The 42,698-nt window shown below is 38.6% G+C and carries 45 protein-coding genes and 2 tRNA genes; 33 read left to right on the top strand and 14 right to left on the bottom strand.

Features of this window, described 5'->3' with window-relative positions; all coding sequences use genetic code 11:
• Positions 1-158: 158 nt before the first annotated feature.
• A complete protein-coding gene (locus NHH15_RS12815) occupies positions 159-446 on the top strand; it encodes a NifU family protein (protein WP_262067048.1) in 288 nt (95 codons plus the stop codon).
• Here the strand turns inward: NHH15_RS12815 and NHH15_RS12810 are convergent.
• The 3 genes from NHH15_RS12810 to NHH15_RS12800 form a co-directional block, all read right to left on the bottom strand.
• Positions 441-1,088 carry an HAD family hydrolase gene (locus NHH15_RS12810; protein ID WP_262067047.1) on the bottom strand — a complete coding sequence of 216 codons (648 nt, stop codon included), beginning with the start codon at positions 1,086-1,088 and terminating at the stop codon, positions 441-443. The two genes, NHH15_RS12815 and NHH15_RS12810, sit on opposite strands and share 6 nt — an antisense overlap.
• A 10-nt stretch (positions 1,089-1,098) precedes the next feature.
• The gene (gene eno, locus NHH15_RS12805; RefSeq protein ID WP_262067046.1) at positions 1,099-2,394 is read right to left on the bottom strand and encodes a phosphopyruvate hydratase; all 1,296 of its coding nucleotides are present in this window, start codon (positions 2,392-2,394) and stop codon (positions 1,099-1,101) included.
• A gap of 128 nt (positions 2,395-2,522) precedes the next feature.
• Complete coding sequence (locus tag NHH15_RS12800; RefSeq protein ID WP_262067045.1) at positions 2,523-3,515, bottom strand: cell wall hydrolase; 993 nt, start codon at positions 3,513-3,515, stop codon at positions 2,523-2,525.
• A gap of 107 nt (positions 3,516-3,622) precedes the next feature.
• Between NHH15_RS12800 and NHH15_RS12795 the strand changes: the two genes are divergently transcribed.
• From NHH15_RS12795 to mutY, 7 genes are all read left to right on the top strand, one after another.
• Positions 3,623-4,123, top strand: coding sequence for a hypothetical protein (locus NHH15_RS12795; protein ID WP_262067044.1), 501 nt, complete (start codon positions 3,623-3,625; stop codon positions 4,121-4,123).
• On the top strand, positions 4,116-4,943 hold the full coding sequence (locus tag NHH15_RS12790; protein ID WP_262067043.1) for a Cof-type HAD-IIB family hydrolase: 828 nt from the start codon (positions 4,116-4,118) through the stop codon (positions 4,941-4,943). Before NHH15_RS12795 ends, NHH15_RS12790 begins: the two co-directional genes overlap by 8 nt.
• A 12-nt stretch (positions 4,944-4,955) precedes the next feature.
• Positions 4,956-5,783, top strand: coding sequence for an undecaprenyl-diphosphate phosphatase (locus NHH15_RS12785; protein WP_262067042.1), 828 nt, complete (start codon positions 4,956-4,958; stop codon positions 5,781-5,783).
• A gap of 90 nt (positions 5,784-5,873) precedes the next feature.
• Positions 5,874-6,608, top strand: coding sequence for a basic amino acid ABC transporter substrate-binding protein (locus tag NHH15_RS12780; RefSeq protein ID WP_262067041.1), 735 nt, complete (start codon positions 5,874-5,876; stop codon positions 6,606-6,608).
• Positions 6,609-6,621: 13 nt separating this feature from the next.
• A complete protein-coding gene (locus NHH15_RS12775) occupies positions 6,622-7,314 on the top strand; it encodes an amino acid ABC transporter permease (RefSeq protein WP_262067040.1) in 693 nt (230 codons plus the stop codon).
• The gene (locus NHH15_RS12770; protein WP_316044078.1) at positions 7,304-8,050 is read left to right on the top strand and encodes an amino acid ABC transporter ATP-binding protein; all 747 of its coding nucleotides are present in this window, start codon (positions 7,304-7,306) and stop codon (positions 8,048-8,050) included. Before NHH15_RS12775 ends, NHH15_RS12770 begins: the two co-directional genes overlap by 11 nt.
• Positions 8,051-9,778 (top strand): A/G-specific adenine glycosylase, encoded by a 1,728-nt coding sequence (gene mutY / locus NHH15_RS12765; RefSeq protein WP_262067039.1) that lies wholly within the window; start codon positions 8,051-8,053, stop codon positions 9,776-9,778.
• Positions 9,779-9,803: 25 nt separating this feature from the next.
• Here mutY and NHH15_RS12760 read toward each other — a convergent pair whose 3' ends face one another.
• From NHH15_RS12760 to NHH15_RS12740, 5 genes are all read right to left on the bottom strand, one after another.
• Positions 9,804-10,226, bottom strand: coding sequence for a bacteriohemerythrin (locus tag NHH15_RS12760; RefSeq protein ID WP_262067038.1), 423 nt, complete (start codon positions 10,224-10,226; stop codon positions 9,804-9,806).
• Between the two features lie 23 nt (positions 10,227-10,249).
• A complete protein-coding gene (locus NHH15_RS12755) occupies positions 10,250-10,909 on the bottom strand; it encodes a phosphatase PAP2 family protein (RefSeq protein WP_262067037.1) in 660 nt (219 codons plus the stop codon).
• Between the two features lie 83 nt (positions 10,910-10,992).
• Positions 10,993-11,820, bottom strand: coding sequence for a glycerophosphodiester phosphodiesterase family protein (locus NHH15_RS12750; RefSeq protein WP_262067036.1), 828 nt, complete (start codon positions 11,818-11,820; stop codon positions 10,993-10,995).
• A gap of 19 nt (positions 11,821-11,839) precedes the next feature.
• Positions 11,840-12,757: a diacylglycerol/lipid kinase family protein gene (locus tag NHH15_RS12745; RefSeq protein WP_262067035.1), complete on the bottom strand. Its 918-nt coding sequence runs from the start codon at positions 12,755-12,757 to the stop codon at positions 11,840-11,842.
• A gap of 9 nt (positions 12,758-12,766) precedes the next feature.
• Entirely contained in the window at positions 12,767-13,354 is a 588-nt protein-coding gene (locus tag NHH15_RS12740; RefSeq protein ID WP_262067034.1) for a TetR/AcrR family transcriptional regulator, read from the bottom strand.
• Positions 13,355-13,471: 117 nt separating this feature from the next.
• On the opposite strand from NHH15_RS12740, the gene NHH15_RS12735 reads away from it, so the two are divergent.
• The 12 genes from NHH15_RS12735 to NHH15_RS12680 all read left to right on the top strand — a co-directional run bounded on the left by NHH15_RS12735 (position 13,472) and on the right by NHH15_RS12680 (position 22,502).
• Complete coding sequence (locus NHH15_RS12735; RefSeq protein WP_262067033.1) at positions 13,472-15,628, top strand: Tex family protein; 2,157 nt, start codon at positions 13,472-13,474, stop codon at positions 15,626-15,628.
• 10 nt (positions 15,629-15,638) lie between these two features.
• Positions 15,639-16,514: a YitT family protein gene (locus tag NHH15_RS12730; RefSeq protein WP_262067032.1), complete on the top strand. Its 876-nt coding sequence runs from the start codon at positions 15,639-15,641 to the stop codon at positions 16,512-16,514.
• 91 nt (positions 16,515-16,605) lie between these two features.
• Positions 16,606-17,151: an NADPH-dependent FMN reductase gene (locus NHH15_RS12725; protein ID WP_262067031.1), complete on the top strand. Its 546-nt coding sequence runs from the start codon at positions 16,606-16,608 to the stop codon at positions 17,149-17,151.
• 107 nt (positions 17,152-17,258) lie between these two features.
• Positions 17,259-17,777: a YcxB family protein gene (locus tag NHH15_RS12720; RefSeq protein ID WP_262067030.1), complete on the top strand. Its 519-nt coding sequence runs from the start codon at positions 17,259-17,261 to the stop codon at positions 17,775-17,777.
• Between the two features lies 1 nt (position 17,778).
• On the top strand, positions 17,779-18,204 hold the full coding sequence (gene tsaE / locus NHH15_RS12715) for a tRNA (adenosine(37)-N6)-threonylcarbamoyltransferase complex ATPase subunit type 1 TsaE (protein WP_262067029.1): 426 nt from the start codon (positions 17,779-17,781) through the stop codon (positions 18,202-18,204).
• On the top strand, positions 18,192-18,899 hold the full coding sequence (gene tsaB / locus NHH15_RS12710; RefSeq protein WP_262067028.1) for a tRNA (adenosine(37)-N6)-threonylcarbamoyltransferase complex dimerization subunit type 1 TsaB: 708 nt from the start codon (positions 18,192-18,194) through the stop codon (positions 18,897-18,899). Before tsaE ends, tsaB begins: the two co-directional genes overlap by 13 nt.
• Positions 18,887-19,330: a ribosomal protein S18-alanine N-acetyltransferase gene (rimI, locus tag NHH15_RS12705; protein ID WP_262067027.1), complete on the top strand. Its 444-nt coding sequence runs from the start codon at positions 18,887-18,889 to the stop codon at positions 19,328-19,330. Before tsaB ends, rimI begins: the two co-directional genes overlap by 13 nt.
• 24 nt (positions 19,331-19,354) lie before the next feature.
• Positions 19,355-20,266 (top strand): ribonuclease Z, encoded by a 912-nt coding sequence (locus tag NHH15_RS12700; RefSeq protein ID WP_262067026.1) that lies wholly within the window; start codon positions 19,355-19,357, stop codon positions 20,264-20,266.
• 16 nt (positions 20,267-20,282) lie between these two features.
• Positions 20,283-21,305 (top strand): tRNA (adenosine(37)-N6)-threonylcarbamoyltransferase complex transferase subunit TsaD, encoded by a 1,023-nt coding sequence (gene tsaD, locus NHH15_RS12695; RefSeq protein ID WP_262067049.1) that lies wholly within the window; start codon positions 20,283-20,285, stop codon positions 21,303-21,305.
• A 2-nt stretch (positions 21,306-21,307) separates the two neighbouring features.
• Complete coding sequence (gene ispD, locus NHH15_RS12690; protein WP_262067025.1) at positions 21,308-22,018, top strand: 2-C-methyl-D-erythritol 4-phosphate cytidylyltransferase; 711 nt, start codon at positions 21,308-21,310, stop codon at positions 22,016-22,018.
• 31 nt (positions 22,019-22,049) lie between these two features.
• Positions 22,050-22,334: a putative quinol monooxygenase gene (locus NHH15_RS12685; protein WP_262067024.1), complete on the top strand. Its 285-nt coding sequence runs from the start codon at positions 22,050-22,052 to the stop codon at positions 22,332-22,334.
• Positions 22,335-22,416: 82 nt separating this feature from the next.
• Positions 22,417-22,502: transfer RNA gene (locus NHH15_RS12680), tRNA-Ser, on the top strand.
• Between the two features lie 96 nt (positions 22,503-22,598).
• On the opposite strand, the gene NHH15_RS12675 is transcribed toward NHH15_RS12680, so the two are convergent.
• The 5 genes from NHH15_RS12675 to NHH15_RS12655 all read right to left on the bottom strand — a co-directional run bounded on the left by NHH15_RS12675 (position 22,599) and on the right by NHH15_RS12655 (position 27,038).
• Positions 22,599-23,897 carry a tyrosine-type recombinase/integrase gene (locus tag NHH15_RS12675; protein WP_262067023.1) on the bottom strand — a complete coding sequence of 433 codons (1,299 nt, stop codon included), beginning with the start codon at positions 23,895-23,897 and terminating at the stop codon, positions 22,599-22,601.
• Between the two features lie 35 nt (positions 23,898-23,932).
• Positions 23,933-25,219 carry an FtsK/SpoIIIE domain-containing protein gene (locus tag NHH15_RS12670; protein ID WP_262067022.1) on the bottom strand — a complete coding sequence of 429 codons (1,287 nt, stop codon included), beginning with the start codon at positions 25,217-25,219 and terminating at the stop codon, positions 23,933-23,935.
• Positions 25,194-26,168, bottom strand: coding sequence for a viral replication protein (locus NHH15_RS12665; RefSeq protein ID WP_262067021.1), 975 nt, complete (start codon positions 26,166-26,168; stop codon positions 25,194-25,196). The genes NHH15_RS12670 and NHH15_RS12665 overlap by 26 nt, the downstream gene beginning before the upstream one ends.
• 176 nt (positions 26,169-26,344) lie before the next feature.
• Positions 26,345-26,668, bottom strand: coding sequence for a hypothetical protein (locus NHH15_RS12660; protein WP_262067020.1), 324 nt, complete (start codon positions 26,666-26,668; stop codon positions 26,345-26,347).
• 124 nt (positions 26,669-26,792) lie between these two features.
• The gene (locus NHH15_RS12655) at positions 26,793-27,038 is read right to left on the bottom strand and encodes a hypothetical protein (protein ID WP_262067019.1); all 246 of its coding nucleotides are present in this window, start codon (positions 27,036-27,038) and stop codon (positions 26,793-26,795) included.
• Positions 27,039-27,738: 700 nt separating this feature from the next.
• On the opposite strand from NHH15_RS12655, the gene NHH15_RS12650 reads away from it, so the two are divergent.
• From NHH15_RS12650 to NHH15_RS12605, 10 genes are all read left to right on the top strand, one after another.
• Positions 27,739-30,576 carry a DNA methyltransferase gene (locus tag NHH15_RS12650; protein WP_262067018.1) on the top strand — a complete coding sequence of 946 codons (2,838 nt, stop codon included), beginning with the start codon at positions 27,739-27,741 and terminating at the stop codon, positions 30,574-30,576.
• A gap of 73 nt (positions 30,577-30,649) precedes the next feature.
• Positions 30,650-31,531, top strand: a complete 882-nt coding sequence (locus tag NHH15_RS12645; RefSeq protein ID WP_262067017.1) for a DUF6414 family protein — start codon at positions 30,650-30,652, stop codon at positions 31,529-31,531.
• A 412-nt stretch (positions 31,532-31,943) separates the two neighbouring features.
• Complete coding sequence (locus NHH15_RS12640) at positions 31,944-32,561, top strand: TetR/AcrR family transcriptional regulator (RefSeq protein ID WP_262067016.1); 618 nt, start codon at positions 31,944-31,946, stop codon at positions 32,559-32,561.
• Positions 32,558-33,205 (top strand): DUF998 domain-containing protein, encoded by a 648-nt coding sequence (locus tag NHH15_RS12635; protein ID WP_262067015.1) that lies wholly within the window; start codon positions 32,558-32,560, stop codon positions 33,203-33,205. The genes NHH15_RS12640 and NHH15_RS12635 overlap by 4 nt, the downstream gene beginning before the upstream one ends.
• 208 nt (positions 33,206-33,413) lie before the next feature.
• A complete protein-coding gene (locus NHH15_RS12630; protein ID WP_262067014.1) occupies positions 33,414-34,712 on the top strand; it encodes an ABC transporter substrate-binding protein in 1,299 nt (432 codons plus the stop codon).
• 10 nt (positions 34,713-34,722) lie between these two features.
• On the top strand, positions 34,723-35,616 hold the full coding sequence (locus NHH15_RS12625; protein WP_262067013.1) for a carbohydrate ABC transporter permease: 894 nt from the start codon (positions 34,723-34,725) through the stop codon (positions 35,614-35,616).
• Complete coding sequence (locus NHH15_RS12620) at positions 35,609-36,415, top strand: carbohydrate ABC transporter permease (RefSeq protein WP_262067012.1); 807 nt, start codon at positions 35,609-35,611, stop codon at positions 36,413-36,415. The genes NHH15_RS12625 and NHH15_RS12620 overlap by 8 nt, the downstream gene beginning before the upstream one ends.
• Before the next feature lie 25 nt (positions 36,416-36,440).
• Positions 36,441-37,475: a LacI family DNA-binding transcriptional regulator gene (locus tag NHH15_RS12615; protein WP_262067011.1), complete on the top strand. Its 1,035-nt coding sequence runs from the start codon at positions 36,441-36,443 to the stop codon at positions 37,473-37,475.
• A complete protein-coding gene (locus tag NHH15_RS12610) occupies positions 37,441-39,444 on the top strand; it encodes a beta-galactosidase (RefSeq protein ID WP_262067010.1) in 2,004 nt (667 codons plus the stop codon). Before NHH15_RS12615 ends, NHH15_RS12610 begins: the two co-directional genes overlap by 35 nt.
• 110 nt (positions 39,445-39,554) lie before the next feature.
• Positions 39,555-39,938: a hypothetical protein gene (locus NHH15_RS12605; protein ID WP_262067009.1), complete on the top strand. Its 384-nt coding sequence runs from the start codon at positions 39,555-39,557 to the stop codon at positions 39,936-39,938.
• A gap of 42 nt (positions 39,939-39,980) precedes the next feature.
• Here the strand turns inward: NHH15_RS12605 and NHH15_RS12600 are convergent, their stop codons facing one another.
• Positions 39,981-41,012 (bottom strand): 3-deoxy-7-phosphoheptulonate synthase, encoded by a 1,032-nt coding sequence (locus tag NHH15_RS12600; RefSeq protein WP_262067008.1) that lies wholly within the window; start codon positions 41,010-41,012, stop codon positions 39,981-39,983.
• Between the two features lie 222 nt (positions 41,013-41,234).
• On the opposite strand from NHH15_RS12600, the gene NHH15_RS12595 reads away from it, so the two are divergent.
• From NHH15_RS12595 to NHH15_RS12585, 3 genes are all read left to right on the top strand, one after another.
• A complete protein-coding gene (locus NHH15_RS12595; protein ID WP_262067007.1) occupies positions 41,235-41,723 on the top strand; it encodes a hypothetical protein in 489 nt (162 codons plus the stop codon).
• Positions 41,724-41,725: 2 nt separating this feature from the next.
• Positions 41,726-42,241, top strand: a complete 516-nt coding sequence (locus tag NHH15_RS12590) for a hypothetical protein (RefSeq protein WP_262067006.1) — start codon at positions 41,726-41,728, stop codon at positions 42,239-42,241.
• 138 nt (positions 42,242-42,379) lie between these two features.
• A tRNA-Ser gene (locus tag NHH15_RS12585) sits at positions 42,380-42,469 on the top strand.
• The last annotated feature ends 229 nt before the right edge of the window (positions 42,470-42,698 follow it).

The raw sequence follows: 42,698 nt of genomic DNA, 5'->3' as shown, positions 1-42,698 counted from the left end.
TGTAGCAGACTATGGAATTGTAGGAGACTACAGTAAGATTGTTCCAATGCTGACACAAGCAATTCAATCACGTGAAGAGACATTGTAAAAATTTGTCGATGGATATATACTAGAAAGGTAGTGTGGACAAATTAAGAAGATGAAGGAGTTTAGTTAAGATGTTAAATGTTGAGGAGATTGAAGAGGTATTGGATCGCAAGGTGCGTCCTGAATTGGCCTTACATAATGGAAATATCCAAATCGAAAGACTTGAGGGAACAGTGCTATATGTGCGATTTACCGGGCAGTGCAGCGGATGTCCTTCTGCTGATTTGACAACCGAACAGGTGGTGGAAGCGAATCTAAAGGAGGCATTTCCAAGCTTAGAGAGAGTGGTTCTTGAGATGGGAGTCAGTGATGAGCTTCTGGAAGAAGCACGGCGTTTAATGAAAAAACGACATTTATAATTTTAATAATTCAATAACATCATAAAGAGATGGGAGAACGGAAAAGGTCATTGCTGTAATTTCTGGCGTAGGAGTTACAAGGTCTGGAATCATAACAGGTTTTAGCCCTGCAGCAAAGGCAGAACGTATCCCATTTGGAGCATCCTCCAATGCAAAACATGTGCTGGGGGGTGCTTCAATTAGTTTGCAGGCAATTTGATAGATTTCAGGATCAGGCTTTGAACGTTGTACCATATCTCCAAACACCTGTGCATCGAAGTAATGGTTAATCCCCTGGGTTTCCAACAGATGTAGAGCATGGGCTCGCCGGGAGGAAGTGGCAAGAGCAATTTTAAAATGGTTGTTTTGGGCATAGGAAAGAAGCTCTTTCGCTCCTGGCTTAAGAGGAATACCTTCTTTTTCCATAATCTGATAAAAGGCTTCTCGCGTAAGGGAAGAAAATTCATCCATTGGAAAATCGGAAGAAATATTTTCTCTGAAATACTCCTCCCGTCCTTTGACGTTTAGTCCAATTGTATGGTAAATATGAGAACCTATACCGGGAAGGCTTAAAGCCTCCCCAGCCAGATTCCAGGCTCTTTGTACAACTCGTTCAGAGTCAAACAAAAGACCGTCTAAATCAAACACAAGTCCTTGAATCATAAGAAACCTCTTATTTTTTAATATTGAAAGCGTTCATTCCTGGATAAGCAGCAGAATCACCAAGCATTTCTTCGATGCGGAGAAGCTGGTTGTATTTTGCCACACGTTCACTTCTGCTTGGGGCTCCTGTTTTGATTTGTCCGGAATTAAGAGCGACAGCCAAATCCGCAATTGTGGTGTCCTCTGTTTCACCGGATCGGTGAGAAACAATACTGGTAAACCCAGCTTTATGAGCCATTTTAATTGCATCTAAAGTTTCGGTTACAGAACCAATTTGGTTCAGTTTAATCAAGATGGAATTACCACAGTGTTCTTGAATTCCTTTTTCCAAACGGTTCGTGTTGGTAACGAATAAATCGTCTCCTACAAGCTGGACACGGTTTCCAAGAACTTCCGTCATATATTTCCAACCTTCCCAATCCTCTTCATCTAATCCATCCTCGATGGAATAAATTGGATACTTGTCACAAAGGCTCTTCCAATGCTCAACAAGTTCTTTGGAAGTGAATTTTTTGCCGGATTTTGGTAAAATATATTCGCCCACCTGATCGCTTTTCCATTCACTGGAGGCAGCATCCATTGCAAGAACAAAGTCACTGCCTGGTTTATAGCCAGCTTTTTCAATTGCTTCCAGAATACACTCAATGGCTTTTTCATCACTCTCTAAGTTCGGAGCAAATCCCCCTTCATCTCCTACGGAAGTTGTAAGTCCTCTTTCTTTTAGTAATGCAGCAAGGGCATGGAATACCTCAGTACACCATCTTAAACCTTCTTTAAAACTCTTAGCCCCTGCAGGCATAATCATAAACTCCTGAACATCAACGGTATTACTTGCGTGAGCTCCTCCGTTTAAAATATTCATCATAGGTACTGGCAGCTGGTTTCCGTTTACGCCACCTAAGAAACGGTACAATGGGATATCAAGAGCAAGGGAAGCCGCTCTGGCAGCTGCAATTGATACAGCTAAAATTCCATTTGCGCCCAGATTGGACTTATCCTTGGTACCATCTGCATCAATCATCAGCTTATCTACTTTATAAAGATCACAAGGGTCTACACCAACAAGCAGGTCATTGATTTTGGTATTTATATTATCTACGGCCTTTTGAACCCCTTTACCACCGAATTTTAAAGGATCCTTGTCTCTTAACTCAAGAGCCTCAAATACACCAGTGGAAGCACCACTTGGAGCAGCACCAAATCCTACTGTTCCATCATTGAGATGAACCTCTGCTTCAACAGTTGGATTTCCTCTTGAGTCAATGATTTCTCTGCCAATTACCTTTTCAATTGCTAAATAGTTCATTTAAATTCCTCCTTACAACCAAGTTAGTTAGTTAGTTATTACTACCTCATAATAACTCTCTTTGCAGAACTTTTCAAGATAAACAAATACCAACCATAAAAATGGCTGGCCTTCGTTTGCATTCTGTATTAAAAAAATGTATTTCCACCGATGGTAATTCCGGTGGCATATCCTTCTGTACGAAATTGATACATACCAAGCACGGATTGATGTCTTGCACCGGCTAAAGTATCTGAGGCAACAGAGAAACAAGTTTCTACAGGACCCTTACCAAGAATCCGATCAAGTGCTCCGTTCCAGGTTGGAGAAAACTGGCCTGATTGATAAACAACCTCTGTAATAGAGTTAGGATAGCGAGGACTTTCTACGCGGTTCATAATAATTGTAGCAACTGCCAAGCAGCCTTCATAATTTGAACCTGCCTCGGCCTCCAGGATTGCAGCGAATAAGGTGAGCTCCTCTACAGGAACTACAATGGGCTCTCCTGAGTTACTGACTTCAACGACAGAGGAATTTTTTGCAATCTCAGCTGCAACGGCTGCAGCGCGAGCACGTTCAAGCTCTTCAGCAAGTTTATTCTTATATTCTGTGAGTTGACCTTCAGCAGAAGCAATTTGTTCCGTAAGTGCTTTTTGTGAATCCGACAGGGAATCCTGCTTCTCTTTCAGTTCTTTTTCTTTTTCGACAACGTTTGTTCGTATGGCTTGAAATTCTTCAAGCATATCACGGTCGTATTCTGTTATTGTTGTAACATATTCAGCATTTGCCAGAAAATCGGCCATGCTTTGAGAGGCGAATAAGGTTTCCAAGAGGGCGTGTGTACCACCTTCATACATAAACCGAATTCGTGATTTCATTGACTCGTAATGCCTGTCTTCGCTAAGCTTAGCGGAGGCTAAGTCAAGTTTTGCCTGTTCGATCTGAGAATTTATGTCTTCAATATTTGCAGAAGTATCAGATAGATTTTGTTTTAAAGCAGCAACCTGTGAATCAAGGTCTTCTACTTTCTTTTCCAGTTCCTCGGATGCGCGAACATCCATGGGTATGGTACCAACAACCAGCAAGACAAATGCAAGGGTAATAGCTGATAAACCGGAAAATAGTTTTCCTTTCAAACTCATAATCTTATATCCTTTCTCAAGTGCGAATGCTCAGATATTATACTATAAATTGCTTTATAAAGCAAGATTTGCTAAAATGAACGTAATGCGTAAGAAAGAAGGTGGACGTGATTTATCCAATCATTAGAGGAAAAGGTTATTTTAATATAGAAGACACCCCAGTTTTGGATTTTTTGGGAGTACTTGAAATCGGATTTATTGAGCGTGATGAGAAAGGGATAGAAAGTCTTTTAAAAGAGATTGACTTGCAGGGCAGGGATGTTTTAGAGGTCTATGATGAAGCATGCCAGGTGATGGCGAAAGAAGTCGAATTTGTGATAGCAAATACGATGTATGGGGCTTTTGCAGTTTTAGCCGATAACCAATATGAGTCCAGTGCCCTTTGTTTTAAGTCGATTTGGAAGATGTGTGCTGATAAATTAGAAGATGACTTGATTCTAATGGTGCCTACGAAGGAGACACTTCTTTTTGCACCGAAATCAAACCCATCGGTGGTGGAGCAAATGGTGGATCATGGAAAAAGAGCAATTGCTTCGGGAATGGAGAAAATCAGTGAGGTTCTTTTTATTTATTTGAAGGAAGAAGGAGAGATAAGAGTTTATGAATAAGATTAAACTTGTAGCATTTGACTTGGATGGTACTTTGCTGACGGAAAAAAAAGAGGTAAGTGAAAAAACGATGACATCTCTTGAGGGGTTAGCGGATAAAGGGATATGCCTCATGCCTACTACAGGAAGACCTATGAGCGGGATTCCGAAAGAGGTCATGAATTTGAGAGGGGTACGCTACATTATTTCAGCTAACGGGGCTCGTGTTTTTGATAAGGAAAAAGATGCTTTCATTCGAGAGGAATTAATTCCGGAAGCCGTTTGCGAAAGAGTTCTAAACATTTTGTTGAAATATGATTGTATCAAAGAAATTTATTACGATGGTGTTGGATTTGTGGAAGAAGAAGAGCAGAAGAAAATCAAGAGCTATAATATGAGTCCAGCGATTATTCAGTACTTTCTAGATACAAGAAAGCCCGTTAAGAGTATTATGGGAAAATTTCGTGAAGAAGGCCGGGACTTAGATAAGATACAAGGTCTGTTCAATGACCTAGAGCTAAGGGAGAAGGCAGTAAGGGAGCTTTCTGAGATAAAGGAAATAAAAATGACTGCGGCCTTAGAAAGTAACATTGAAATCAATTTAAGAAGCGTAAACAAGGGAACTATCTTGATGGATATGGTTAAAATGTTAGGAATAGAGCCAGAAGAGGTTATGACCTTTGGGGACGGAGACAACGACGTAGAGATGCTTGAAATGGCAGGGATTGGCATTGCTATGGGAAATGGTGTGGCAGTAGCAAAGGAAGCAGCAGATTACGTGACAGGCACAAATGAAGAAGAAGGGGTGGCTGAAGCTATCAAAAAATATTTTGAGGAATAAAGGAGAGTCAAGATGCTTGATATTATAAAGGTAATAATACTTGGGATTGTGGAGGGGGTTACAGAGTGGCTCCCAGTCAGCAGTACCGGTCATTTGATTTTGGTAGGAGATTTGTTGAGCCCAAATCTGTCAAAACAATTTATGGAAATGTTTAATGTTGTCATCCAGCTTGGTGCCATTATGGCAGTTGTGGTTTTGTATTTTCATAAATTGAATCCCTTCTCGCCGAAGAAAAATAAGAAGCAAAAGCTGATGACCTGGCAAATCTGGGTAAAGGTTTTAATTGCATGTGTTCCTGCAGGAATTATTGGTGTACTATTTGATGATGTAATCGATAAGATTTTTTACCGCCCAGGTGTTGTGGCAATAATGCTTGTTGTATACGGTGTACTTTTCATTGTAATTGAGAACAGAAATGTAAATCAAGAAGTACGTGTACACTCTATTTCACAGTTAAATATTCAAATGCTTTTATGGATTGGATTCTTTCAAATGCTTGCATTAATTCCCGGAACCTCCCGGTCAGGGGCAACCATTATCGGGGCATTAATCATTGGTGTATCAAGAAGTGTGGCGGCGGAATTCACTTTTTTCCTGGCGATTCCAGTTATGTTTGGCGCAAGCTTCTTAAAGCTGTTAAAATTTGGCCTTCATTTTTCCGGAAAAGAATTTGGACTATTAATCTTAGGATGTCTGGTATCCTTTGGAATTTCTGTTTTCGCAATTAAGTTCCTGATGCAATACATTAAAAACCATGACTTTAAAGTTTTTGGGTGGTATCGAATTGTATTGGGTATCCTGATTATTTTATCAATGTTAGCGAAATTAATCATTGGATAAATACTTTCAAATTTATTAGGAATATGATAAGATATAAAGGATATTGTATATTTATACAGTTTGGAAAAAGTTATTGAAGGAGAACGTAAAATGAAAAGAGGATTTAGTGTACTATTAATTGCTGTATTGATGCTTTCATTAGCAGCATGCGGAAAAAAAGAAAAGACAACATTGGTAATGGCAACAAATGCAGAATTCCCACCATATGAATACTATGATGGAGATAAAATTGTAGGAATTGACGCAGAGATAGCAGAGGCGGTAGCAAAGGAATTAGGCCTTGAGTTAAAGATTGAGGATATGGCCTTTGACTCTATCATTGCAGCAGTAACCTCAGGAAAAGCTGATATTGGTGCAGCTGGAATGACCGTTACAGAAGAACGAAAAGAAAACGTAAACTTTACGGATACTTATGCCCATGCTTCACAGGTAATTATCGTAAAGGAAGGCAGTTCAATTCAGTCTCCAGATGATTTAGAAGGAGCAAAAATCGGAGTTCAGCTTGGTACGACTGGAGACATTTATGCAGGAGATATTAAGGATGCAGAAATTGAACGATACAGTAAAGGATTTGAAGCAGTTCAATCTGTATTACAAGACAAGGTAGAAGCAGTAATCATTGATAATGAGCCGGCAAAGAGATTTTTAGAGGAAGCAGAGGGTCTTGTTATTTTGGACGAAGCATTTACAGAAGAAGATTATGCAATTGCTGTAGCAAAAGACAATGATGAGCTTGTAGATGATATCAATGCAGCATTGAAAACATTGAAAGAAAATGGAACTTTAGATGAAATTATTGCCAAGTATATTAGTGCAGAAAAGTAGATAGGGAAAAACAATGTTCAGTAATATAAGTGATAAATTATATAAAACCCTGATTTATAAAGATCGGTATAAGTATATACTGGACGGCTTTGGGGTCACCTTGCAGGTGACCTTCTTTGCTGTTCTTATTGGAATTTTAATTGGATTTTTGGTGGCAGCAATTCGATCAACCCATGACAAGACGGGCAAAATGAAAATTGCAAATGTGATTTGTAATTTGTATCTTACAGTGGTACGGGGAACACCAGTGGTTGTACAGCTTATGATTATTTATTATGTGGTATTTGCCAGCGCTCCTGTAGGGAAAGTGTTCGTAGCAGTTATGGCTTTCGGATTAAATTCAGGTGCATATGTGGCAGAAATTTTCCGTTCCGGGATTATGTCCATATCACAAGGTCAGTTTGAAGCAGGAAGAAGTCTGGGCTTTACCTATGCACAGACTATGCGCTATATTATCATACCTCAAGCCTTTAAAAATGTATTGCCAGCATTAGGAAATGAATTTATTGTGCTTTTAAAAGAGACATCTGTTGCTGGATATATCGCGTTACAAGATTTGACAAAATCGGGAGATATTATAAGAAGTCAGACCTATGATGCCTTTACCTCATTAATTACGGTGGCAATTATTTACTTGATTCTTATCTTGATCTTTACAAAGCTTGTAAGCATCCTGGAAAGGAGGTTGAGAAGCAGTGACCACTAATAAAGGTGAAGTAATTATAAAAGTAGAAGATTTACATAAAGTTTTTGGAGAGCTCCACGCAGTAAATGGCATCTCAGAAGAAATACGAAAGGGTGAAGTTGTGGTAATTGTTGGACCTTCAGGTTCTGGAAAGTCTACATTTCTTCGTTCTTTGAATCTATTAGAAGTACCTGACAAGGGGCGTATTTTATTTGAAGGAATTGATATTACAGACAAAAAAGTCGATATTAATCGTCATAGACAAAGGATGGGGATGGTGTTTCAACACTTTAATCTTTTTCCTCATAAAACAGTGATGGAAAATATTACGCTGGCTCCGATTAAGCTTAAGGGGATAAAGGAAGTGGACGGGAAAAAGCGTGCTATGGAGCTGTTGGAAATGGTGGGATTGCCAGATAAGGCAAATACTTATCCTTCAAAATTGTCAGGGGGACAAAAACAAAGAATCGCAATTGTAAGAGCTCTTGCGATGGATCCGGATGTTATGCTTTTTGATGAGCCAACATCGGCATTGGATCCAGAAATGGTTGGAGAGGTATTAGAAATTATGAAGACCCTTGCCCGGGAAGGGATGACAATGGTAGTTGTTACTCACGAAATGGGCTTTGCTAAAGAAGTGGCGAACCGTGTCATTTTTATGGATGAAGGAGTAATCAGGGAACAAGCATCTCCAAAAGAGTTTTTTGAAAATCCAAAGGACACAAGACTTCAGGAATTTCTATCAAAAGTATTATAAATGAAATATAGAGAAATCATTACAGGAATTTTTATCAAAAGAATAAATCGATTTATCGCCCATGTTTATATTGGCGGAAAAGAAGAAGTTGTTCATGTGAAAAACACCGGAAGATGCAAAGAGCTGCTTATTGAAGGCGTGGAAGTTTTTTTAGAGCCGTCTCAAAATCCCAACCGGAAAACCAAGTGGGATTTGATAGCAGTTCAAAAAGGAAAGCGGTTAATAAACATGGACTCCCAAGCACCGAATCAGGTGGTGAAGGAATGGATTTCAGAAGGTGGTCTTTTTAAGGATGTGACACTTTTGAAACCAGAATATACCTATGGATCTTCACGATTTGATTTTTATCTTGAAACGAAAAGCCAAAAGGTTTTAATTGAGGTAAAAGGAGTAACGCTGGAACGGGATTCGGTGGTTCTTTTCCCCGATGCACCAAGCATACGGGCTGTAAAACACGTACAAGAACTTGCCCGTGCATCCAAACAAGGATATGAGACTTATGTTATCCTTGTGATTCAGATGCAGGGCGTTTCTTACTTTGTACCAAATTACGATACTCACCGGGAGTTTGCCGAGGGGCTTAAGGAAGCGGCAAAAGAAGGGGTACATGTATTGGCGTATGACTGTAGGGTAGAGCGGGATTCATTGCAAATTAATCAGTCGGTAAAGGTGGTTTTAGAAGAGCAGGCTTTATATGAGATGCCGGGAAAACTCATCCCCTGGTACCGGAAGAATAAGAGGGATTTACCTTGGAGAAAGGATCCTACACCTTATCATATATGGATATCCGAAATTATGCTGCAGCAGACCCGGGTTGAGGTAGTAAAGGCGTATTATAAGAGGTTTCTGGAAAAACTTCCGACAATTGAAAGCCTTGCAGAGGCCAAGGAAGAAGAACTTTTGAAGTTATGGGAGGGCTTAGGATATTACAGCCGTGTACGAAATATGCAGAAGGCATCCTTGCAGATTTTACGAGAATATCAAGGAGAATTTCCTCATGACTATAAAGAGCTGCAGAAGTTAAAAGGAGTAGGGAGCTATACAGCGGGGGCAATTGCCTCTCTTGCTTTTCATCTTCCTTACCCGGCAGTGGATGGAAATGTACTAAGAGTTCTTTCCAGAGTTTTAATGCTGGAGGACGAAATCAATATGCCAGCAACAAAGAAAAAGATGGAAGAACTATTAAAGCCGGTTGTTCCTCAGAATGCTGCCTCGGACTTTAACCAGGGGCTTATTGAACTGGGGGCAATTGTATGCCTTCCCAATGGCGAACCTAAATGCCAGGAATGTCCGCTCAATACGCTGTGTAAAGCCTATATCAGGGATGAGATTTCCTCCTATCCTAAGAAGGGAAAGAAGGAAAAAAGAAAAATTGAGTTAAAGACAATTTTTATGATTCGGGATGGAGAACGTATTGCAATCCGAAAAAGACCAAAGACAGGTCTGCTGGCAGGGCTTTACGAATATCCAAATGTAGAAGAGCATTTAACAGAGAGTGAGGTTTTAGAGTTTCTAAAGAAAAAGAGTTTTGCTCCCTTGCATTTAAAGAAGCTTCCGGAATCAAAACACGTTTTCTCGCATATTGAATGGCAGATGATAGGTTATGATGTTCGAGTTGATTCACTTGCAGATTATCGGGGTGAGGATTATATATTTGTATTGCCAGAGGAGATTGACGAGAAATATGCGTTTCCGACGGCATTTAAAAAGTACCTCAGATGTGATTGAAATCGAATCCATCTGAGGTACTTCTTTATAATAATTCTGAGTCCATTTTCATATTTTTGTACTCTGCGACAGAACGGTCAAAGGACTGAATGTGTTTTAGGAACCATTCCGCTACATTTTCATCTACTTTTTTGACAAAGTCATCAGAAGGTCCTTCTTGATCTGCTAACATTTCCTGCAGCTCTTTAATGGTTTGTTTAAACATAGAATGTTGGGCTTTGTGTGTGTCGATATTGGGATAGGCAATATCTTCCTGCAGTTTTTCCTCCGCATTAAAGTGAAAAACAACGTAATCTGATAAATAATCCAACGTATTAACTGCAACAATCTTTTCATTCCCCTGATCCAGGCTGTGCTGTAGCTTGTTGATTCGACCAATCAGCTCTTTGTGCTGTTCGTCAATCATTTCATTTCCGGTAACTAATTCTTCGGTAAACTCTGCATACATAATAACGTCCTCCTATTCATTTTTTATTTTTCATACAGTACAGGGTGCTGCGACATATTTGGTGCTTTTTTATCCTGTCGTGCATAAACAAACTGATACACAACTCCAGCCAGGACAAAAGCCGCAATTACATCTGTAACTGAATGTTGTTTCAAGAACATGGTTGATAATATAATCAAAATGGACAGTCCATAAGTAATTCCTTTGATATAGATGTGTGATTTTAATTTACTGCATCGTTTTACTGCAATACAGACACCTAAGGTGTTGAAAACATGAATACTTGGTAACACATTGGTCGGTGTATCTGTTCGGTAAAGACACCGCACCATGTCAACAAAAATATTATCCCGTTCAAAGTAATACGGTCTTAACTCCAAGGCAGTTGGAAAAAAGGTGGAAATCACTAAAAAGGCAGTCATTCCAATAATCAAAAAGCCGGCCAGGCTATAGAAGGCTTTGGTATCTGTAAACATAAAGTAAATGGAAAAAAATGCAATGAATGCAAACCATAGCATATAGGGGATGATAAAATACTCAATAAAAGGTATTGAATCATCTAAAGGTGAATGAATAATATAATGGTTTGTTGTATTTTCTCGTTCTTCAAGGTAAATAAACCAGGGCATATAAATAAAAAAATAAAGTAAGACCCAACTGTGTTTTAACTTACTGAATTTCATAAGACATCACTCCTTGCATTTCCTAATGAGTTACAAATCATTAAAGGAAGTATAACACGAAAGCAAGGGCGCAACAAGAAAGTTCATGAATTCTTCAGAATATCAGGGTCTTCAAAAATAATCATAGAATAGTGGGTTTTTCCGTAGGAAATATCCTTATCCGTGCGCAAGGTCCAAACTCCATAGGGTAAATGTAAAACACGAAACAGCAGTACATTTGTAAGCGTCTCTGTTCCTGGAAACTGATAAGATATAAAATCTGGCCGTCCTATGAAATTTGACAAAAGGTGGGTGAGAGAGAAGCGGTGAACAAATTTCTCGGAATCCTTCCGCTCAAATCGGTGAGAGGAAAGCTGTCCCCTTAAAACCTCGCTGGCATTCTTCTTGAACCAATAAAGAACGAGAGGATTAAAGCTTTGTATTAAATAAGGCCCCGTATAGGTTTTTAACAATCGATAGGTTTCCCTGCAAAGGCGGTAGTTGTTATTTGGCATTTTAATTTCAATCAGAAGAGGAACCTTACCATCTACGAGAGTCAGGACATCTCTTAAAAGAGGAATTTTCATACCGGTTCTGGCAAGACTGAATTGTCGAAGTTCCTCATAGGAGTAGTCCTTTACAAATCCGTCAGCATTGCAGATTCTTTTCAAGGAATCATCATGAAAAACCACAACCTCTTTATCTCGTGTCATCTGGACATCTAACTCAATTCCATAATGGTTTGATATGGCATTGGAAAAAGCAGCCATGGAATTTTCCGGAATCCCCTTATGTATGTTGTGGTAACCACGGTGGGCAAATTTTTCGCCTATATATTGTTTCATCTCTTCCTTTTTTGAAAACCTGGGAAAGATTAAAAACAAATAGAGACTGATTATAAAAATCAAAAGTAAAATAATTGTAAGTATCATGAGCAGCACATCCTTTGTATTAACGTTTTACAACGCGAAGTGTCTTTCCTTCTAAGGTCACATGAATTTTATTGTGTAAAAAAATGGGTTCACCATCAGTGTGAATGGGAAGAGGTACTTCGCTATTGATTATAATATTTTTTCCTTCCAGAATAGAGATGCCTTTAAAATGTGTATGGAGGCCTCTGTATGCCAGCGGAAGTAAAAGCAAGATTTTTAACTTGGGAAGATTGTGGGCAATCACAATGTTTAGTATAGAGTCATTGACAACAGCCTTTGGAGCAAACATAAATCCGCCACCCTCATACTTCAAATTCATGGCAGCAGCAAACAGGACTTTCTCATATTTTGTGGTTTTTCCGTCCACTGTAATACTCATAGAGGAAGGTTTTGCTTTAATCAACTGTTGAAGGGCAACACCGGCGTAAGCTAATTTTCCCAGTTTAATTTTATTAAAAAAAGTTTTTAAATGAGAGACAACAATCTGATGGCAAACAGCCGCGTCAAATCCAAGGCCAGAGCTGACGCAGAATCGGCGTCTTTTTTGATTTCCATAGCCAATAATCCCAACATTAATAGGAACACATTCCTTCGGATTTAAAATCCCAGCTAAAGCTTCTAGTGGGTTTTGAGAAAGAGAAAGACCTCTTGCAAAATCGTTGCTGGAACCAATGGGCACATATCCCAGGATTACTCTTTCAAGATCAAAAATCCCATTCACAACCTCATTTACAGTACCATCACCACCTAAAACAATGATGTTATGGATGCCTTCTTGTTCCGTGATTTTTCTGGAAATTGCAGTAGCGTGGCGCTGATATTTTGTTTCATAGACTTGATAGTCTACATTCTTGTCTACCAGAACCCGCTCAATGGTATTCCAGGTATCTTTTCCCAACCCAGAGCGTGCGTTTGGATTTACAATAAAATGATACATAAATTCCTCCTAGATAAAGAGTCCGTCAAGGTATAGATGAAGTGAGCGTTCCATGTTTTCGGAGAATTTCGCGTCACCATTTTTTAGACACCACTCAAAAACATTTCCAATTACCAACATGCGAATATCCGTTGTTACTTCTTCTAAAGAATATTTCAAACGAATTGTATTGCTGTCCACAGCCTTCTTAAGATATTCTTCTACGGTTACGATAGGATAGGGACGCTTTGTACGTATTGTAGGATTCAAAGATTGGTTTTTGGGAGTGTAAAAATTTGAGATAAAGGAAACACCAAGACTTTCACAGTATTCAACGTAATTTTGATAAACCGTGATAATCATGGATTTTACGTCATCTGAGGTTCTGGGTGGTTCTAATAAATTCGGATTAATGACCGGTTGTTTTTCGATGTAATAGGAGAGCAAATCATCTTTTGTTTGAAAATGATGATAGAAACTCCCATTTGAAACTCCGGCCTCCTCGCAGATATTTTTAATCGAGAGTTTTTCGTAACCTTCTGTCTGTAAAATATGCTTAGCGGCTTGAAAAATCTTCTCTTTTGTTTCTTCAGATTTTAGTTGTTGTCTGCTTTTCATTTGTCAGAGTCCCTTCAATAAAATTATCACTTTAGTATAGCATACTTTCGTTGAAAAAACCAAAATTATCAGCTATAATTATGGAGATGTTTTAGAAACAGAAAGGACGTAAACAAAGTGGATATTAATCAAATCATAACGAGTGAATTAAACGTACAGAAGTGGCAGGTAGATGCCGCTGTTTTATTGATTGATGAGGGGAATACGATTCCCTTTATTGCCAGATACAGGAAAGAAAAAACGGGTTCATTAGATGATGAACAGTTACGTAAGCTGCATGAACGCCTGAACTATCTTCGGAATTTAGAAGAAAGAAAAGCGCTTGTCATTGCCAGTATTACAGAACAAGGGAAGATGACAGAAGAGCTTCAGGCTGAGATTGAAAAGGCAGATACGCTGGTCCGGGTGGAGGATTTGTACCGTCCGTATAAGCCAAAGAAAAGAACGAGAGCTACGATTGCAAAAGAGAAGGGGCTGGAGCCTCTGGCAAATATTTTATTGCTTCAAAAGACAGATAAGACCTTGGAAGATGAAGGGGCAGCATATGTGGATGAAGAAAAAGGTGTTGCCACAATAGAGGATGCAATAAATGGAGCGAAGGACATTGTAGCAGAAGGAATCTCTGACCAGCCGGCTTATAGAGAGTATATCAGAAAGCGCACCATGGATAAGGGGATTTTGATTTCTGAAGCAAAGGATCCAAAGGCAGAGTCTGTGTATGAGATGTATTATGATTTTGATGAGCCGGTAAAGAAATTGGCAGGTCATCGGATTTTAGCATTAAACAGAGGTGAAAAAGAAAAGTTTCTTTCCGTAAAAATTGAAGCACCAGTGGAGGAAATTCTCGGATACCTGGAAAAGAAAACCATCCTTGGAGCCAATGAAAATTTGAGCCGGCACTTAAAGGATACGATTGCAGACAGCTATAAGAGATTAATCGGACCAGCAATTGAAAGAGAAATCAGAAATAGCTTAACAGAGAAAGCTGAGGATGGGGCGATAGAAGTTTTTGGAAAAAACTTAGAGCAGCTTTTGATGCAGCCTCCAATTGCTGGAAAAACAGTGTTAGGATGGGATCCGGCATTTCGTACAGGATGTAAACTGGCAGTGGTAGACCCTACGGGAAAAGTAATTGGCACGACGGTTATTTATCCCACAGAACCAACTACACCAAAGAAAATCCAGGCTTCCATGGATATGTTAAAGAAGATTATTGAAAAATATAATGTAAGTCTTATTTCCTTGGGAAATGGAACTGCTTCAAGAGAGTCCGAACAGATTATTGTGGATTTATTAAAAGAAATTCCCCAAAAGGTATCTTATGTGATTGTAAATGAAGCGGGGGCTTCCGTTTATTCTGCCAGCAAGCTTGCGACAGAAGAGTTCCCCAAATTTGATGTGGGACAGAGAAGTGCTACAAGTATTGCCAGACGTATACAAGACCCATTGGCTGAGTTGGTAAAAATTGACCCGAAATCCATAGGCGTTGGGCAATATCAGCATGATATGAATCAGAAAAAACTTAGTGAAACTTTAAGTGGTGTTGTAGAGGATTGTGTGAATAAGGTTGGAGTGGATTTAAATACTGCTTCATGGTCTTTGCTCTCCTATATATCCGGGATTAATACTACTTTGGCGAAAAACATTGTTGCTTATCGAGATGAAAATGGAGTGTTTCATAATCGAAAAGAACTGTTGAAGGTGGCAAAGCTTGGACCGAAGGCTTTTGAGCAGTGCGCAGGATTTATGCGAATCAAAGATGGAGACAATCCACTGGATACAACGAGTGTGCATCCAGAAACCTATAAAGCAGCAAAGAAATTATTACAGAAGCAAGGATTCACAGAAGAGGATATTGCTGGTGGAAAGCTGGTGGGATTATCTCTGACAATCAAGGATTACAAGAAACTTTCGGAGGAGTTAGAAGTTGGGGAAATTACTCTGAGGGATATTGTAAAAGAGCTGGAAAAACCGGGACGTGATCCCAGAGATGAGATGCCAAAGCCGATTCTTCGCACAGATGTATTAGATATGAAGGATTTAAAAGAGGGTATGATTCTAAAGGGTACCGTTCGAAATGTGATTGACTTCGGCGTGTTTGTAGATATTGGAGTACATCAGGATGGTTTGGTACACATTTCAGAAATTACAGATAAAAAGTTTATTAAACATCCTTTGGAGGCGGTTCGTGTTGGGGATATCGTGGATGTAAAGGTTTTAAGTGTGGATATGAAAAAGAAACGTATTGCACTTACCATGAAAGGTATTGTCTAGGAGGAAAACCATGAAAAGAAAATGGATCAAACGAGCAGAGATGATTTTGGGAGTCGTAGCAGGAAATGCAATTTTAGCATTGTGTGTTGCTGCATTTATTGTTCCAAAAGGCATTATTATGGGAGGGGCAACTGGAATTGGTCTGACCATTAATCATTATCTGAATGCTGATTTGTCATTCGTAATTTTAGTGATTAACGCCTGCTTATTTACGTTAGGTGCCTTTGTATTAGGAAAGAAGTTTGCTCTTTCAACTATTGCCAGTACGTTTATATATCCATTTTTCTTATCTGTTTTTCAACGTATACCAAGGATTACCCAAGGAGTGGAAAGTGAATTTTTGGCAGTGGTGTATGGAGGCGTATTATTAGGAGTGGGTATTGGTTTGATAATTAGAGTGGGCTCATCCACAGGAGGAACAGATATTATTGCTCTTGCTCTAAATAAATGGTTTCATTGGCCAGTGGCTATTCTTTTATACGTGGTAGATTTTGTGGTGCTGGCTTTTCAAATTTCTTTTTCGGATTTTGAACAGATACTCTATGGTATTGTCAATCTTGTACTATGCACAATTGTCTTGAATAAAGTTATTATTCTGGGGAAAAGCCAGATTCAGGTTTTTATTATTTCGAAGGAGTATGAGGCAATCAGGGAATCTCTTCTTAAAAACATTAATGTTGGAGCGACCATGGTGCATATTGAAACTGGGTATGGTAATGAGGAGCAAAAGGGCGTACTTTGTGTATTAAACAACCGACGACTCTACGGAGCAAATGAATTAATCTACAAAATTGATCCTCAGGCCTTTGTGACGATTTCTCAGATTAATGAAGTGAAGGGGCGTGGGTTTAGCCTGGAAAGAGTTGAATATAAAGATTTGACATAATAAGTGAAAGTTTTCTAAAATACCGTATTTCCCCACTTTTCAATGGTATAATACACCTAGATTGATGACAGAAAAGAAAGGGGAAATTATTATGAGTAAAAAAATCGTTGCGATTGTAGGATCTCTGCGAAAGGATTCCTTCAATAGACAACTTGCAATGAAGGCAAAAGAAATCACTGAAAGTGAAGCAGAATTTGAGATTCTTGATATTAGTGATATTCCACTTTTCAATCAAGACATTGAGTATCCTGCACCAGAGGCAGTAAAACGTGTCAGGGATAAAGTGAAAGCCGCAGATGGGGTATGGATTTTCACACCGGAGTACAATCATTATTTTCCGGGAGTGCTAAAAAATTTGATCGACTGGCTGTCCAGACCGATTTCAAGTGAGGAAGGACAAGTCTTAGGAAACAAAAAAATAGCATTGAGCGGAATCACACCAGGTATGTCTGGAACTGCTCTTTCTCAGGATCATCTTGTGGTATTGCTGTCCTTTTTAGATGCAAAGATTATGAATGTGCCAAGGCTTACAATTCCCCATGCCATGAATCTTTTAAAAGATGGAAAGCTGGAGCTTGGTAATAGTGAGAAGTATTTAATTCGTCAAAAAGATGCATTCTTGAAATTTTTAGATTAATGAAGTATAGAGTTGGCGCTTCGCAGTGTGTGCGAAGCGCTTTTTCTTGTGTATCTCAAGTGCATTGTGTTATAATTTGCCTAAATAACGTAGGGGAGGTTCTGACAATGTCTGTAAAAATAAAGGTTCAGTTGGATGAGCAATCTATGGTTGATTTTATGATGTATCAAATATTTACTGGTGGCGTAGGGATTTTATGTATTGTTCTGGGAATTATAAATATTGGTTTGGTATACGTATTTCTTAGTAGGAGAGATTACCCTTTGGCATTGATTTTTGGAGTGTTTATTCTTTTGATATTTGTGATTTTTCCAATGATGATTAAAAGAAAGGTCATTACTCAGATGCGGAGTTCTAACGGGTTGAAGGCACCAGTTTCCTATGAGTTTTCAGATGAGGGAATTAAGACAGTGACGAACAGAGGCTCTGGAAAAGCATCATGGAAGGCTTTTAAAAAAGCTGTATCCCGTAAAGGAATCATAATGCTTTTTGACGGAAAGAAGCAATCGATTATTTTGCCGGTCAGTCAAATGGGCGATGATTATACACAGGTGGTTGATTATATATTTCATAATATGCCGGCACCGGCAGTTCGGATAAACAGGTTAGATAGAAAGAGAAAATAAAATGGTTTATGAAACGTATCAAGAAAGAGAAACATTTGAGCTGGGACAGAATTTGGCTAAGGCTGCAAAGCCAGGCAGCATATTTGTACTAGAGGGAGATTTAGGAGTAGGCAAAACAATTTTCACCAAGGGTTTTGCAGCAGGATTGGGGATAGATGAAGGGATTACCAGTCCTACGTTTACAATTGTTCAAGTGTATGAGGAAGGGCGTTTGCCCTTCTATCATTTTGACGTCTATCGAATTGGTGATGTGGAAGAGATGGACGAAATCGGGTTTGAGGAGTATATTTATTCCAATGGGGTTTCTCTTATTGAATGGGGAAACTTAATAGAAGATATACTTCCAGAACATTACACAAAGGTACGAATTGAAAAAGAACTGGACAAAGGATTTGATTTTCGGAGGGTTACAGTGTGCGAGTATTAGGGATAGATAGTTCTTCACTGGTGGCAGGCATTGCATTGGTAGAAGATGAGATGACCATAGCAGAATATAATGTGAATTACAAGAAAACCCATTCTTTGACTCTTCTTCCTATGTTGGATGAAGTGAAGAGAATGGTGGAATTAGATTTGGATTCTTTGGATGGAATTGCAATTTCGAAAGGTCCGGGCTCTTTTACAGGACTTCGAATTGGAGCCTCTACTGTAAAAGGATTGGGGCTTGCTTTAAATAAGCCGATCATACCAATTCCTACATTGGAAGGGCTTGCCTATAATCTATATGGCAGTCAGAAGTTAATCTGTCCAATAATGGATGCACGAAGGAGTCAAGTCTATACCGGAATTTACAGAATGGAAAAAGAAGTTGAGACAGTGCTTCCTCAGTGTCCAATGGATATTGTGGATTTGATTGAGAAACTCAATGGTCTTGGTGATGAGGTTGTTTTTTTGGGAGATGGAGTACCGGTGTTCCGGGAACGTATACAAGAAGGGTTGAAAGTGGAATATGCTTTTGCACCGCCTCATCTCAATCGTCAAAGAGCAGCGTCTTACGGAAGTTTAGGGATTGAATACCTAAAGCGAGGTGAGATTGTATCTCCAGAGGATTTTCGACCAGACTATTTAAGGGAATCTCAGGCGGAGCGTGAAAGAAGGGAGAGAGAATCATGTGGGAAATAAGAGAGCCGGGGGAAAAAGAACTGGTATCTATTTGTGACATGGAAAAAGTTTCTTTTTCAGATGCCTGGAGTTTGAAGGGAATTGAAGACACCTCCAAAAGAAAAGAAGCGCTCATTTTGGCGGCTTACGATGAAGAAAAAATCATAGGATATGTGATTGCATATTTTGGTGGAGATGAAGGTGAAATCATGCGCCTTTGTGTAAAAGATGAGTATCGAAGAAAAAAGGTGGCAAGCCAGCTTCTTTTAAGCCTGGAGTCGAAAGCCGAGGATCGGGAGATTCGAAAGATTTTTCTGGAAGTGCGGGAAAGCAATGAAGAAGGGATTTCTTTTTACACCGATTATGGATTTTTAAAGGATGGGCTTCGACTGAACTTCTATGATAACCCCAAAGAAGCGGCAATATTAATGAGTAGAGAATTAGGAAAATAAATATTTTATAGATAGAGGTAGATTATGCTAGAAGTTTGTTTGTTAGGAACGGGAGGAATGATGCCTCTTCCCTATCGTTGGTTAACGTCGCTTATGGTGCGTTACAACGGCAGCAGTTTGTTGATTGACTGTGGGGAAGGTACGCAAATTGCAATCAAAGAAAAGGGATGGAGTTTTAAGCCAATTGATGTCATCTGCTTTACCCACTACCATGGGGATCATATCAGTGGTCTGCCGGGCCTTTTGCTTACAATGGGGAATGCAGACCGCACAGAAGATCTTACGTTGATTGGACCAAGGGGCTTGGAAAAAGTAGTGGAGTCGCTTCGGGTAATTGCGCCAGAGCTTCCCTTTAAGCTTCGTTATATTGAGATAAAAGAACCAACCTTTGAGTTGGAAATAAACGGATATATTTTAAAAGCGTATAAAGTAAGTCACAATGTGACTTGTTATGGATATTCGATGGAAATTAAACGGACAGGGAAGTTTGATGTGGAAAAGGCTATGAGTCATGGTATTCCAAAAAACTTCTGGGGAATTTTACAAAATAAAAATACGGTGGAGGATGAAGGAAAAATCTATACACCAGATATGGTTTTGGGACCGGATCGAAAAGGGATTAAACTTGCTTATTGTACCGATACGAGACCGACCCAATCCATTGTGGAGCATGCAAAGGATGCAGACCTTTTTATTTGTGAGGGAATGTACGGAGAACCAGAGAAAGAAAAAAAAGCAAAAGAGTATAAGCATATGACAATGAAGGAGGCTGCAAGGCTTGCAAGAGAGGCTCGGGTAAAAGAGCTTTGGCTGACACATTACAGTCCTTCGTTGAACAGACCGGAACATTACATCGACGAAGTGAGAGATATTTTCAAAAATACGATTGCATCAAAAGATGGCAGGAGTATAAATTTAGTTTTTGAAGAAGATTAGAAAAGAGATGAATAAAATGGAAAAAGATGTTTTGATACTGGCAATTGAAAGCTCCTGTGATGAAACGGCGGCAGCGGTTGTTCGAAATGGAAGGGAAGTACTTTCAAATGTCATATCTTCTCAGATTGATTTGCATACGTTATATGGAGGGGTTGTTCCGGAAATCGCCTCCAGAAAGCACATTGAAAGAATCAATCAGGTGATACAGGAAGCACTAAAGGAAAGCAACACAACCTTTGCGGATATTGATGCAATTGGTGTGACATACGGGCCTGGATTAGTGGGTGCGCTGCTTGTAGGTGTTGCAGAGGCAAAGGCTTTGGCCTTTGCATTAAATAAGCCACTGGTAGGGGTGCATCATATCGAAGGACATATTGCGGCAAACTTTATTGAACATAAAGAACTGGAACCGCCGTTTTTCTCATTGGTGGTTTCTGGAGGGCACACCCATTTGGTGAAAGTAAAGGACTATGGTTCCTATGAAATCATTGGAAAAACCAGGGATGATGCGGCAGGAGAAGCCTTTGACAAGGTAGCAAGAGCGATTGGTCTTGGGTATCCTGGTGGACCAAAGATTGATAAGGTGGCGAAGACAGGGAATCCTCATGCAATCCAGTTCCCAAGAGCCAAGGTGGAAAATGCGCCGTATGATTTTAGTTTTAGTGGTGTGAAATCAGCAGTGCTGAATTATATTAACCAGCAGCAGATGAAGCAGGAAGAAATCCTGGTTCCAGACGTGGCAGCATCTTTTCAAAAGGCGGTTGTGGATGTTTTGGTAGAACATGCTCTTAGGGGTGCAAAGGACTTTCATATGGATTCTATAGCTGTAGCTGGCGGGGTGGCATCAAATAGTTTGCTGCGGGATGAGATGAAGCGTGCTTGTGAGGAAGCTGGAATGAAACTGTACTATCCTTCTCCGGTTTATTGTACAGATAATGCTGCGATGATTGGAGTAGCGGCCTACTATGAATATATAAATGGAAGAAGAAGTGGATGGGATTTAAATGCGGTTCCCAATTTGAGATTAGGAGAGCGTTAGTGATGAATGTTAAAACAATTGGAGTTCTTTTAGCGGCGGGAAGTGGCAGAAGAATGAAAGAGAGTAGGGAAAAGCAATTTTTAATGCTGGGAGATAAACCGATTCTTTGCCATAGTTTGGATACGTTTGAGAATTCTCTTGCAATTGATGAGGTTGTTATTGTTGCAAAAGAGGAGCAGAAGAGCTTTATTAAAAAGGAAATAGTGGAAAAGTACTCTTATACAAAAGTGAGTCGCATTGTGTCTGGTGGAAATGAAAGATATGAGTCGGTTTTTGAAGGGTTGAAAGCTTGTAGAGAGGTTTTGGGGGATATGCAAGGCTATGTTTTTATCCATGACAGTGCAAGACCCTTTGTGGATACTGCAATGATAGGAAGGGCGCTTACTTGTGTGATGCAAGATAAAGCCTGTGTAGTGGGTGTGCCTTCGAAGGATACTGTTAAAATAAGTGATGAGAATAACTACATAAAAGATACACCGAATCGTGAAAGTGTGTGGATTATACAGACGCCTCAAGTCTTTGAGTTTGAATTGGTTTACAATGCTTATCAAAAAATATTGGCACAAGAAGTTGAAGGTATAACGGATGATGCAATGGTGGTAGAGCGTATGGAAAATGTTCCGGTGAAGTTGGTAGAGGGTTCCTATAGGAATATCAAGATTACGACGCCGGAAGATTTAATCATAGGAGAAGCATTTTTAAAAAACAGGTAAAATAAGCCGCTGGCTTAGGAAAGGAAGAATTATGATACGAGTGGTAGCGAAATTTGAGGTTAAACCAGAAGAGGTTACAAATGCAATGCCTTTATTTGAAGAATTAGTTGAGGCAACAAGGAAAGAAGATGGATGTGCCCAGTATGTGCTTGCAAAAGCCGGTGAAGAAGGAAGCTTTGTAGTTCTGGAAGGATGGGAGAGTAAAGATGCATTAGATGTTCATTCGAATTCCGAGCATTTTACAAGGCTTGTACCGCAGCTTGTGAGCCTCTGTGGATCAGCCCCGGTCATTGATTCATATATTCAGGTGATTTAATGACAAAAATTTCAAAATAGTGTTGACTGAATTACCTCGTGTATGCTATTATATGAAAGTCGTAAAACGACGTGAAACATACGGAGAGGTATCGAAGTGGTCATAACGAGGCGGTCTTGAAAACCGTTTGTCCGAGAGGGCGCGTGGGTTCGAATCCCACCCTCTCCGGTTGTGTAAAATGGGGAAACACCAGTGTTTATCGGTGTTTCCTCGTTTTTGGTTTGCTCTAAATTTGAGAACAAATAAGCTTTTTTTGAGAACAAACTAACTTGCATATATGTTTTCAATCTGATTTATCTGTTCTTCTTTCTTTGTAGTGCTGTAAGCATAGGATGAAAAGGTTGTTTCCAAATCTTGATGCCCGGCTTGTATTCTTACAAAATCGGGGTCAACACCATTGTTTAAAAGATTGGAAATATAGGTTTTTCTTCCTTTATGTGGCGAGCGTTTTAATATTTTTAAGTCCTCACAAATATTCTCTAGTTTGCATGCAATATTTGATGGGGTTTTAACATGAAATAATAAATCGTCATGGATTCCTTTTTTAAATTGAATCCTTTTGATTTCACGCTGAATATCAAAACAATCTTTTCCTACAATAATATCTCTGGCATCTACATTGTGTTTTAAGCACTCCTGAACTTCATAATGTCTTTCGCTCCATGTGCCATCTTCAAATCGCTCTCTTTCCAATACAAAAGCGTTATGGACATAAATACTTGAATCATCTACATCAAAATCACTATGAGACAATCCTAAACATTCGCCTATCCTCATTCCGGTCAAAAAGAATAATGATATAGCAAAATAACTTTTATCTTGCTTTTCGTGTGCTAATCTCCGACATAGGTTTAGAATGGTTTGAACTTCATCTTTGAAAAATATTTGTGTCTCCGCCTTTTGTTTTCTTGCTTTCTTAAATAAAGAAGATTCAATCCTTACAAGAGAACAAACATTTTTTTCAAGGATGTCTCGGTCAATTAGATAATCGTATATCTGCCTTATAATGGTACTCATGTTAGAGTAGGTCTTTCGTGTCATATTATACTTCTTGACTAAGACACAAGCCCATTCCTTTATTTCGCCACGGGTAAGCTTATCAAGTGGTGTGGAAATGAGTTTCATTGATTCCGGCTCATTAAGATAATATTTATTCCAATCTTTTTCAATACGATATACAGTTGTGCTTCTATTGGCGGTTTTGTATTTATACAAAATCCAGATTGGAAATAAGTTTATGAGTGACAAATCATTTATGGCATCATCTCCAAAGTAGAAATCATAAAGATAGTTATAAAGTTCTTTTTCTGTGCGTTTAGCCACCTTTCTTCGATTATCACTACCTTTTTCGTCTTGGACATAGGTAAACCAACGATTATCTTTACCGTTACCTTGCCAAATTTTGTAGCCATGTTCGACAATTACTTTCCTTCGTTTGTTCATAAATATGATATTCCAAACGTCACTTTCAGATATTATATCATATTCTAAGGCTGACGATAGTATTATATCTGAAGATAATGCTGCATCAATATTCAGTTTTATAATACTATCGTCATGCATAGGTGGACTCCTTTCCTTAAAATGTCATTATTTACTTATTCGCCAATATAATAAGATTTAAAAAGAACATCGTCTTGATTAAGGAACATGCCTTGTTTATCCTTTGGCACCCTGTCAGCAGCGTCAGTTTTGTCCAAAATGATTTGGGATAGAACATTATCACTACGCCCGCAAATCCGATAGTCGAGATTATTTTTGATTTGTCCTTTTAGCACATCAGCATCAGGTCTCTGTGTTGATAAAATCAAGTGTATTCCGAAGGCTCTTCCCAATCTTGCTAAGCTTGATAACCTATTTTCGATTCTTTCAACAAAAACCTTTTCTTCTTTAGTAAGTCCAGTTTTGTCAAAAACCTCAGCAGCTTCATCAAATACAAGGATGATTCGCTTCATCTGCTCTTGTTTGCCCACCTTTTTATTATATTCATTGATGTTGGCGCTGTGAGTGCTTCGTAATAACACCTTTCGTCTCTCCAGGTCATCTATCAATCCTTCTAGCGATTCAAGTAAAGTATGCTTATCCATCACTAAAGTTACGTTATGCCAAGAGTGGTGTAAATAATCTATTCCACCCTTAAAATCGGTAATTAGAACACGATGTCCTTTGTAACAACATTGGAGAATTAGGCTTTTAAGTAACACGGTTTTACCGGATCCGGTAGAACCGCCGATTAAAATATGAGGATATAAGTTAAGAGACAATACTAGCTGTCCTATTGCATACTCGCCAAGGGCAAGTTCAGCTTCATCAACTGGGATGTTTTCAGTTCTCAATTCTATTTTAGCAGGATAGGAATATGTACCATCAACGGCTTTGATTATAATTGTCTTTTGATTTTTTCCCATTGTAATAGAGGCAATAACAATATTAAGAGCATTTTCAATGTCAAGTTGTTTAGTTACCCAAATATCATAGGGAATACCACAGCTTTCAAAGACATATGTGATAATAGAGCCTTCTTCAATTAGCTGCATAAGTATTGGAGACTCACCTGCACTATTCGTAAACCCTGCTCTTAACAGTGCTGTTTGTATTTGGTGGGTTTTAAAAGGGTGTCCAAGTAAGCAAATTATAAGTATTATCCCGAAGGTTCCAAAGAGATTAACGACTAGTGAAGAGAAAGAATAGGCGAGTTCCGGAAAGTAGTCGCTTGTGTATAGAGAACCGCGGTTTAGCCAAAATAGAATGAAGACAAATAGATAAGCACAAATAATAATTTGCTTATTTCTATTGTTTCGAATAGAAAGACATCCATTTTTGAAGGTAACAACTAAACGCTTAATTTTTGTTCTGTGATTAAGATTTTGTTTTGGTATTTCCATCTTTTTTCTCCTTTAAAACATTGATTTTTCCTGTAGTGTCAAAATGTAATATAGTATTAAAGCGACGCATGAACGCTTCCCATGTCCTTGATGAGTCGTATTGTATATCTTTGTACAAATCATCTATAGGTAAAGTTGAGAGAATATAGACTTTTGTGTAACAAGCAACACGGTCACGGTATCTGGCAGGTAATGATAGTGGATAGATGTCCAATATTGATAACATCTCATTAATGGGGATTTGACCCTCGAATCCTTCAAATACGAGAACATCATGTCCATTATATGCATCGAATTTAGTTTGATCTTTAGCGTAGTTTGTAATACGGCAAATTTCTTTAAGTGGATATGTTTCATAGATATAGTGGGTTTTTCCAGAACCTGTGTCTCCATATATATATGTAACGTCCACGGTGCGAAGTTCATTTGCGTATTTTTCTGAGCGAAAGGTTTCACGAAGCTCATCAATTCCTTTTGCTCTAAGTGCGAAGGAAGGTGTGTCATTAATAATTTCCGCAGTACTTTTTCCAGCGTATATATCTTGCAATAGAGTAGCCATCCGTGGAGAAGTTTCCTCTCCCGGTTGAGGAATGGTTCCATACTCTTCAAAAGTCCCTTCGACAGTTGTATCTGCTTTTAATGTACCAGCCCATTTATCATTCTTCTTAATATAGGAAACCCCTTCGGTTACAGTTCCATGGCACTTGTCTATATGTGCAATTGGAAAATGCTTTTTCAAAGTCGAGAATCTTATTGGTGAGGGACTGTAAATGTATATGTGAGTATGATAAGTGCCAGACTCACCGATCTCATCAACCATACACCAATAATCTATAGTTAAGCATGCCAGTATTAGTTTGATAGCATCATGGAGAAGAGCATACCTTTCGGGATTGTTTATTGTTATTAACCATTTACGGGATTGAGGATTGTTATTACTTGATGCCATTAATTAACTCCTTTCTGTAAGCAGAGTACATTGTTCTTAAGTGTTGTTTATATTTCCTGTCTTATTAGGAATACTGTATATTAATTTACTGCTACTGCTACATTGTAGCCCCCATAGGGTAGTACTTCCTATGGGGGCAGGCGACCTGTTGACCGGATGGTCACAGAATCGCCGACTTATTTATTATTGCGGACAATAGTGATATTAGAGGCTTTTGCGCCAACCTTGTATCCTTCTGTAGTCCAATACAGATAGAGTTCAAGACTTTCAAAAGTCACCTCAGGAAAAGTACCTACATCCATAGTTATGGAATTTTTCCCATCAATTTTAATCTGTAATTTTTCAAATGCTTTTTCAGTTAAAACTACTTCGTAGCGATACCCTGTTATATTGTCGGTACGAGTTCCATCTTTATATTCGTATACTGGTCTGACCTCAGTGAGTATCAGTTTCTTACCAACTGTCTTGGAACTGTCAATTACTAATTCAGTTAATTTCATGGATTTACTCCTTTCTTTAAGTATTTGAGTTGCAACTCTTATACTTATCTTATCTGAAAAGAAGTCTCACAGTGTCCGCGGGTGCGGACTATTATAAATGGGTCAAATTTTGATTTATGTACAATTAACAATCAAACATACAGTCATAACCTCTTGAAACCAAATAGTCATTTATAACGAATAGCTTGTTTTTTTCATTTTCATCATAAACATGTTCAATTATATATTTGTAGTCTTTTTGATATTCATCATCTGGATGATCAATACAGATACGACCAAGACGAATCAGCTGGAATAATTCATCCTTGGACAAATTACATCCGATGCCAATACAAATAATTGTTGACAAGTCAAGTGACTGCCCTTTCATGTTAAGTATCTTATAATATGTTGTTTTACCAAGATTTGTAGCTCTATAAAATTCGTCTTGGTTTTTAAAGTTCAAACTAATTAATCGTCTCACTTCCAAAATTACTGGAGGAATAGATTTTTTGCTTTTGCATAGCCTCTTTTTAGTAGGGATAATGTTATTAGCATTATCCTTGGGCAAGTAATTACCTATTAAATGTATAGAAGGAGCCTGATATTAAAGTGTTACAAATTATAAACGTAGAATTCGGTATATTACGAAGAATTATATTAGAATAAACAAGCCCTTGAATCATACGATCAGCCTCCTCTCAAAAATCAAACTAAGGATCCTACTATACATGTTGGTTTTATATTGCGATACCATATCTCTTCAGGAAAATCACTGGAAATCAGTAAGTATTTTAGAATTGTACAGAAAAAAAGCACGCACTAAATTAAGTGTTTGCTTTTAATTGCTCGGAATTCCCGATTTTAATGTCACAATTGACATTCTCTTGACTTTTTCAGGTGTGAACCTGTTTTATCAGGCGGTGCCCAATCTCTGTTATTACTATATCAAGATTATAAGATGAAATCAATAGTCTGGGAATATTAAAATGAGAAAAGTTGGAGGATTACATGAAGTCAATGCTATTTTTCCAATGTCTATTATGATAGAATGTTATAAATGGTAATGAAAAGTATTGTGAGGAGACCAAATGAATAAGCAGATGACTGAGGTAGAACAAAAAAAAGAAGCTAAAAAGTTTGTCGAATCGTGGAAAGGCAGAGGATATGAGAAAGGAGAGAGTCAATCATTTTGGCTCTCACTGCTTGGAAATGTATTTGGAGTTGTTAGCCCAGAAGCATATATTGATTTTGAAAGACAGGTTAAATTAGATCACACCAGTTTTATTGACGGTGTAATTAATGAAACACACGTTGTTGTTGAACAAAAAAGCATTGGGAAAGATTTGAGAAAGGCAATAAGACAATCAGATGGATCTACGTTAACGCCTTTTCAGCAAGCGAAACGCTATTCAAGTGAAATGACGTATGATGAACGTCCAAGATGGATTGTATTGTCAAACTTCGAAGAATTTCATATTTATGATATGAATAAGCCATCAGGAGAACCGGAGGTTGTTTTGCTAGAGAATTTACCAACGGAATATTATCGTCTTAGTTTCTTGACAAATCAAAAAAAGGATAATATTAGGAAAGAAGAAGAGATATCGATAAAAGCAGGGGATCTTGTTGGAAAATTGTATGATGGATTGATAGAACAATATCATGATAAAACGAGCGCAGAATCTTTGCATTCACTAAATTTATTGTGTGTAAGATTAGTGTTTTGCATGTATGCAGAGGATGCGGGCTTATTTGGTAACCGTGATATGTTCTATGATTATTTAAAAAATTATCCTTACAACATAGCACGTCAAGCAATAATTGAGTTGTTTGAAGTGTTAAACACGAAGCCGGAAGATAGGGATCCATATTTAAATGCAGATTTAGCACAATTTCCATATGTCAATGGCGGACTCTTTGAAGATAAAAGGATAGAGATACCACAATTTACAGAAGATATTTATGAAACATTATTAAACCAAGCAAGTAGAGATTTTGATTGGAGTAAAATAAGCCCCACAATCTTTGGAGCTGTGTTTGAGAGTACTTTAAATCCAGAAACGAGAAGAAGTGGAGGTATGCACTATACTTCTATCGAGAATATACACAAGGTAATAGATCCGTTATTTTTAAATGATTTAAAAGATGAGTTAGAGAAGGTAAGGCAAATTGGGGAAGTCACGAAACGAAATAATAAACTGGCAGGATTTCAACAAAAGTTAGCATCTTTAACATTTCTTGATCCAGCATGTGGGTCAGGCAACTTCCTGACCGAAACATACTTGGAGATTAGACGCTTGGAAAATGAAACAATCCGCCTAAATGTAAAAAAAGGAAATAAGGACATAGAAGGACAAGTCAAAATGCTTTTTGACGAAGCTTTGGAAAGTGAAAGTAGTAACCCAATAAAAGTGTCAATTGCTCAATTTTATGGTATAGAAATTAATGACTTTGCCTCAACAGTAGCAAAAACAGCACTTTGGATAGCAGAAGCACAGATGTTAAAAGAAACAGAAGAGATATTGTATATGAAATTAGATTTTCTTCCGTTAAAGTCATATGCCAATATTGTGACAGGCAATTCATTACGTATGGATTGGAACAATGTAGTACAAAAATCTCAGATGAGATACATAATGGGTAACCCTCCATTTTTGGGATATTCCAATCAGGATGAAGAACAAGCAAAGGATATGCTGACAATCTATGCAGATAGAGATGGAAAACCATACAGACGTGCAGGTAAAATTGACTATGTTTCAGCGTGGTACTTTAAAGCCAGTGAATATATCAATGCTACACAAATACACTGTGCGTTTGTTTCAACAAATTCAATTACACAAGGAGACCAGGTAACACCTGTATGGAAACCGTTGTTTGAACGATTTGGTATTAGCATTGATTTCTGTTATCGTAGTTTTATCTGGACTAGTGAAGCAAAGAAGAAGGCAGCGGTACATTGTGTGATTATTGGTTTTAGTTCTGAAGGACGAAGCAATAAATATATTTACGATGGAGATACTATTCCGAAACCAGCTACAATAATTAATCCATATTTGCTAAATGCACCGGTGATTTTTCTGGAATCAAGGAGTAAACCATTATATCCTTCGCTAAAAATGACAACGGGTAATCGACCGGCAGACGGCGGTCATTTAATTATTGAGAATGATGAATATGAAGAGTTTATAAAAAAAGAACCGGATTCCAAAAAGTATATAAAGCGTCTTGTAGGAGCAGACGAGTATATTAACAACAAAAAAAGGTATTGCTTATGGTTGGTTAATGTTTCTCCTACACAAATTAGAAGTATGCCAGAAGTATTAAAAAGAGTATCGGCTTGTCGTGAGGATAGATTAAAAGGTGCGGCAGATAGACGAAAACTTGCTGACACACCACATTTATTTAGAGAAACAAGAAATCCTAATTCATATATGTTAATACCGCTAACCTCATCAGAAAATAGAAGATATATTCCGTTTGGTTTTTTTGGCTCAGACACTATTCCAACAAATGCTGCAACCATTATTGAAAATGCTACATTATACGAGTTTGGTATTTTGATATCGAATGTTCATATGTCGTGGATGAGAGCAGTGGCAGGACGCTTAGAAATGAGATACAGATATTCAAAAGATATTGTCTATAATAACTTCCCTTGGCCAGAGGTGTCAGAAGAGCAGAAAGAGGGGATTAAAAAATCCGGTCAAATGATTTTGAAGGCTAGATCTTTATATCCAGATAGTACGCCTGCTGATTTGTATAATGAGGTTTTGATGCCTAAAGAACTTCGAGAGGCACATCGATTAAATGACAAATTAGTAATGCAAGCTTACAACATGCCTTTATCGGGAGAAGAAAGAGTGAATGAAGAAAAGTGTGTACAAATTTTATTTGAGATGTATAAAAATAAGGTGGGAGAATAAAACCACTAAAAAAGAATGGGAACCTTTAGGTACATTTTGTTAGAAAAACAAAAATAAAACAAGGAGAATAACTATGAAGAGGTTTATTTATTTAGATACAGAGGTACTGAATTCGTATATTGCTCAACTAAATGATGGCTTAATTAAACAAACAGAAAAAGAAGTCGGCTCTCAAGAAAAGAAAGAAACGAGTTCAACACACAATATTGGTGCGGAAGGTCAGCTATCTGCGAAAGTTTTAGGAAAAGGGTTAGATGGCAAATTAAAATATAGTTATGAACAATTAAAGGATATTGAAAATGTTGATTTAATCCGAGATGTACAAACGAAAATAGTACATGATAATGCTTTCGAGGAGTTGGTAGAATATTTAAAAAACAACAACCTGCTTTCTGAGGAAACTAGAAATGTTGGAGGTTTTATTGAAATAAAAGATGAATTTTTTATTTTGGACTTAGAGTATTATAAAAAAGTGTTTTGCGATGGGGATTTTGTCAATTATTTCCTAAAAACTAAAGAGGAAGAATTAAGAAATAAACTTGAGGCTGAAGCAGACGAGAATTTGAATAGAGAGCAAAAACGTGGCAAAAGTAATGAGATAAAGAATCTAATAAATCAGCAAGTTGAAGAGATGAGAAAAGAGTATACAGATGTCGGGGATATAATTAAAGCATTAATGTCCATATTACCGTATAAGAGGATGATGTGCATTAATGACTTGCTTGTAGTTATGGATGATAAGTATTGCAGAGATGAAATTGAAATGATGGCGTTTAAGTATAGTGGTGAAGCCAAAATTCTAGGATATATAACGAATATCTTAGAAGACGATAAAAATAATGGCGTCTCCGTCTTTGCAAGTGTTAATAAGCAGATGAACGCAATTCTAAAAGTGTTATTAGATCATCCGGATAAATTATATGTAGTTCATCCTGTAGCCATTTACTACGAATAAAGATGCAACAATTCGTAGAGAAAAGTCATTTTTGATAAGACCGGTGAATGATGTTCAGAAGAGCCAGACTATCAGTACTTATGGACACCTTTAGGAATATTTAGATATATGAGGAGTATTTTGAGAACAAATTTGAGAACAAACCATTAAGTGACGTTCGGAAGTCCCCTTTCTATCAGTGTTTCAGAGTAGGGCTTTCGTTCGAATCCCACCCTCTCCGCTTTAAGAAAAAGGAAATGCAGAAGTTCATGCATTTCCTTTTTTGTGCGTTTCTTTTTGCTTTGTAGCAGCTGTCATGTTACGCCACATATTCTTTTGAAAAAATATAGAGGAGGATTCTATATCTTGACAGCTGATTTGAATTAGCTTATGCTTGAGTGGCTAATTCAAATTAGCCAAAGGAGGTTGAGGGATGACAACTAAGCAGAGGATACTGGATGAAGCACTTACTCTTTTTTCAGAAAAAGGATACAGTGCTGTATATGTTGGTGACATAGCAGAAGCGGTGGGAATAAAGCCGCCATCACTGTACAAGCATTTCAAGAGCAAGCAAGATATTTTTAATGGGATATTAGAAATTCTAACACAAGACTATAATAAGCAGGCAACGGAGCTGCAGTTAGATGGCGTGAACGCGGACAAAGATGTGGGAGTGTTCTCTGCTATTTCCGAAGATGAACTTTTGAAAATGGGGAGAGAATTGTTTTTATATATGTTACATGATGATAAAGTGAGAAAGTTTCGCAAACTGCTGACTCTTGAGCAATTTCATCATTGGGAATTGGCAGAGATTTACACAAAACAGTATGTAGACGAGCCGTTATCCTATCAGACAACATTGTTTTCTTTATTATTGACAAAGGGTAATTTAGAAGGAGGCGTTCCCGATATCATGGCGTTGCATTTTTATGCGCCGATTTACCTCATGCTTACTCTCTGTGATCGAGATGCAAAGCGTGAGGAAGAGGCGGTGCAGCTTATAGAAGGGCACATTCGGCAATTTAGTAAAATGTATGGTGGTGAATTATGAAGAAAACGTTAATAAATTGGTTGGGATTATTGGGTGTGGTGGGACTGCTTTCGTACACTGCAGGTGTTGTACTCAGTCCCCTTGCATATCCGGGGTATGATTGGAAAGCGCAGGCGGTGAGTGATTTGTTTGCAATGAACGCACCCTCGTTGCTATTGTGGAATCAGTTGACGAGCCTGTGTGGTACATGTGTCATGGTATCTGTCATGTCCGTGTGCGTATTCATACGAGATAAGCTGAATCGAAGGATTCGAGTAGGAATATATTTGTTTGCTGCAATGCAATGGGTGTCAACCGTAGGTTATTCCATGTTCCCTCTTGCCGAGGGTGGTATGGAGGGGAGATCCTTTCAGGATATTATGCACATTGTCGTGACGGTTTTGGTGGTATTGCTCTCAGTTGCTTCGATGATTGTTATTATGATTGGGAGCTTCGATAAAAAGAGGTATCCGTCTTTAGGAATATGGGCAGCACTTACCTTAACAATGATGTTGGCGGGAGCGATTGGGGTGAACCTGGTTCGCTCTGACTATTTTGGAATTCCAGAACGTTTCAGTGTGTTTGCTGGAATGGGATTTGCAGCAGTTTTAGGAGTTTACTTGTTTAATGGTTTTAAAGTAGATGGGGATGTCAGGATTATATAGTATGACCACATTACCGATAAGATTGCGCAGTTGCGCAGTTTGAAATGGGATTTTGGGAGTTTCACACAATAAAATCCATAAAAATTGAATAAAAAGCCTAGGTGTATTGTCAATAGTCACTAGATTCTCTGTCTGCTATTATAATATTGAACAACCAATTGCGCAGTTGGTATGAGTTACCTGAAAATGTAAATGGAGGATTAACGATATGAAGAAAAGAATAATCAGTGGTTTATTAGTTGCCAGTATGGCTTTTGCCCTTTTGACAGGTTGTGGAAATAAGAGTGAAAAAGAGAGTACAGAAAGCAGTGGAGATGAAAATACCTTAACTGTGTGGTGTTGGGATCCGGCTTTTAATATAAATGCAATTCAAGAAGCAGAAAAGATATACCAAAAGGATAATCCGGAGTTTCAACTAGAGGTGGTAGAGACTCCCTGGGAAGATTTGCAAACCAAGCTGACGACAGCGGCAAGCTCTAATCAAATTGATACTTTGCCAGATATAGTTTTAATGCAAGATGATGCCTTCCAAAAAAATGTGATAAGTTATTCGGATGCGTTTGTTGATTTGACCGATACAGCAATCGACTTTTCGCAATTCGCTGAAGGAAAAGTCAGTGCATCTATTGTTGATGGCGCGAACTATGGTGTCCCTTTTGACAATGGTGCGGTAATTGCCTGCTATCGTGAAGATATTTTGGAGCAAGCAGGGTTTACAACGGCAGAGTTTGAGGATATTACTTGGGATCAGTACATCCAGCAAGGGAAAGTGGTTTTAGAAAAAACAGGAAAGCCACTACTTTCTTGTCTTGCAGGTGAAACTGATGTTTTGGCTATGATGCTTCGTTCAGCCGGCGGCGGATTCTTTGACGAAGAAGGAAATGCCCTGATTGCAGATAACGAAATTTTGAAAGAGGTAGTCGAAACCTATATTGAACTTGTTAAAAGTGGTGTGTTAATAGAAGTGAATGATTGGGATCAGTATATTGGTAGTTTAAATAACGAAACAGTTGCAGGTACGATTAACGGCTGCTGGATTATGGCATCTATTCAGACGGCTGAAAATCAGGCAGGAAAATGGAAAATTACAAATATGCCAAAACTAGATGGTACAAGCAGCGCAACGAATTATGCAAATCAAGGTGGCTCGAGCTGGGCTGTTACAAAGGGCAGCAAGAATCCAGAGCTGGCAGCAGATTTCTTGGGTAGTACCTTTGGAGGCAGTGTAGAGCTTTATGACAACATTTTAAGCACCGGTGCAATTGCGACGTATCAACCGGCAGCAGATAGTGAAAAGTATGCTCAGACCAATGATTTCTTTGGTGGTGAGGAAGTATATACAAAAATAGTGGAGTATGCTAGCGAGGTTCCTGACACAATTAATGGCGTATACTTCTATGAGGCAAGAGATGCAGTGGGAACGGCAATTACCAATATTATTGCCGGTGCGGATATTAGTACTGAGTTAAAGACCGCCCAAGAAACAGTTGAATTCAACATGCAATAGGTCTGAGGAGATGAGAAAAATGAAGAGAAAAATGTCAATAGCAAAGCGTCATAACTTGACAGGATGGACCTTTATTGTTCCGGCAGCACTTCTTATAGTTGCCATGAGCTTTGTGCCAATGGTGCAGGCAATGATTCTTTCTTTTCAGTCGGGAAAAGGCACGGCACTGAGCTTTGTAGGTCTAAGTAATTATGTAAGAATGTTTAAGGATGGAGTGTTTATTCAGTCGATAAAAAACACATTTTTCTATCTTATTCTTCAAGTACCGATTATGTTGGTGACAGCGCTGATTTTGGCTTCGGTTTTGAATAAGAAGGATCTTAAGTTTAAAGGATTTTTTAGAACGGCTATCTTTTTGCCCTGTGCTACTTCCCTTGTATCCTATGCGATTATCTTCCGTTCTCTCTTCGCAGTGGATGGATTTGTCAATACGGTTCTGATTAAATTAGGAATTTTAAATACAGGTTATAACTTTTTAGGGAACCCTACCAGCGCCAAGGTTATTATAATTATCGCCCTTTTGTGGCGCTGGACGGGATACAATATGGTGTTTTATTTATCGGGACTTCAGAATATTGAGTATTCCGTATATGAAGCGGCAATGATTGATGGGGCTACGGCTTTCCAAAGATTCTGGAGCATTACAATCCCCTTATTAAAGCCAATGATTCTGCTGACGGCAATTATGTCTACAAATGGAACCCTTCAGCTCTTTGATGAATCGATGAATTTAACGAGTGGGGGACCGGCCAATGCAACCATTACCATGTCCCACTATATCTACAATGTCTCATTTAAATATGTACCAAATTTTGGTTACGCAGCAGCAATGTCCTTTTTAATCTTGGTTTTAGTTGCGTTACTGGCGTTAGTACAAATGAAGGTAGGTGATAAGCGTGACTAAGCTCAGAAATTCATTTCAATATATATTTTTAATAATAGCCTCGGCAGTATCGGTTTTCCCGCTTTTTTGGATGTTGATTGCTGCCACAAATAAAAGTGCAGATGTACTGAGAGGAACTTTGGTCCCGGGTGGATATCTTATGGAGAATTTAAAAACGCTGATGGCAGCTCAACCGGTGGTGTCATCCATGCTAAACTCCTTTAAGTATGCAGTGGTATTGACGATAATATCCCTAGTGATATGTTCCCTTGCAGGGTACGGATTCGAAATTTATCATGACAAAGGTAAGGATTTTGTAATGTCAATTATCCTCTTGGCCATGATGGTGCCGTTTGCAGCAACGATGATTCCTTTGTTTCGGATGTTTTCTAATGCCAGCTTATTAAATACAACCTTAGGATTTATTCTGCCATCGATTTCCACGCCGTTTTTGATTATGATGTTTCGTCAAAGCGCACGGTCATTTCCTCATGATATTATTGAAGCAGCCAGGATTGATGGCTTAAATGAAATTGGCATTTTTTTCAAAATGTTTATTCCAACGATGCGCTCAACTTACGCAGCAGCGATGGTTATTACCTTTATGAATGCTTGGAATAATTACCTTTGGCCAAAAGTTATTATGTCTGATGACAGTAGTATGACAATGCCAATGTTGATTGCGAATTTAACCGCTGGTTATACGACGGATTACGGTTCGCTTATGCTGGGAGTTCTGCTTTGTACAATTCCTACGATTATTGTTTTCTTTGTTTTGCAGAAGAGTTTTGCAGAAGGAATTACTGGCTCCGTAAAATAGAAATGTATTGAGAGAGGTTAAGTGTATGGCGATGACGATTGTAACAATTGCAGAGGCCTTAGGGCTATCCAAGAGCACGGTATCACGTGCATTGTCAGGAAAAGGAAGAATTGGTGAAGCGACGAAAAGGCGGGTATATGATTATATTGAAAGTCATGAACCCGAAAGTGAGCTTTTAAAATCACCAAAGGCGAAACGGAAAACCTATAATATCGGTGTTGCGATTCCTACTTTTTCGGATGCCATTCACCTGCCTTTTTTTCAGAGATGTCTCCTGGGAGCATGTGATTTTGCTCAATCGGTTGAATATAATGTCCTGGTTGTAGGTATCGATAATGACAAAATACAGCCTTTAGAACGTCTGATAAAAGATAAGAAGGTAGATGGAATTATTCTTACCAGAGCACTGGTAGATGATCGGGGGATTCGCTTTTTGAAAAAGAAAGACATTCCTTACATAGTGGTAGGCAGTGTGGAGGATAAAGATGTCTATCAAATTGATTCGGATAATCGTAGTGGAAGCAAAGAACTGACATCCTACTTATACATGGTTGGGATGAAGAAGGTTGGGCTTATCGGCGGACATAGAAATCATCAAGTGACCCTGGACAGGTATGAAGGTTTCCTGGATGGTGTAAAGGCTGCTGGAAAACAGGTGGATGATACGATTATCTATTTGGATGCTTTGACGGATATAGCGATTCATCAAGGGGTGAAACAGATGATTCGTAAAGGTGCAGATTGTATTGTTTGTATGGATGATTATATTTGCAGCCGTGTTCTTAAGGAGCTGCGAGAGGTGGAGGAAACCCAGGTGGCGGTAGCCACTCTTTATGATACAGGTGATGAGGTATTTGATGGCACTAGTGTCTTCTCCTTACGCTATGATCCTAATGAGCTGGGCTTAGAGGCGGCGAAGCTGTTGTTTAACCTTATCAATAACAAGCCGGTTAATAAAAGGACAAAGTTAGGCTATGAAGTAATTTTAAGAAAGTCCAATAAAAAGAGTAGAAAAGAGGATAATGATGAAGAGAAAGTTCCTACATGGAGGCGATTATAACCCGGAACAATGGTTAGAGCATCCAGAGATACTAAAGAAAGACTTGGAGCTTTTTAAAAAAGCGAAAATTAATACAGTGACACTAGGTGTTTTTTCCTGGTCGGTGTTAGAACCTGAGGAGGGACACTATGATTTTGGGTGGCTGGAAAATATTATGAACACCTTGCACCAAGAAGAAATTAGGGTTATTTTAGCGACGCCCTCGGGAGCGCGGCCTAAATGGCTGGCAGATAAATATCCGGAAGTACTGCGGGTTGGTGAGGACAGAAGACGTAGTTTGTTTGGCGGACGCCACAATCACTGTTATACTTCACCAATTTATCGGGAAAAGGTGGAAGCTATTAATGAAGCCTTGAGCAGACAGTTTGGTCAGCATCCGGCAGTTAAAATGTGGCATATATCGAATGAATATGGGGGTGAGTGCCACTGTGAATTGTGCCAGAATGCTTTTCGTACTTGGCTGAAAGAGCGGTATCAGTCGATCGAAAAATTGAATGAACAATGGTGTACGACTTTTTGGAGTCACAGGTATCAAGACTTTGACCAGATTGAAAGTCCATCTTCAATTGGTGAAATGGGTCTGCACGGTTTGAACCTTAACTGGCGCCGTTTTGTCACAAGTCAGACGAAAGACTTTATGGAACATGAAATACGTGGAATAAAAAAAGGAGGCAGTACACTTCCAACGACAACAAATTTAATGTATAGCTTTACAGATGTAAACTATGATGAATTAGCCAAGTCTATTGATATGGTTTCCTGGGATAGTTACCCATTATGGCATAAAAGAGAAGATGTTGAGGTTGCAATCGATACGGGCTTTTGGCATGATTACATGCGTAGCTTAAAAAATAAACCCTTCCTGCTGATGGAATCCTGTCCGACAAGCACCAACTGGCAAAGTGTAAGTAAGTTAAAAAAACCAGGACTATTAGAGGCAGCATCCCTCCAAGGCATCGGTCATGGTGCTGATAGCGTGTTATATTTTCAAATGCGTCAAAGCAGAGGGAGCTTTGAGAAATTTCATGGAGCGGTCATTGATCACTCTGGCAGAGATGACACGAGAGTATTTAAGGAAGTCTGTAAGATTGGACAAGATTTGGAGAATATTAGCCAAGTTAGCATGGGAACAACAGTGGCCCAGGTGGCCCTTGTTTACGATGTGGAAAATAGGTGGGCTATTGAGGATGCAAAAGGACCGCGGAATCAAGGTATGGGTTATATGGAGCTGCTTCTTAAAATTTACCGTTCATTAAAGGGGAAAGGTTTAAATGTAGATATTATCAGTAGCTCCCGAGACATCACCGGGTATTCGCTGGTGGTGCTCCCGATGCTCTATTTGCTTCGGGAACACTTTGCCATACAGATCGAAGAGTATGTCAAAAATGGAGGTACCATTCTCCAAACCTATTGGTCAGGCGTGGTTGATGAGGATGACTTGTGCTATTTAGGAGATGGGCCTCATATGTTAACGGATGTACTGGGGGTGCGGCGAAAGGAGATTGATGGCCTTTACGATTGGGAAGAAAATTGGTTTCAACCAATAAATGGCGGAATCTTCAAGAAAACATATCAATGCAAGCGTTTGTGCGAGTTAGTGGAGGTAGGAAGTGCGGAGATTCTCATGAACTACCAGGACGACTTCTATCAAGGTGAGGCGGCTGTAACTCGAAATGATTACGGACAAGGACAAGCATATTATGTTGCGGCTGATGTTGCAGAAAACTTTTATGATGATTTATTCGATTATATTATAGAAGAAAAGAAGATAAAGAGATTGGTGGATGGAAAAATCCCGGAAGAAATTACGGTAGATTCTCGTGTGAAAGAAGGTACTGAATACGTATTTGTGCAGAATTACAGTAAAGAAGAGCAGGATATTAGCCGGTTAAAACTTGAGGGGGAACTTCTTTTAGGTGAAAGCATAACGGAAATCAAAGGGTATGAAACGGTGGTTATCAAGAGGTAATGTTTGGAATTGTGATAAAAGAATGAAAATAACATGAACTTATGGTTAAATGGATTGACTTACGACTCTCAAAATACTATTCTGAATATTAGAAAGTGTGAGGTGGTATTTTGAATAAACTGACATATAAACTGCAACAATTCATGATGGGTCGAAATGGAACGGACGCCTTGTCAAAAGCAAGCATGGCACTTGCAATGGTGTTTTATGTATTGTCAATATTAACCAGAAGTAATTTGCTTTATTTGATTACCATTTTTGGGATGGGATACGTATTCTTTCGTATATTTTCTAAAAACATTTCAAAGCGTTATACAGAAAATCAAGGCTATTTAAGAATGGTGAGTGGAGTCCGAAATCGGTGGATTCAACGAAAACAGTATAAATTCTTTCGCTGCAGACAGTGTCATAAAACCATCAGAGTTCCTCGGAAAAAGGGGAAGATAGAGGTGACATGTCCGATTTGTGGCAAGAAAAAGATAACAAGAACATAAGCTTATATGAAAAAAAGTCTGGTGAAAAACACCAGGCTTTTTTTAACAACGTTCTGCAATTTCATAAAGTAGTCTCTCTGTATCTTCCCAGCCAAGGCAAGGATCGGTAATGGATTTTCCATAGACACAATTGCTGCTGATAGGCTGTGAACCTTCACTGAGGTAGCTCTCAATCATCACGCCCTTGATTAGATTCTGCAAATCGGGGTTATAATTACGGCTATGAAGTACCTCGCTGACGATACGGATTTGTTCCTTGAACTGTTTGTTCGAATTGTAATGGTTGGCATCAATGATGGCAGCCGGGTATTGGTAGTCCTTTTCGGTATATTGACTCAGTAATCGCATCAAATCCTCATAATGGTAGTTTGGTACACTCACTCCGTACTTATTAACTGCACCACGTAAGATTGCATGTGCATAAGGGTTGCCGTCGGTTGTAACATCATATCCACGATAAATGAAACGATGACCGTGCTGAGCTGCTGTGATTGAGTTAAGCATTACGGTATAGTCACCGCTGGTTGGATTCTTCATACCAACTGGGATGTCCATACCACTGGCAGTTAAGCGGTGCTGTTGATTTTCGACAGAGCGAGCGCCAACAGCTTCGTAAACTAATAAATCATCCAGATAAGGACGGTTTTCAGGATAGAGCATTTCGTCAGCAGCAGGAAGACCGCTTTCTTTGATAGTACGTAAATGCATTTTTCGTATGGCGATAATTCCTTCGTATAAGTCAGGAGCTTTCTCTGGATCTGGCTGATGTAACATTCCTTTGTAACCAGAACCATTGGTTCGAGGCTTATTGGTATAAACACGTGGAATCAAAACAAGTTTGTCTTTGACCTTTTCGTTTACTCTTGCTAAGCGGGCGACGTATTCGCAGACAGAATCTTCGTTGTCTGCAGAACAAGGGCCAATCACAACGATGAATTTCTTGGATTTACCAGTAAAAACATCTTTTATTTCCTGGATTCGTGTGCGGATAATTGTTTGTTCTGTTTGAGACAAAGGGAATGCTTCCTTCAAAACTGTAGGTTGTGGGAGCTCCTTATTGGATTTTATGCCCATTTATTTTACCTTCTTTCTTTTAAGATGTTACTTGTGTTTAAATCTTGTTACATTCTAACACACTTCATTTTATGAATCAAAAAAGGTAAACATAATTATAAAATAGAGTTAATAATATTTAGCCTTTCTTAATTTGACGTGGCTACTTTTTGCGTGTTATAACGTAGAAAAGAGAAGAATGTCAAAAATGTCAAAAAAGATATGAAGGTGGAGGGAATACCTATGGGCGAGGTATTAAATTATGATGAGTTAAAGAGAGAAGGTAAGAAAGAACTTCTTCAAAGAGTTGTAGATTTACAGGAAGAAAACCAAAGTTTTGTTGAGAGAATTGCTGTATATGAAAAGAAAATAGCGCAGTTAGAAAACGAAATAAAAAATGATGAAAAAAAGTGGGAAGAAGCAGGAAGTCTTGCAGATTATGCAATCAAGATTAACAAGGTGCTGGAATCAACACAACAAGCAGCAGATATATATTTAGAAAGTATTAAAAAGGTAAAAACTCAAAAAGAGAAAGAAGCAGAGGAGCTGATTGCGAATGCACAGAATAGAGTGGATACATTGCTGACAAGTGCGAAGCAAGAAGCAAGTCAAATTAAGGCTTCCAGTCATACTGTGCTTAGCACTTTACAATCCGAGGTGGATCGTTTGCTGACAGATTTCAAGAAGGATTATAAAGGTGATACAGAGGAGTCAAAGGAAGAGGATGAGTAATTATGAGTTTCAGTCTAAAAGATAAAGGGAAAGAAGAACTTCTGGATATTATCAGAGCTGTTGAAGAAGAAAATCATAAGTTAAGAAAAGAAAACATGCAACTGGAAAAGAAGGTGAAAGAATCAGAAGCTGAAATCCTGGAGAAAGACATGGAAATGGAGAAGCTGAGAAAACATTGGAAAGAATCCGGTAATTTAGCTGAATTCTCTGTAAAGGTTAATGGGGTTTTAGAGGCCGCACAAAAAGCTGCTGAGGATTATATTAACGTTAATAAAGGACTAGAGCAAAGGAAAAAGCGTGAAGCAGAGGAGATTATTGCTCAAGCAATGCGCAGAAGAGAAAAAATCATCAGTGAAGCTCAGGCAGAGGCAAAGAAAATTCAAAAGCTTAATCTCGCCACGATTCAAAATCTCCAGAGAGAGGCGGAGAAAATTTTGAACAGTGTGATAAATCAACTAGGTGAGAGCCGGGAAGAATCTGAGAGTAAAAATGAATCTAGTAATAAAGTTGCGATTTAGATTGAGAAGACCTTCGAGACATGTTGCTGGAAGGTCTTTTTTTGTGAAGATAGGAAGGTGTATATATGTAGGAAGAGAGTATTTCAAAAAAGTACTGGACAAGCACCTAACAATCGTGTATATTAATTCATGGACTTTGGAGAAGTACCCAAGCTGGCCGAAGGGGCTCCCCTGGAAAGGGAGTAGGTCGTTAATAGCGGCGCGAGGGTTCAAATCCCTCCTTCTCCGTTCGTAATATTGAAATCTAAATTTAGTGTTTAGAGGATGAAAAAACAGGCATATCTAGTATGCGAAAAGGAAGTTGAAAAATTCCTAAAAATATTTCAAAAAATCCCTTGACAATTAAACGAAGAGGATGATATTATGGTTGAGCTGACTCGAACGAGTAAACAGCAAAAAAGAACAACAGAACCTTGATAATTAAACAATAGACAACAACCCTGAAAGACCTTAAATA

It is taken from the genome of Aequitasia blattaphilus, assembly GCF_024721305.1.
Taxonomy (GTDB): domain Bacteria; phylum Bacillota; class Clostridia; order Lachnospirales; family Lachnospiraceae; genus Aequitasia; species Aequitasia blattaphila.
The sequence above is the reverse complement of the archived record's forward strand: the minus strand, read 5'-3'. Positions and strand labels throughout refer to the sequence as shown.

What these genes read in the sequence shown, in the direction of transcription:
- NHH15_RS12815 (WP_262067048.1), top strand. Translation starts at nt 159, where the DNA reads ATGTTAAATGTTGAGGAGATTGAAGAGGTATTGGATCGCAAGGTGCGT.
- NHH15_RS12810 (WP_262067047.1), bottom strand. Translation starts at nt 1,088, where the DNA reads ATGATTCAAGGACTTGTGTTTGATTTAGACGGTCTTTTGTTTGACTCT.
- eno (WP_262067046.1), bottom strand. Translation starts at nt 2,394, where the DNA reads ATGAACTATTTAGCAATTGAAAAGGTAATTGGCAGAGAAATCATTGAC.
- NHH15_RS12800 (WP_262067045.1), bottom strand. Translation starts at nt 3,515, where the DNA reads ATGAGTTTGAAAGGAAAACTATTTTCCGGTTTATCAGCTATTACCCTT.
- NHH15_RS12790 (WP_262067043.1), top strand. Translation starts at nt 4,116, where the DNA reads ATGAATAAGATTAAACTTGTAGCATTTGACTTGGATGGTACTTTGCTG.
- NHH15_RS12785 (WP_262067042.1), top strand. Translation starts at nt 4,956, where the DNA reads ATGCTTGATATTATAAAGGTAATAATACTTGGGATTGTGGAGGGGGTT.
- NHH15_RS12780 (WP_262067041.1), top strand. Translation starts at nt 5,874, where the DNA reads ATGAAAAGAGGATTTAGTGTACTATTAATTGCTGTATTGATGCTTTCA.
- NHH15_RS12775 (WP_262067040.1), top strand. Translation starts at nt 6,622, where the DNA reads ATGTTCAGTAATATAAGTGATAAATTATATAAAACCCTGATTTATAAA.
- mutY (WP_262067039.1), top strand. Translation starts at nt 8,051, where the DNA reads ATGAAATATAGAGAAATCATTACAGGAATTTTTATCAAAAGAATAAAT.
- NHH15_RS12760 (WP_262067038.1), bottom strand. Translation starts at nt 10,226, where the DNA reads ATGTATGCAGAGTTTACCGAAGAATTAGTTACCGGAAATGAAATGATT.
- NHH15_RS12755 (WP_262067037.1), bottom strand. Translation starts at nt 10,909, where the DNA reads ATGAAATTCAGTAAGTTAAAACACAGTTGGGTCTTACTTTATTTTTTT.
- NHH15_RS12750 (WP_262067036.1), bottom strand. Translation starts at nt 11,820, where the DNA reads ATGATACTTACAATTATTTTACTTTTGATTTTTATAATCAGTCTCTAT.
- NHH15_RS12745 (WP_262067035.1), bottom strand. Translation starts at nt 12,757, where the DNA reads ATGTATCATTTTATTGTAAATCCAAACGCACGCTCTGGGTTGGGAAAA.
- NHH15_RS12740 (WP_262067034.1), bottom strand. Translation starts at nt 13,354, where the DNA reads ATGAAAAGCAGACAACAACTAAAATCTGAAGAAACAAAAGAGAAGATT.
- NHH15_RS12730 (WP_262067032.1), top strand. Translation starts at nt 15,639, where the DNA reads ATGAAAAGAAAATGGATCAAACGAGCAGAGATGATTTTGGGAGTCGTA.
- NHH15_RS12725 (WP_262067031.1), top strand. Translation starts at nt 16,606, where the DNA reads ATGAGTAAAAAAATCGTTGCGATTGTAGGATCTCTGCGAAAGGATTCC.
- NHH15_RS12720 (WP_262067030.1), top strand. Translation starts at nt 17,259, where the DNA reads ATGTCTGTAAAAATAAAGGTTCAGTTGGATGAGCAATCTATGGTTGAT.
- tsaE (WP_262067029.1), top strand. Translation starts at nt 17,779, where the DNA reads ATGGTTTATGAAACGTATCAAGAAAGAGAAACATTTGAGCTGGGACAG.
- rimI (WP_262067027.1), top strand. Translation starts at nt 18,887, where the DNA reads ATGTGGGAAATAAGAGAGCCGGGGGAAAAAGAACTGGTATCTATTTGT.
- NHH15_RS12700 (WP_262067026.1), top strand. Translation starts at nt 19,355, where the DNA reads ATGCTAGAAGTTTGTTTGTTAGGAACGGGAGGAATGATGCCTCTTCCC.
- tsaD (WP_262067049.1), top strand. Translation starts at nt 20,283, where the DNA reads ATGGAAAAAGATGTTTTGATACTGGCAATTGAAAGCTCCTGTGATGAA.
- ispD (WP_262067025.1), top strand. Translation starts at nt 21,308, where the DNA reads ATGAATGTTAAAACAATTGGAGTTCTTTTAGCGGCGGGAAGTGGCAGA.
- NHH15_RS12685 (WP_262067024.1), top strand. Translation starts at nt 22,050, where the DNA reads ATGATACGAGTGGTAGCGAAATTTGAGGTTAAACCAGAAGAGGTTACA.
- NHH15_RS12675 (WP_262067023.1), bottom strand. Translation starts at nt 23,897, where the DNA reads ATGCATGACGATAGTATTATAAAACTGAATATTGATGCAGCATTATCT.
- NHH15_RS12670 (WP_262067022.1), bottom strand. Translation starts at nt 25,219, where the DNA reads ATGGAAATACCAAAACAAAATCTTAATCACAGAACAAAAATTAAGCGT.
- NHH15_RS12665 (WP_262067021.1), bottom strand. Translation starts at nt 26,168, where the DNA reads ATGGCATCAAGTAATAACAATCCTCAATCCCGTAAATGGTTAATAACA.
- NHH15_RS12660 (WP_262067020.1), bottom strand. Translation starts at nt 26,668, where the DNA reads ATGAAATTAACTGAATTAGTAATTGACAGTTCCAAGACAGTTGGTAAG.
- NHH15_RS12655 (WP_262067019.1), bottom strand. Translation starts at nt 27,038, where the DNA reads ATGAAAGGGCAGTCACTTGACTTGTCAACAATTATTTGTATTGGCATC.
- NHH15_RS12650 (WP_262067018.1), top strand. Translation starts at nt 27,739, where the DNA reads ATGAATAAGCAGATGACTGAGGTAGAACAAAAAAAAGAAGCTAAAAAG.
- NHH15_RS12645 (WP_262067017.1), top strand. Translation starts at nt 30,650, where the DNA reads ATGAAGAGGTTTATTTATTTAGATACAGAGGTACTGAATTCGTATATT.
- NHH15_RS12640 (WP_262067016.1), top strand. Translation starts at nt 31,944, where the DNA reads ATGACAACTAAGCAGAGGATACTGGATGAAGCACTTACTCTTTTTTCA.
- NHH15_RS12635 (WP_262067015.1), top strand. Translation starts at nt 32,558, where the DNA reads ATGAAGAAAACGTTAATAAATTGGTTGGGATTATTGGGTGTGGTGGGA.
- NHH15_RS12630 (WP_262067014.1), top strand. Translation starts at nt 33,414, where the DNA reads ATGAAGAAAAGAATAATCAGTGGTTTATTAGTTGCCAGTATGGCTTTT.
- NHH15_RS12625 (WP_262067013.1), top strand. Translation starts at nt 34,723, where the DNA reads ATGAGAAAAATGAAGAGAAAAATGTCAATAGCAAAGCGTCATAACTTG.
- NHH15_RS12615 (WP_262067011.1), top strand. Translation starts at nt 36,441, where the DNA reads ATGGCGATGACGATTGTAACAATTGCAGAGGCCTTAGGGCTATCCAAG.
- NHH15_RS12610 (WP_262067010.1), top strand. Translation starts at nt 37,441, where the DNA reads ATGAAGAGAAAGTTCCTACATGGAGGCGATTATAACCCGGAACAATGG.
- NHH15_RS12600 (WP_262067008.1), bottom strand. Translation starts at nt 41,012, where the DNA reads ATGGGCATAAAATCCAATAAGGAGCTCCCACAACCTACAGTTTTGAAG.
- NHH15_RS12595 (WP_262067007.1), top strand. Translation starts at nt 41,235, where the DNA reads ATGGGCGAGGTATTAAATTATGATGAGTTAAAGAGAGAAGGTAAGAAA.
- NHH15_RS12590 (WP_262067006.1), top strand. Translation starts at nt 41,726, where the DNA reads ATGAGTTTCAGTCTAAAAGATAAAGGGAAAGAAGAACTTCTGGATATT.